Genomic DNA, 55,869 nt, shown 5'->3' on the forward strand with positions numbered 1-55,869 from the left:
TCGCCGACATCGCCTACCAGAACAAGGCCGTCCTCTACGACCTGCTGTTCAAGGTCTCGGCCGAGACCATGCTGACGATCGCCGCCGATCCGAAGCATCTGGGGGCCAGGATCGGCATCACCTCCGTGCTGCACACCTGCGGCTCGGCGCTGACCCATCACCCCCACGTGCACATGATCGTGCCGGGCGGCGGCATCTCGCCCGATGGTCAGCGCTGGGTGTCCTGCCGGCCCGGATTCTTCCTCCCCGTGCGCGTGCTCTCCCGCCTGTTCCGGCGATTGTTCCTTCAGAAGCTCGTCGCCGCCCATCAAGCCGGCCGCCTGAGCTTCTTTGGCGACAACAGCCAGCTCGCTGATACCCCATGCTTCGCAGCCTTCCTGGCGCCGCTGCGCAAAACCAAGTGGCGTCTATGCAAAGCGTCCGTTCGGTGGACCGGAGGCGGTGCTGGCCTATTTGTCGCGCTACACCCACCGGGTTGCCATCGCCAACAGCCGCTTGATCGCTTGCGACCAGCAGCGCGTCACCTTCAAATGGAAGGACTACCGCATCGAGGGCCGCTGATCGATACAGGCAGATGACGCTCGCCACAGACGAGTTCATCCGCCGCTTCCTCATCCACGTGCTGCCCAAGGGCCTTCACCGCATCCGCCATTACGGCCTGTTCGCCAAAGGCGCTTGCGCCGACAACATCGCACGCGTCCGCGAGCTGCTCACCGGTGCAAAGCCTGAAGCCAATCCCACCGCGGCTGCCGTCGATGCCAACAAGCCGGCTTGCCCATGCTGCGGCGGTCGCATGATCATCATCGAGGTCTTCGAGCGCGGTTGTACGCCACGGCATCGGCCGACAGCTCCAACGAACCGCATCAGGATCGACACCTCATGACCACGTCGCTGTCCTGCAAATCTATTCGTAGTGCTCGCTGCCTCTCGGCCAGCCACGGCAGAGCGCGCTCAGATATCCACCGCCCGCCATAACGCGCTCGACAATTTGTAGAGCTCGACACCACCCGCCGCGCATTCGCCAGCCGATTCACGCTCGAACACCTCGTTGCATCGGCTCGATTCAAATCAGCCAATTCGCCCGCGGCAGTCAAATCCCCATAGCGCCTGCGGCACCGCCTACGTTTCCCTTAAGCGCGGTTTCCTTGTATGGGCTTTGTCAAGGGAGGCGTTTAAATAGGCGATAGGTCGGCGCATCTTTTCCTTCGTCAGTTTCTTTGTTCGATCTGAGGCCGTTTCTTCGTCCCGACCCGCACTTCGCTTGCGCTGGCGCGCGCAGAAGCTGTCAAGGTTGGCCGCCGCACGAATCGTACGACAGGCTCCGCCGTTGCCAGGCCACACCTTGACAGCTTCGAGCACGACGGCATCGCTTGGTGCGATCGGGATGACGATCGGAGGGGAGCCCGCTTGCGGGCGCGATCAATCGCGCCACAACCTTGTATCCGGTGGGTCCAAGGACCCCGAACCATGATGCAGTCATGCGCATCGGCAGCGAAGCTCCGAAGCGGCGGACCCATTCTCCCTTTCGGCATCGAAGCCAAGGAAACACGTCGGGACCCCGCCACCTCGAACCGTCATCGGCGACACCGTCACAGGCGGACGGAAGGCCGAAACTGTTGGGGTGTCCTTCCTCCGTTCATGATGCCGGCCGCAGAACGACGCCGTCCGGCACTACGCCCTCCCGCGCGAGTCGCCACAGAGCGATCAGGAGCTTGCGCGCCAAGGCCACGATCATGGTCTTGCGCGTCCCGCGGGCATTCTCGGTACGAGTTCGAAACCACTGCGCCAAGACGCTGTCCTTCTGGAATCTGAGAAATCGCCACGCCAATTCGATCATGCCTCGTCTCACTCGGGCATTGCCGGAACGGGTCAGCCCTCTCTCCCGGCGTTTTCTGCCGCTTTCGTCAGGCGAGCCAGTGAGGCCGGCATAACGCGCTATCGCCCTTCGGTCGCGCATGCTTCGCGATAGTACCTCCTGCACCAGCATGTCGCCGGTCTCGACACCAACCCCGATTACCCGCGCCAACAGGCGCTCCATTGCGTGTGGTCCATCACTGGGCGTTTGCTTGAGACGCTCCAGGCGAGCCTCCTCGATCTGCCGTATCTGATCGCTGACGAGCCGCCGGCGCGCCATGTCGCGACGCAGCTCAGCCAGGGTGTTGGGCGGGATCGGCTCTCCTTCGGGGGTGCGCAAGCCGTCAAGGCGTTCGGCGGCTTTCTTCAGCTTGGGATTGAAGCCGCGGATGCCGAGCCGTATCAACGCTGCTTTCATTCGGTTGACGATCCGACTTTGCTCTCCGACAAGGCTCTCGCGCTCACGGGTGGGGCGCTTGGCATCTTCGTCCTTGATTGTCGGGATCGCGACCATCTTGCAGTGATCACGCTCGCCCCGCAACCAGCCGAGAAAAGAGCGTTTCAGCAGTTCGGTGTCGAGACGATCGGTCTTGGCGCGCCGGTGCTCGCGCGATACCGCTATGCTCGATGCGTGAATGACATGCGCCTCGATGTCGCGCACCCTGAGCCAGCGGGCCAGCCAGAAACCGTCACGGCCGGCCTCGAAAGCGACCGCGATGCGTTCGATGCGGTGTCCTGCCTTCCGCGCCTCTTCTCGCCAGCGATTGAGCAGCTTCAGCAAGGCGTTCTCGTCGACCTCAAGCTTCTTCGACGGCTGGCGCTCGACACCAGGCACAATCCCCGCAACGAGCCAGCTCGACAGGCTCATCTCGATCACAGCGATCAGCGTACCGTCCGGTTTGAGGGGTGTGAGGGATCGGCTCAGGTCGTTCAACTTCTGCATGGGGTGCTCCATCGGTTCACATCAGCGCCGATGAATGCCATATCCTCACCGTCCTCACCGCCGCCGCCCGCACCATAGCATCTCCCTTGGAGGCTTTCGGACGCCGGCCGCCGAATGTGCCGCGCCGTCAGTCATGCGGCCGGCATCCGAAACCCTTCACAAAAGCGCCGTTCGGAAGCTCGGCACCCGCTTCCGGTCTACCCCGACAAGCTGACAATTCAGGGGGCGCCCGGACTTCGCATTCGGGTCACTTCCGGCCTCATGCGCCACAGCAAACTGCCCGACTACTCGATCATCTCGTCGACGTGGGCGGGACCGTATTGGAGCCGACCGAGAAGGTTCAGCGCCCAACCGATCCTAACGCATCGAGGTAACACGGTTGGTACATCGCCTGCAGTTGCTTGCCGCGCAGGAAGATCATCTGCGGCGTTAACCCGCCGCGCGCGGCGATCCACCGCCGCACCGATGTTGGATACATCGAATACAGCATCATAGTTGCTTCGCGATTGGTGAAGGTGCGGCCGTTGATGCCGAAATCATAGGCGGCATGGAAACCAAGCGCCGCACGCGAGGTCACGCAGATTTTGTCGTGAGGGACTGCGCCGAGGACGATGGTGCAGGCCGAGGCACAGAGACCATCAATGATCACGGATTGTCCGGATGAGCGCAGGCGTTGAAATTTGGTGATGTAGCCTCCAATTTGACCACCCCGATCATCAGCAATGCGGACTGCCGCGTGACTTGCCCCGACACCCGCAAGCAGGAGCGCTGCCGCAAGCAGACACCTTACGAACTTCATTATCCCTACCCTGGTTCGAGCAAGCCGATTTGATCGTTTTGCGTGATGCGCGAAACAGCAAAACCGTCCTTCTAGTTCGTGGCTTTATCTAGGCAGAACTGATCCAAGAAGCGCCCCGCCTCGGGATCAGCAATGGCGCGGTCCGGTTCCATTCGCGCTGCTTGTCCGGCGCACTCCGCGTCGTAGACAGCGCCGTGCAAGCTGAATTCCGCTTTACCCCGATAAGCGGGCATCTCGCAGTCCGCCCCCACTTCGCATTAGGACCGATAGGCGACATGCCGGGCACCGATCCAAGTCCCTCTCAGGGACGGCTCACCTTTCGACCGACTGAAACGAAACTGTGGCCCTGAGTGCCCGGGCCTCCGATCATGATCGCTTCCAAATAAGGCTCATCAATTGCTTCCGGCGACGACCAATCGATTACGAAATTTGCGCCCAAGCCACCGCGAATGTCTTGTTGTGGGATCACAATTTGGATTGCGCCGTAGGGCTTTAGCGCGATCGCCCGTGGCAGATATCTGTCGATCACCTGACCATCAACATTGAAATAGTCGATCCGCTCGATGACAAGCGTTCCCGTTTCCGACGTATTTTGAACCGAAAGCGTCACGGACAGGTCGAGCCTGGTGGATCCGTCCCGGACCAATAGGCTTGAATGCGCTGGGACGTAAATTCTTCCTCGAAGTGTTGAAGGCTCGCGCGGCAAATCAACAAGTGAGCCCGCAAATTTCGATAGAGGAGCTGGGAGATCAGGTTGTGCTCGCGCCCCAGACATCGCTAGGAGCAACAGCGCTAGGAAGATTGCTGGCTTTCTCATCTGTTAATCCATCGCCGTGGTACAGATCCCGGTCGGGTCCGAGTGATTGGAACGTGGGTACCTTGGGATGGGCGACATTGACCCAAATCAACGTTGCGGGACATTCACCTGCGCAGCTTGACTTGTGTGGCTTGCGCCCCGGCGCACCTCTACCCGTGACCCGGCATGATGGATCGTCTAACGCGTATTGCGCCCGGATTGATCAAACTCTTGTCCTACAGATTTGCCGAAGACTTTCGGCATGATCTGTTGGCAGGAGTCTCCGTTGCCGCAGTGGCCTTGCCGGTCGCGATCGCCTACGCGCAGCTGGCGGGCTTCAATCCAGTCGTGGGGCTTTATTCGAGCATTCTGCCGCTAGTCGCGTACGCCATCTTCGGCACTTCACGGCAAATGATCGTGAATCCCGATGCAGCGGGGTGCGCTATGGTCGCTGCCGCTGTAGCTCCGCTGGCGGGCGGAAATTCCGAATTATACTGGTCGCTGGCGGTCGCAGTTACGTTTCTGGCCGGCATATTCTGCATTGCAGCGAGTTTTTTTCGGCTCGGAGCGCTGGCGGAATTTCTCTCCAAGCCAATCCTTGTCGGACTCTTGAATGGAGTCGCAATTTCGATTTGCCTCGGGCAAGTCGGCAAGCTTCTCGGCTTTTCCATCGAGTCCAAACGGATCATTCCGCAGCTGTTCGAAATCTTCACCAAGCTGCCTCAGACGCAGGTTCCGACGCTGATCGTGGGAGCGGCAAGCCTGGCAATATTGCTTGGGCTGGCGCGCTGGGCGCCGCGACTTCCGACTGCTCCACTCATATTGATCGCTGCCGGCGCGGCGGTCGCCCTGTTCGGGCTGGACCGATATGGAGTTGCAATTCTAGGGCCGGTCGCCGGCGGTGCGCCGCCGTTGCGATTGCCCAGATTTCCTCAAGACGACATACCATCCCTACTTGGCAGCGCGGCGGGGTTAGCTCTCGTGCTGTTTTCGAGCGGCATGTTGACAGCGCGCAGCTTTGCATCGAAGGGTGGGTACAACGTCGACGCAGATCGTGAATTGGCAGCTTTTGGTGCTGCGAATCTCGCCTCTGCCTTATCTCAAGGGTTCGCCGTAACCGGCGCTGACTCGCGCACGGCGGTAGCCGCTGCGGCCGGCGGCCGCACCCAGGTGACTGGCCTAGTGGCTGCGGTGACGATCACTGCAGTGTTGCTGTTTTTGACCGGCCCCTTACGATATGTGCCGATTGCGGCCTTGGGCGCACTGCTTGTTTTCGCTTCAATTTCGCTATTCGACACACGAACGCTACGCGAAATCTGGAGCATCGATCGTACCGAGGTCGGCTTGGCCGTGATCACTACGCTGGGAGTGGTCGCGCTGGGGGCCATCAACGGAATCCTCATCGCGGTGGGGTTGGCCCTGGTCCGCTTCGTCAAGTTGACCGCACGGCCCAGAGACGAAGTCCTGGGAACAGTCGACGGGCTTCCCGGCCTGCATTCGATCGACCGACATCCGGACGCCAGGACGTTTCCGGGTCTCGTGCTCTACCGCTTCGATGGCCCGCTTACCTTCTTCAATTCCGATTACTTCAAGACGAGAGCGCTTGCGGCAGCCGAGGCTGCAGGCCCGGAACTTCGATGGTTTGTGATTGATGCAATTCCAGTCAGCCAGATCGACATAAACGGTCTGTATGCGCTTCGCGATTTGCGGGAAAGGCTGGAAGCGCGCGGAGCGTCCCTGATACTAGCCGGGCGCAAGGCCGAGTTTCTCGACTGGTTTCGGGAAGCCGGTCTCTACCGGCCGGAACATGAAACATGGATCTTCCCCACGCTACGCCAGGCCCTGAAGGGCTATCGGCAGGCGGAGCAACGCGTCGCGCCGCTTAAGCAGGACGATCTGTGAACTTCCGATCTGGGTCAAAAGCGCCGTTCGGAAGCTCGGCCACCCGCTTCCGGTCTACCCCGACGAGCTGACAATTCAGGGGGCGCCCGGACTTCGCATTCGGGTCACTTCCGGCCTCATGCGCCGCGGCAAACTGCCCGACTACTCGATCATGTCGTCGACGTGGGCGGGACCGTATTGGAGCCGACCGAGAAGGTTCAGCGCCCAACCGATCCTAACGCATCGAGGTAACACGGTTGGTACATCGCCTGCAGTTGCTTGCCGCGCAGGAAGATCATCTGCGGCGTTAACCCGCCGCGCGCGGCGATCCACCGCTGCACCGATGCTGGATATAGTACAGCATCATGGTTGCTTCGCGATTGGTGAAGGTGCGGCCGTTGGTGCCGAAATCATAGGCGGCATGGAAACCAAGCGCCGCACGCGAGGTCACGCAGATTTTGTCGTGAGGGACTGCGCCGAGGACGATGGGGCAGGCCGAGGCACAGAGACCATCAATGATCACGGATTGTCCGGATGAGCGCAGGCGTTGAAATTTGGTGATGTAGCCTCCGATTTGACCGCCCCGATCATCGGCAATGCGGACTGCCGCGTGACTTGCCCCGACACCCGCAAGCAGGAGCGCTGCCGCAAGCAGACACCTTACGAACTTCATTATCCCTACCCTGGTTCGAGCAAGCCGGATGCCATTAAGGACACGACGGTCATTCACCCGCGGTACGCCGCGCGGCTTGTTCGGCAGCATTGGCTTGATGGCGGCCCATTCTTCGTCACTGAGTTTGTAGCGCATAACACCCTCTCGGTCACCGGCTTGAACCACGGCTCGGGGGGAAGGCTCAACTTCGCTCCTCAAAAGGAAGTTCGGACGCTAGCCCAGCTTTCAGAAGGCCCTCAATCATCAGCTTCGAGTTTGGTTGCCCGGCCCGAGCAAGCCATGCGGATATGGTAAAGCCGGGATCGACCTCAAGCAGACGACCTACCGCCTCACGCGCCTCGGCATTACGTCCCAAATGGGCCAAAGCAGACACCAAAGCGCGGTGAGTTGATGAGTCCGATGAGTTGTGACGAAGAGCCTTCTTGGAAACCGCGACTGCCTCCTCGAAACGCCGAAGCTCGATCAATGATTGGCCAACGCCGGTAAGCGCATTGTGAAGCAGAGGAAACAACGGGTCCAAGCGAATGCCGCGTTCGAAGCTCCGAATTGCTTCTTCGAAGCGGCCTGCGAATTTAAAGACCCAACCTCCTTGACGCCAAGCGCGCGCGTCATTTGGATTTGGCGCGACCGCTCGCTCAACAAGATCGATGCCGGTTTCGTGGTCGCCGACAAGAAATGCGGTAACAAACCCCGCGATACCCAGCGCTCCCGTATCATTCGCGTCGACACTCAATGCCAAGCGAGCCAGCCGTATAGCTTCAGTGCGGTCGAATTGAAGATCAGTTGAATAGCCCTGTTGGCTGCCAACAGTCTTCGACTGTCGCTCCAGCAGCAGACGGATTTTCCAGGGGATTCAGATTATATAGCAATTTCAATTAAATAAGGGTTCGCGGTTTTATTCTGAATGGCGCGCCATTTGCGTACCATTTGCGTACAAAACTCCGAACGATAGGGGCGCACCTTGCCTGGTCGCAATCACGTCAGGTTTGGCGGCCTCTGCCGAGCGCGCAAGCGGGCTCCAGGATCCTGAGGCCACGCGATAGCGCGAGCAAAGTTGAGCAAGGGTGGTCCGCTTTGCGCCAAAACTGCCCTCCCCGCCGAGCCGCTCCTTGGCCGCGCGAAGCGGACACCAAGGTGCCACCGCTCCTGCCGGTAAGTGCCATGATCCCCGTGGCAACTCGCTTATGCGGGCGACATCAGGCAGGCGCTCTTCTCCCACTAGTGCAAGTCAGACGGACGGCGACGAGCGGCCATCTCCGCCGCGAGCAGCAACGCGGCACGGCTGGCGCCAACGGAGGCAATCCCCCGGCCTGCGATATCGTAGGCGGTACCGTGGGCGGGCGTGCAAATTGGAAACGGAAAGCCCCCGAGCAGGGTCACGCCACGATCGAAACCCATGAGCTTCATCGCGATCTGGCCCTGATCGTGGTACATGGTCAGCACCGCATCAAAGGCGCCATTTTTCGCGCGCAGAAATACTGTGTCGGCCGGAAACGGCCCCTCGGCGGCGATGCCCTCGCGCTGGCCCGCTGCAATCGCGGGCGCGATCACGTCGATCTCCTCGCGGCCGAAATTGCCGCCGTCGCCGGCGTGCGGATTAAGTCCCGCAATCGCAATACGCGGCCGCGCAAAGCCGGCATTCCGCATGCAGGAATCGGTCAGCTTCAGCGCACGATGGATGCGATCGCTAGATAATCGCGCAGCGACGTCCTTGAGTGGGATATGCGAGGTGACCCGCGCATTCCAGAGCTCGCCGAGCACATTGAATTCGCTCGCTGCGGTCTTGAGCCCGACGACCTCGGCGGAGAACGCGATCTCGTCGTCATAGTCGGCGCGTGCGAGCCGCATCGCCTGCTTGTTGAACGGGGTGAAGCAGACCGCATCCACGCGTTCGTCCCGACCAAGCTCGAGCGCGCAGCGATAGTTCGCCAGCGCGAACCTGCCGCCGGCAAGGCTCGCACTCCCGCGTTCGACCTCCGCGGGATCCAGATGACCGAGATCGACAAACAGCGCGTCGCCCTCCGCTACGCGGAGGTCCGTCCCCTGTTTCACCGTCTTCAGCTGCGGCGTGATGCCGGCGGCGCGCGCGCCCTCGTCGAAGATCCGCCGGTCGCCGATCACGACGAGCCCACTGCGGGCACGGATATCGTCCTGCGCCACGAGCTTCGCGGTCAGCTCCGGGCTGATGCCGGCGGGATCTCCCATTGCCAGCGCGATGAGCGGCTTTGCGGTCATATGATCACCTTCTCCTGGCCTGGCGTCTCGGCGGGGGATGATGCGGGCTTGCGCCAGACATGCGTGAGCTGCAATACGAGCGGAAGCAGCAACAGCGCGATGCCGACCACCACCAGGCTCGTCACCAGCCCGTTTGCAAAGAAGATTCCGAGCGAGCCCCTGGACATCAGCATCGACTGCCGGAACGCGTCCTCCGCCTTGTCTCCGATGACGATCGCGAGCACCAGCGGGGCGAGCGGATAGAACAGCTTCTTGAAGAGATAGCCGACGACCCCGAAGCCAAGCATCAGGACCACGTCGAGATAGGAGTTCGACACCGAATAGGCGCCGACGACGCAAATGATCACGATCAACGGCGCGATAACTACAAAGGGAATCCGCATCAGGGCGGCAAAGACGGGAACGGTGAGCAGCACAAGCGCGACGGCGACGATGTTGCCGACATACATCGAAGCGATCAGTCCCCACACGAACTCCTTCTGGTCGACGAACAGCATCGGCCCGGGATTGAGCCCCCAGATCATCAGCCCCCCCATCATGACGGCCGCGGTGGCGGAGCCGGGAATGCCGAGCGAGAGCATCGGCAGCAGCGCGCTGGTGCCGGCCGCGTGATCAGCCGTCTCTGGCGAGATGATCCCTTCGACCTCGCCGGTGCCGAAATGCCGGCCACGGCGCGAAAAGCGCCTTGCGATGCCGTAGCTCATAAAGGACGCCGCCGTCGGGCCGCCCGGCGTGATTCCCATCCAGCATCCGATAGCCGCGCTCCGAAGCAGGGCAACGCCATGCCGCGGCAGCCGGGCGACCGCGCGAAACACCTCGGCCCAGTCGATCTTCGAGGAAACAGCGCGCGCATGGATCTCCTCCTCTACGGCGACCAGGAGTTCGCCGATGCCGAACAGGCCCATCACCGCGACGACGAAGCTTATGCCTTTCACGAGCTCATCGACGCCCATCGTAAGGCGCACGCTGCCGGAGACGGTGTCAATGCCGATGGCGGCGATCGCAAAGCCGATCGCCAGCGCCACAACGGTCTTGATCGGCGCCGCGCCGCCCATGCCAACGAAGCTCGCGAAGGCGAGAAAATAGACCGCAAAATATTCAGGCGGCCCAAAGGCGAGCGCGACCTGCGCGACCCAGGAGGCGAGGAAGGTGATCAGGATGACGCCGATCAGCGCGCCGAATGCAGCTGAGCCAAAGGCGGTGGCAAGCGCCGTCGTCGGCCGGCCGTCGCGCGCCATCGGGTACCCGTCGAAAGTGGTTGCGACCGACGACGGCTCGCCGGGAATGTTGAACAGGATCGAGGTCACTGAACCACCGAACAGTGCGCCCCAGTACATGCTCGAGAGCAGGATGATCGCCGACACCGGCTGCATGCCGAAGGTCAGCGGCAGGAGCAGTGATACGCCGTTCGGCGCGCCCAGCCCTGGCAGCACGCCGACGAGAATGCCGAGCAGCACGCCGATTACCATCAGCGCCAGGTGCGGCACCGTCACCGCGATGGTGAAGCCGTGCAGGAGTTCCCCGAGATTGTCCATCGGCCTCTCCGTCAGAACCCGAACGCGGCGGCAAGCGCACCGTGCGGCAGCGTCACCTGGAACATGCGCTCGAACACCACGTAGAGCGCGAGCGATAGAGCGACCGCCATGGCGAGCGCACGCGGCACGGATCGATGTCCGGGGAACGCGAGTACCGCGAAGACGTAGAAGGCCGAGGCGAGATACATCCCGACCAGCGGGATGGCCGCCACAAAAATCGCGGCTGGAACGAACAGTCCGGCGAGCCTGCGCAGCTCGGTCGGGGTGATGGCCACGGGAACGCTTGCGAGCGTCGCACCGGGCAGGATACCGCGGATGAGATTGTAGAGGCTGCCGAGGACGATGATGACGCCGGTCAGGAGCGGAAACGTGCCGGCATCCACGCCCGCGCTCGACCAGCCGATGCCGTTGTCGAGGCTGGAGACGACCACTGCGACACCAAAGCTCCCGGTAAGGATGGCGGTCGCGAGCTCAAGATTGCGGCGTGAAATCATCAAGGGCTCCTGGAGGTGGTGTTGCACCGTCTCACTTGATGAGCCAACCCTGCTCGCTCGCAACCCGCTTGAGGTGCTCGAGATCCTCCCTGATGAACTTGTCGAAGTCGGCGCCGGTCAGGAAGGTGTCCACTTGGGAGGTCTGCTCGATATAGGCCTTCCATTCCGGAGCCGCCTGCACCCTCTTCATGAGGTCGACATAGAACGCGGTCTGGTCCTGCGTCACCTTGCCGGGCAACCACACTGTCCGCGGCTGCTCATATTGCGCGATGTCGAGGCCCTGCTCGACGCAGGTCGGAACGTCGCTCCAGCCTTCGGTCGCCGTGACCTTGGGCCCCTGCGGCAGCCGCCTCGAGCTGAAGGCGCAGAGCGGGCGCTGCGTTCCGCCACGCCATTGGCCGAGGCTCTCGCTGGGATTGTTGACGTGGGAATCGATGTGCCCGCCGGCGAGCTGCACGGCGGCCTCCGCGCCGCTCTTGAACGGGATGTAGGTCAGTTTGACGTGACCGACCTTCTCGATCATGCGGGTGAGCACCTCGTCGGTATCCTTGGACTGCGCACCACCCATCTTGAACTCGCCCGATGCGGCCGCCTTCAGGTAGTCGCCTGCCGTCTTGTACGGCGCGTCCTGCTTGACCCAGAGCAGAAACTCGTCCTGCGCCATTGCGGCGATCGGGGTGAGATCGGTGTAGTTGAAGGCGACCCTGGAGACGAGCGGTTGCTGCCAGGCATTCGACGTCCCGAAGATCACCTTGTAGGGATCGCCCGCGGATGCCTTGCCATAGACATAGCCTTCCGCGCCACTGCCACCGCCCTTGTTGACGACCACGATCGGCTGGTCCGTGAGCTTGTACTTGGTGATGATGTTCTGCACAGCACGCGCCAGATTGTCGGTGCCGCCGCCCGGCCCGGCCGTGGCCACGAACTCGATCGGCTTCTGCGGTTGCCAGGCCGCAAACGCCGGCATCGTGCCGGCGAGCACGGCCGCCGCGGCGGAGAGCAGAATCGGTGACGTCCTACGCATTGGTTTCCTCCGTGACTTTTGATTGTTTTCTTTTTGTAATGTCTGTCGTTTCGATACCCGCTCAGACGACTCGTTCCTCGCGCCGCGTGAACGCCGAAACGATTGCGCCCTGTTGTTCGAGCGCTTCGATCTGCTCTTCATCGAAGCCATATTCCGCCAGCACCTCGCGCGTATGCTCGCCATAGACGGGTGCACCGGAACGGACTTTCCCGGGCGTCTCCGAGAACTTGACGGGTAGTCCAATCGTCTTCACGGGGCCGAGCGTGGAATGCTCAACCTCGACGACCATCTCGCGTGCCAGCGTCTGCGGGTCGCTCAGCGCCTCCAGCATGTCGTGTACAGGACCGCACGGCACGCCCTTCTCATCCAGCACCGCAAGCCAATGCGCCCGTGAACTGACGCGGAAACGTTGGCTCAAGACCGCTTCGAGCTCCTTCAGATTCGCCATGCGGTCGGCGCCGGTAACGAAGCGCGGATCGGTGGCGAGCTCGGTTGCGCCAAGCGCCTCCAGCATCAACAGCCAATGCTTCTTGTTGGCGCCGCCGACCACGAGCCAGCCGTCTGAGGCTTCAAAGGCCTGATAGGGCGCGTTGAGTGGATGCGCCGACCCCATCGCGCGCGGTGCTGAACCTGCGGCAAGCGCGATGGTCGATTGCCAATAGGTCTGTACCAGGGCTGCTTCATAGAGCGAAGTCTCGACCCACTGCCCCTCGCCGGTCTTCAAGCGATGCGCATACGCAGCCAGAATCCCCATGCTCGCGAGCAGGCCCGCGGTAATGTCGGACAGCGGCGGGCCGCATTTTACGGGCGGGCCATCGGGACGCTCGCCGGTGAAGCTCATGATGCCGCTCATCGCCTGCGCGACGAGATCGAATCCCCTGCGATGCTTGTAGGGACCGGTGCGGCCAAAGCCCGACAGCGAGCAGTAGATCAGTGCCGGATGCTCCTTGTGCAGGTCCTCGTAGCCGAAGCCCAGGCGCTCCATGGCGCCCGGTGCAAAATTCTCGACCAGGACGTCGGCGCTCGCGATCAGCCGCCGCAGCACCTGTTTGCCGCCAGCGGTCTTCAGATCCAGCACGATGCCGCGCTTGTTGCGGTTCATCATCAGGAAGGAGGCCGCCTCCTCACCGATCTTCGGCGGGACCGAGTGGCGGGTGTCATCGCCGTTGGGCCATTTCTCGATCTTGATGACGTCGGCGCCCATGTCGGCGAGCATCAGCGTACAGGTCGGCCCCGCCATGACGTGGGTGAGATCGATGACCTTGAGACCGGCAAGCGGACCTGTGGGGCGAACAGTGGATTGCGATCGATTTCCTTGCATCGGCCTGTCCTATTGACCGCGCCACTGCGGGGCGCGCTTGTTGAGAAATGCGTCGAGCCCTTCGCGAAAATCCTGGCTCGTGTAGCACATCAGGATCAGGTCCTCGCCTTGCTCCCGCGTGAGTCGTTCTTGCAGGCGTGCCACCGCCTGCTTGGTCGCGTTCAGCGTCAGCGGCGCATGGTTGGCGACGAGCCGGGCGACTTCGTCGGCGCGCCTGTCGAGTGCCGCGCCATCGGCGACGACCTCGCTGAGCAGCCCGACGCTAGCGGCTTCGGTGGCGTCGACAAGGCGCGCCGTGAAGATCAGATCCTTGACGCGTGCAGCCCCAATGAGCGCGGTCAGACGGCTGACATTGGACATCGACAGGCAATTGCCGAGCGTCCGGGCGATCGGAAATCCGATACGCGCGCTCGTCGTGCCGATGCGCAGATCGCAGGCCGCGGCGATCCCCGCCCCTCCGCCGGTACAGAAGCCGTTGATTGCCGCGATCGTGGGCACCCGGCATTGCTCGAGTGTGGTGAGCACACGATCGATCCGGTTCTCGTAATCGAGCGCGTCCTGCGGCGTCTTGAATTCGCGAAACTGATTGATGTCCGTACCCGAGGCGAAGGCCTTGTCGCCCGCACCGCGCAGCACCAGCACCTTGAGGGAATGATCGCTATTGGCCTGCTCGCAAATTGCGGCGAGCCGCTCGTACATGGCGAAGGTGAAGGCATTGCGCGCCTGCGGGCGGTTAAAAACGACCCGCCCGATGCCGTCCTCGCGTTCAAAAACGAGGTCTTCCGTCTCCGCGATCTGCAGGTTCATTTCCTCATGCCTCGTCTTGTTTTCCCAATTTTGAATGCAAAATCTGGTATTTTCAAGCTGGAACTTCCAATCTCTCGAGCATAAACTCACTTTTGCATACAAAATGGAGCTTTGTCCTATGCTTCATGAGGACGTCGTCAGCCGTATCCGCGCCATCCTGCTCGACGGAGAAATCCCGCCAGGCGGGCGGATTCCCGAGCGCGACCTGTGCGAACGGCTACAGATCTCGCGCACACCGCTGCGCGAGGCTCTCAAGGTGCTCGCCGCCGAGGGTCTCGTGCAACTGCTGCCCAATCGCGGCTCGCGTGCGGCAAAGCTGACCGACAAGGACATGCGTGACCTCTTTGAGGTCTGCCAGGGCCTCGAGGCGCTCGCCGGTGAACTCGCCTGCGAGCGCATCACGGACGGCGAGATCGAACAGATTGCCGCCGCGCAAGCGGCGATGGCGCAGCATTATCGCGGCGGCGATTTGATCGAGTATTACCGCTGCAATCGCGCCATCCACGAAGCGATCGTCACCGCCGCCGGCAATCCTGTGCTGGCCGGACTCTATGCTTCTGTCACGGCCCGCATTCGCCGCGCCCGCTACGTCACGCCGATGACGCCGCAGCGCTGGGCGCTCGCCGTCATGGAGCACGAAGCGATCCTCAATGCCTTGCAGCGGCGCGACGGCACAGGCCTCTCCCACATCCTGCGCGCCCATCTCCGCCACAAGCGCGAAGAGGTTTTGCAGGCCGGATTTGCCGAAACGGACAGTGGCGACCTCACACGGCGCAGCGCGTGAGAATTTGCGTCGGCCGTCGAAAGGACAATCGAATGATTAGAGCGCGCGTCAGCGGCAGGCTCTGGTCTAGCCGTCACCTTAACACATTACCAACGGGCGCTTTGCTCGAGGTCGAAACGGAGACGGGCACCAGGTTGATCGCATTCGATCCGCTCGGCTGCGCGGACGGGAAAGCGTGCTGGTCACGCAAGGTTCGGTAGCAGCGGGATGATATAGTCGTTGGCGCATCGTGCGGCGCGATCGACGATCTCGGCATAGAGACTTGCTCCATAGCCTTGATCTCTTGTTCCTGGCGCCTTTTGTCGTGAAACGTAACCGCGCCGAAGCTAACGGCACTGCCAACGATCGTGCCGACTAAGCCAATCAATGCCGCGCTGAGATTTCCGCCGATGGACAGGCTCATCATCAGTGAGCCAGCCGCTACTACTCCCGCAAGGCCGGACAACGCGATCAATAGCACTAGGTGTTGCCGGTACGGGTTCGGTACTGTCGGCATCGCCTCCTCCGACGTTAGTCGTTGATCGCGGTGCCCGACGCCAACCGCGCATCAGTCGGCTGTGCGTGGCTCGGAGCAACGTAACCGATCACACCTGACCATCTGACATTAATCAAACCGTCAGCGGTCTGGACGCGTAAAAAGTCGTCGCCGGAATGAATGAAGTTGGTCGTAACTTCTGTATCGGTATGAATTTATCGACCCCAGCTGCCGTTTTCTGTAATGCGCTTAATAGCAACGGTGCTCGCTGCCCATACGCTCGGGTCCGGATGCTCGATATGCTTGATGTTCTCGATGCCGAAGACCTGCCCCGTAGCGCGAAGAGACATTACCAACTCTTCCGCGTATTTGATCGTCGGGAGGGCTTGCTTCCTGCTGCTCTCGGACAGGGCGGCCTCAAGAACTCCGAGCACGGCACCGGCTCCAACGGCCCATGCTGGCGATCCAATGAAACCCAAGCCGGTGGATACGCCGCCCATTTTTTGCGCGGCTTGCGCGCGCAAGCCCGCGATCTTTGCGAGTTGTTCGGCTGGATAGAGTTCGATGGCACGCACCTTCAGCGTTTGCCCTGACGAAAGCAGGAGCAGAGCGTGTTCTAAGGACGGCGACGGCGGAGAGGAAATGGATGACATGGAAATCGCGAAATCGGAGGAGAATAGAACAACTGTCGAAAATGCTAAAAACCTAGCCGCAACCGATGGTAGTGTACAAGCGGCGTGAGGCTGATTTCCCATTCACCCGGAAGGTTACGGGGTTGGATTGCAGGGGTCCGCCCTTTGCCGGTGCAGCGGAAATGAAGTCCTCTTCCCGGTTAGCCACCCCCAGCAAAACGCTAGGCGGCCAATGGCGCCAATTGCAGGAATATGGGACGAGCAGCACAATGCCGTTCAAGGAAGTACTGCCTGTTTTGAAAGAGGCTTTGGGAGCATCAATCCGACAGTAGTCTAGACAGCGGTATCGCAAGAACGTCTGCGATGCGCGCCATCACCAATAAACTCGGGTTACGCTTGCCGCGTTCAATTCCGCCCACGTAAGTCAGATCGATCTCGGATTCAAAGGCCAGTTCTTCCTGAGTCATTCCTCGCTGTTTGCGAAATTTGCGAACGTTCCTGCCAACAATTGCGCGCCAATCCTGCATTGTAGGATCGGGCATTGCCGGGTATATAGTCTCTAGGGAATATAGTCCATATTTTGCGTTTTTCGTATGAGCTCCGTTGCCTGCGTCGAGTGCCGTTTTAAGCGACTCGCCAAACTTCTGTGCTCGTGACGAACATCTCTGAATGGATGCGCATTCAACGAGGATCCCAATGCGAAAACCGCCGATCGATCCCACTATCGCTGACGTCGCTCCGGTCGACGCAACGCTCACGGTCTACGATGAGCAGCATCTGCGCACCTATCTTCGTTTACTCGATGCTGATGCGGGCGGCACTGATTGGCGCGAAATCACACAGACCTTGCTGCGCATCGACCCCGGCCAAGAGCCAGACCGTGCACGCAAAGCATTTGAGAGCCATTTGGCCCGTGCCAAATGGATGTCCGAGTGTGGATACCGGCAGCTGCTGCGCGGCGGAAACTCCAATTAGGGAATCAGGTGACCTAAACGCTCCGAGGAGCGAAGGCTCCGTCGCGAGGGGTGCTCAGCTCGCACCGAGCCTTACCTGCCTGGCCGGCCCATGCCGGGCCGGCGATATCCGGTCAAGGCCGCCAAAGCGGGGACGCGAAGCGCCAGCCTTGAGGGGATGGCGCCGGTCCGACCCACTCGCACCCGGCAGGCCAACGCCATCGCGATGTCACAAACCAAGTCCGCGTTTCCGTCCAAATGTCGCTCGATACCGCACCCCGCACGAGCGTCGGGTCACTTTGCCGAGCTCCCAAGACGCATCCCGATCGTCTGGCGGGGCCACGTCGCGATGACGTGGCTGTATTCTGGGTCTATGGTGCGCTCGGAGGGCGTTCGCATTTGCCGCGATTTCAGTGCTTTGCCGGAAGCGGCGACGTCGCAGGGAGCATTTCCGGCGTTTGGGTGCCTTTTAGGCCGAAATCGCAGGGCTGGCTGCTGGAGAATACAACCTGGCCCAATTGCCCGGAGCCCGTAGTTCTACGGGTGGGTTGGACGCGGCCTTGAATTAACCAAGGGAGATCTTTCGGGGTGGGTTTTCAAACCGACCCACCACCGCACCCGCCCGCTCAACGCGCCGTAGGCCAAATGGCCGAGCAGCGGATTTCTACTGCGGGTTGCAGGTTCGAACCTTGCCGGATCGTCAGTTCACTCGCCCGAGCGCAGCGGGTCTGTCAACCGCGTTGAGCATCGCTGACTCGTTTCCGGCCAAAAGCTCAGGAGCCGGCGACGTCACGGGGGTTCGTTCGGGCTACCACAACAACGAGTTCCCCTAGTCGCGGGTGCGTTTGAGCCGATCCAGGCGCAGCCTCTGCGCTCTCATGCGCCTTATTTCTTCGTCGAGCGCGCTCATTTTCTCGTCATGACGTTCGTTCTTCGACTTCGGCTCATCGCTATTTCGCAATTTCTTTAGCGCCTTTTCGACCGAGAGTTTTGGGGTGTCAGCCATTGATCCTCCGAAGCGATCCCTTCGATTCAAATTGGAGCTAGCAACAGTCAGTTGAGGTTCGAAGCGAGCAGGCCTTCTTCTGCGGCATGCCGCTTCTAATCGCCCGTCGACCGAACCAAGGATTTCGGATCTTCACGAGTTTCACCATCGCTGGTCGTTCAGGCCACCAAACCAGGCGCCAAAATAGCCGGCATAGAGTGGCGGCATTTCCAGGTTCATTGAGTGGCCGACGCCCGGGACGACGACCAACCGGCAGTTCGGCATCGCCGCCGCCATGGTCCGGAGGTCGGCGGGCGCGATCCAGCCGTCACCTTCGCCCCAGACGACGAGATGTGGATGCCGGATTTCGGGCATCCGCCGCTCGAGCTCGCGGCTTTCCCGCTCGCGTGTCAGATTGACGGGCGTGCCGATCCATATTCCCTCGGAGACGCCAAACGTCTGCTCCAGGATACGCTCGAACAGGGCTGGGATCGCGCCCAACCCCTCGCGGAACACCGGCACCGCATTCGGCGCCATGCTGTCCGGAAGGAACAAGGAAGAAGCAGCCGTCGCCATCATAGCGCGCGTCACCTCGCGGCTCGCCATCATCGCGCGGAACAGCCCGATCTGCTCCGCGTTGAACGCGAGCCCGAGTGGCGTCACGGGATCGAGCGCGAATACCCGGCCAAACCGCTCCGGCCGCATCAGCAACATGCGCGCCGCGATGATGCCGCCGGTGGAATGCGTCGCGAGATGACAGAATGGGATCTGCAGAGCATCCAGCGCCGCCAGCATGTCGAGCGCATGTTGCTGCATCGAGTAGTTGGTATAGCCCGGCGTGGCGGCCGGGCGATCGCTGTCGCCACAACCGCGCCAGTCGATTCCGATGACCCGAAGGCCGCTCGGGAACAAGGGGGCGGCGAGCTCGATCCAGTCCTTGCTGGCGAGATTGCCGTGGACGAAGACGACCGTGGTTTCGCCTTCGCCCCACTCCCGCCAGCCAAGGTCGACCTCTCCGGCACGCACTTTGGGCATTGCTACAGTTTGATCCTCTCGTTGCAACTCAGCCTGCTGGTCACTTATTCAAACCGGCTGTCGGATTCGGTCCGTCCGGCGTCGGCGCAACAGCCATCGCCGACACCACGCCGTTGATCATTCGGTCCGTCTCGAGCGGCGAACTGGTGTCGAGATTGCCGGTCATCACGAAATCGGTCACGTCAGCCGGAAATTCCACCGGATTGTCGGTGTGGATGAAATGACCGGTGTCCGGATAGATTTTCAGGATCGGCCGGTTGTTCGCGCGCGTCATCCGCGTCATGAACGGGGTGATGATGTCGCGACCGAGGTCCTTCAACCCATTAAAGGGCGTTCCGGGAATGAACGGCTCCTTGTCGCCGAAGGCCAGGAAAATGGGCACCTTGATGTCGGTCAGCCGCCGATACAGGTTCTTCGGATCATCTTGCTGCAACTCCGATACCATGCCGTAGATGTCGAGAATGTACACGTTGGCCCATTGCTCGAGCTCCTTCGGATTGCCTTTGATGAGGCCGACACGCTGCTCGGTATGCAACCGCGCATACTCGCTGTCGTTCATGAAGTAGCCACTCTTGCTGCGCCCGACCACGCCGGTCCCGGGATCGCGCTTCTTAAAATAGAAGAAGTCGCGAATGTTCTGCTCCGGCCGCGCGATTTCGTTGGCTAATACCTGGGTCGGCCCCCAGACATCCTTCCACTTGTCGAAATTGCCCGCGAGCGAGGCGTCGAACAGCTTCGCCGTCTTGCCGGGCCCTATCGTCACCTCGCGCGGGTACTCTTCGAGGCCGGCGGGCGCTTCGAGGATCAGGCTCTTCACGGCGTCGGGATATGTCAGCGCGTAGCCCAGGATCAATTGGCCACCCAGCGAATGGCCAAGGTAGGCCGCTTGCTTGACCTTGAGCTGGTTGACGACGAGGTCGTAGACCACTTCACGCATGTCCTGCATGGTCCGCGCTGGGCTCTTGTCGAGATTGCCCGGGCCCGACATGCCGTAGTGCGGCAGGTCCGGCGCGATCACGCGCAACCCACTGCGCAGCGCGTACTGCATGATATTGCCGTAGTGGCCGGCGAAGGCTCCCTTGCCGTGGATGACGACGAGGACTTTCGGATCCTTCTCGGTGCCGTAGTATTCATCCATGTAGCCGATCTGCCAGGTCGTGCCCTTGGCGTCCTTGGCGTTGGCGTATTTCACCGGATAGGGATAGGTGACGTACTCCTTCCAGAACGATTTCTTCGGATCGATGTCGGACGCCACGCCCGGCGTGCGGAAATTCTTGTCGACGAACTGCTGTGCCTTGTCGAGGCTGGCGACGTCGTCCATGAACGTCACGAATTTCGGGTCATTCTTGTGGCCGTTGATGATCGAGAATACGCCGTAATGCGCGACCGGGCTGTCTTCGGCGATCAGGTCGGCACCCGGGATGTTTTCGACTGCTTTCTCGGCAAGCTTGAAGTTGAGCCACAGGTCGTTCTTGATATGCATGACCAGGGTGCGTGACTGGATGCGGCCGAGGTCATTGTTGATGTTGTGAAGCTCGCCAACGCGGTTGCGCCATACGAGGTCGACGGCGTCGTACAGCTTTGAGCGATTGATGACGTTGAGGCCGGCCTTCTCGTTCGGCGGATCCCAATAGAAGATTTCCGGCTGCACCGCGGTGAACGCCTGCGTGGTCCGGTATGAAAGATCGTAACCGGTCAGACCCAATACCGACCAGCCGAACGCCATGCCCATCAGCGGGTGCTTCTCCTTGGGCAGGTTGTAGTAGTCGCCCTTGGTCTGCTGCCAGACCGGATCCGACTCGATCGCCGCCGTCATCAATTGGAATGTCCAGTTGCCGACGGGATCTCCGGCGTCCGATTGTGTCGTGCCGCCGATCGGCATCAGCGCACTGACATATTCCGGATGCATGACGCCCCAGACATAGGTCTGCGTGCCACCCATCGAGACGCCGGCCGCGAGCGCGACCCTGGCGATCTTCAAATGATCGCGAAGCATCCGGTAATTCGCCTGCACCATGTCGTAGTAGGTGTACTGCGGAAACTTGATCCCGAGGCCATCCGATGGCTTGCTTGCGCCCCAGGTCCCGAGCGGATCGACCATCACGACGTAATAGCGGTCGGTGTCGATCGGCCGGCCCGGTCCGATGATCGGAACGCCACCCGACAGCGCGGCGCCCTTGACCCACTGCTCGTACATGTCGGTGGAGTCGCCGGAGTAATATGAATTGATGACAACGGCATTGGTGATCTCGCCTGCGGCGTTGCGCCGCGGCGTACCGACCGCGATGTAGGCCGTGCGCAGCTTACCGCCACCGAGCGATTCAAGGGTCACGCCACCCTCGCCGCCATTTTCCCACTTGGACGGATTGGCCAGGTCATACTTGCCGCCGAGCTTGAAGTCGGCGATCTCGTAATACTGCTTCAGGCCGTCATGCTGGACTTGCGACGAGCGGCGCGTGAACGGCTGGGCGGTCGCGGCGGATGCGCTGACGGCAAGCAGCAGCAACCCAATGAAAAGACGCCTCATGGAATGCCTCCCTGACCGATTTTGGGAAGGTTCCGTCGGGACCGCGCGGCCGACGTTGACCTAGGTCAAGGGTGCGGCTGGGCGCGCACCACAATTTGACACCCGAAAGCATTGAGCAAGTGAAGCGAATGCCGTTTCTCTCGCATGGCTCGCACCGCATCCGTTATGAACTAGACGGTGCCACGGACGCGCCGGCCTATGTGCTCGTCAACGGGCTTACTCAATATTCGGAGCTCTGGGCGGCCTATCGGCACGCGCTGGTTGGCAAAGGATTTCGTGTCGCCACTTTCGATCTGCTCGGTCAGGGCGCTTCGGCCAAACCGGAACTGTTCATCAGCCAGGATGATCAGGTTGAGGCGCTTCGGCTCCTGATTGATGAGCTCGGTGATGGCCCGGTATTCCTCAGCGGCATCAGTTTCGGCGCACTGATCGCGCTGCGCTATGCGATCTTGCACAGCAACAGGCTGTCGGGCCTGGTGCCTATGAGTGCCTTCGCAGAAATGTCGCCGCAACTTCTGCTGCTTGGCAATGCGCTGCGCACCGGGCTGATCTTGGGCGGAACCAGCTATTTGCAGGATTTGTTGCTGCCGATGAATCTCTCGGACTCCTGGCTCAAGCCGCTACTCGGCAATCTCGACGCGGTGAAGCGACAGGGCTGGCTAATCAATGACGTTTATGCGGTGCAAAACTTGATGGAATCCTTCCTCGACTTCCAGCCGCTGACACCACAACTGGCGTCGATCAGGACGCCAACGATGATCCTCAACGGAGAATTTGACTTCCTCACGCCGCGTTCGCTTCACGAAACCCTGCGCACTCACATTGCCGACAGCTCACTAGTCATCATCCCCAACGCTTACCACGCCTTCACCCTCGAGAAGGCCGCACTGACGGCCGACCTGCTCGCACGCTTCGCCGAAGACGTCCTAGCGGGGCGCTGGCAGGGTAAGCAGACGGTATGGATCGCACCCGACGACGCCGGTGGCGAGATGACGCCTTTCCCGGCCGGCTTCGACCACCTGCGCGCTATTCCCGTGCCAAGGGCGACCTCATGAACCAGTTCCTGGGTCCGCTCGATGCCTCCGGGCGCGTGCCGCCGCTGCAACAAACTCGGGTGGCATCATTCCTGGTCTCGATGCATGGCGCGCTTGCGCGGCAGCTGGCTCTGACCTTGCCAGGCCAGTTCAAGGCCGGTTGGCAAGCAGAGTTGAACACACAGCTGCATCGCGAGACGGAGATCGTTTCCCTTCTCCTGCGCGCGACCTCGTGGGCGCCTGATTTCATGGCTTTCTACAACACGCTGATCTGGGAAATGGCTTGGCTGCCCAACCCTGCATCCGGCGTCGCCGATCGCCGGCTTGCCACAACGATCGACATTGCGGCCCTCGGGCATGCCGCGCACGGCGCTATCCGGCCTGCCGCCCTCCTGCCGGTCGAGGCGTCCGCGGATGATCCCTTTGTTATGGCTTTGCGCCGGATCGAATTTGAAAGCAGCCGGCTGATCCAGGCCCAGATCCATTTTCTGAAAGGTGACGATCTCAAGCCCGTCCGCGACGCCGTCAGCGCGGCCGTGAACGATCGGCATCGACAGGTGCGCAAATTGTGGGCGGAGATGCTGGATAGCATTGGGATTAGCCACCGCGCCGACGGCGAATGACGCGGGCCTTGACCCAGATCAACGTAGCCGCTTCGCCAAACGACAGTGTTCACCGGGATATCCCGCCTCGGATCAATTGCCGGAGCCCAATTATGAAGGCCGTATCCGCCGAAGAAGCTGTTGCGATGATTCCGAACAACGCGCGCATCATGGTCGGCGGCTTCATGGGCGTGGGCACGCCGGAGCGCCTGCTGGATGAACTGGTCCGACAGAAGAAATCGGGCCTGTCACTCATCAGCAATGATGCGGCCACTCCCGGCAAGGGTGTCGGCAAGCTGTTCGACGGCACCCAGGTGTCGAGCATGATAGGAACTCATATCGGGCTGAATCCGAAAGCCCAGCAACAGATGCTGGGCAAGCAGATCACGGTCGACCTTATTCCGCAGGGCACCTTTGTCGAGCGGATCCGCGCCGGCGGATGCGGTCTTGGCGGCGTCCTGACGCCCACCGGCGTCGGCACGCTTGTCGAGGAAGGCAAGCAGAAGATCGAAGTCGACGGCAAACCATATCTGCTGGAGACCGCGCTGCGCGCCGATTTCGCGCTCGTCCACGCCTTCCTGGCCGACTACGCCGGCAACCTGTCCTATGCCCTCACCGCGCGAAATTTCAATCCAGTGATGGCGATGGCGGCCGACACGGTGATCGTGACCGCCGAACATATTGTTCCGGTCGGCGTGATTGCTCCGGATCACGTAATCACGCCGGGACCGCTGGTCGACTATCTCGTTGCGAACGGGTGAGCCATGGATGCACAGACCATCATTGCGCGTCGCGTAGCGAAAGAACTGCGGCCGGGTAACCTCGTCAATCTCGGCATCGGAATTCCGACCCTGGTTGCGAACTACGTTCCTGCAGGGCTCAACGTGTACTTCCAGTCCGAGAACGGCCTGATCGGCACGGGCCCAATTCCCGAGCAGGGCATGGCTCATCCGCTGCTGACCGATGCCGGCGGCAAGCCGATCAGCGCCTTGCCGGGCGCGGCGACCTTCGATAGCGCGATGTCGTTCGGCCTGATCCGTGGCGGTCATGTCGACATCACGGTGCTCGGCGGCCTGCAGGTCGACGCCACGGGGCATCTGGCTAACTGGATGATCCCGGGCAAAATGGTGCCGGGCATGGGCGGAGCCATGGACCTCGTCAGCGGTGCCAAGCGGGTCATCGTCGCCATGCAACATGCGGCAAAAGGAAAGTCGAAGATCGTGGCCAGATGTAACCTGCCGCTGACGTCAGCGCGACCTGTCGACCTTGTCGTGACAGATATGGCGGTCATCGCCTTCCCCGGCGGCAAGGCGACCCTGCTGGAAACGGCGCCGGGCCTGACGGTCGCCGAGGTACTGGCGGTGACGGAGGCGGAACTCGCAATTCCCGATGCCGTTCCCGAAATGGCATTCTGACGAAAGCGAGCCAGAACAGAGCGAGAAGGACTATGCGGATATTCAACGGATTTGGCGAACTCAAGTCGGCGGTCGGCACCGAGGTCGGCATCAGCGAATGGATTGAGATCACCCAGGAACGCATCAACAAATTCGCCGACGCGACCTGCGACGAGCAGTGGATTCACGTCGATCAGGAACGCGCGAAGGCCGAAATGCCCGGAGGTAAGACCATCGCCCACGGCCTCTTGTCGCTGAGCCTGACGCCGATGTTCATCCGCTCGGTGATGGGCCTGAAGGGGTTGAAGAACACGCTCAACTATGGCGCGGACCGGATCCGCTACCTGGCACCGGTGCCCGCCGGATCAAAGTTGCGCGGTCGCGTCGGCATCGCGGAAGCCGAAGACGTGCCGCCGAATGGGCTGAGAGTGCACTACCGCGTTGTGATCGAGATGGAGGGCGGTGCCCGCCCTGCCTGCGTAGCGGAGGTCATCGGCCTGCACTACAGCTGACCCCGAGCTTACGTGCGTCAATCGATGATATGGTAGCCTCCATCGACGTAGAGCACGTCTCCCGTGATCAGCTTTGCGCCGTCGAGGGCGAGGAACGCCGTGGCCTTGCCGACGTCGTCGATGCTGACGAGGCTGCGCGTCGGTGCCTGCGACTGCGCCTTGTCCATCAGCTCATCGAATTCGGGAATGCCGGATGCTGCGCGCGTGGCAAGTGGTCCTGGCGAGATGGCGTGGACCCGAATGCCTTTCGGCCCAAGCTCGGCCGCGATGTAGCGCACGGCTGCCTCAAGCGCCGCCTTCGCGACGCCCATCACATTGTAGTTCTTCACCACCATCTGGCTGCCGTAATAGGTCATGGTGAACATCGTACCGCCGTTCTTCATCAGCGGTTCGGCGAGATGGGCCATGCGCATGAACGACCAACAGGACACGTCCATGGTCTTCTGGAAGCCGGCGCGATCCACATCGACCACACGGCCATGCAAGGCGTCCTTCGGTGAGAACGCGATCGAGTGAAGCAGGAAGTCGAGCTGACCCCACTCCTTCTGGATCCGCTCGAACACTTTCTCGGTCTCGCCCTCGACCATCACGTCAAGCGGCATGAAGATCGGCGATTCCAGCGCCTTGGCCAGCGGTTCGACGTGCTTCTTGGCCTTTTCGTTCAGGTAGGTGACGGCGAGTTCGGCGCCGAGCGCCCGAAACGCCTTGGCACAGCCCCAGGCGATCGATTGGTCATTGGCGATGCCGACGATCAATCCCTTCTTGCCCTTCAGCGCGACACTGGTCTCAGGATAAACCGGGATGGTCATGACACTCTCTCGCGTTTAGGATTGGGCGATGGCTGGTTCATGAGCAGCGTCAGCGTATGCTGCGCGATCATCAGTTCCTCATCGGTCGGCACGACGAATACGGGGATTCGGCTTTCGGGTCCGGAGATCCTGGTCGCGTGCCGCGCATTCTCGGCGGGATCCAGCGCGATCCCAAGCCAGGACAGCCTCTCGGCAATGCGAGCACGGATCGAAACGGAGTTCTCACCGATCCCCGCGGTGAAGACGAAGCCGTCGAGTCCCTCCAGCGCGGCTGCCAGCATGCCGGCGTTAAGGCCAACACGGTAGACGAAATAATCGATCGCAAATGCAGCTTGCGGGTCTCCGCTTGTCTCGAGCTCGCGCATGTCGTTGCTGACGCCGGACAGTCCCTTTAAGCCGCAGTCGCGGTAGAGAAAATCCTGCACCTTGGAGGCCGACATTCCCTTCTCGGTGAGCAGGTGCAGGACGACACCGGGATCGATCTGGCCGGGCCGCGTTCCCATCGCGAGGCCGTCGAGCGCCGTAAATCCCATCGTGCTCTCGACGCTCCGGCCTGCCCGCATCGCACACATCGAGGCGCCACTGCCGAGATGGGCCACGATCACACGTCCAACCGCGACCTCCGGCGCCACCTGCGGCAGCCGCTTGGCCACATATTCGTATGACAGGCCATGGAAGCCGTAGCGCCTGACGCCCTCGGCGTACAGCTGGTGCGGAATGGCATAATGATCCGCCAGCGGGTCATGATCACGGTGGAACGCCGTATCGAAGCAGGCCACCTGCGGCAGGGCCGGAAAATTGGTCAGCAGGGATTTGATGGGCGCCAGATTGTGCGGCTGATGCAGCGGCGCCAGCTGCGCGTAGCGTTCCAGCCGCGACACGACCACAGGATCGATCAGCACCGGGTGCGCGTAATCCGGGCCGCCGTGAACAACCCGATGGCCTACGGCCACAGGGTTGATGTTGAGTTCCTCCCTCAGCCAGGCTGCCGCGACGGACATGGCGGCAGGAACGTCGGCAACCGCTTCGATCGGATAGGCGCGGTCGGCCAGCGGTTCGCCACTTGAGCCGCTGGCGCGCATTCGCGGCCGGCTGCCGATGCCGTCCATCTGGCCCTTCAGCTGCCGCCGCAGCCGGCCCTCGCCTTCCACCGCGAAGACCTGGAATTTCACGCTTGAGGAGCCGGCATTGACGACGAGGATCGTATCCATGGCAGTCACGCGGCGGCGATCGGAGCACGGCGACGCCGGGCATCCGCGTAAAGGCATGCAACCGCGGCTGACGCCATCCGTGACCGCGCCGAATCGGCACGCGACGTCAGCACCACCGGCACCCGCGCGCCGAGCACGATGCCGGCGCCATCGGCCTTGGCAAAATAGGCCAGATTCTTCGCCAGCATGTTGCCGGACTCGAGGTCGGGCACGACCAGGATTTGCGCCCGGCCGGCGACCTCCGACCTGATCCCCTTGATCCGCGCCGCTTCCAGGTCGATCGCATTGTCAAAGGCCAGCGGACCATCGAGCAGCGCGCCGGTGATCTGTTTGCGGTCCGCCATTTTGCAGAGCGCGGCCGCTTCGATGGTCGATGGAATCTTTGACGTGACGGTCTCGACCGCCGACAGGATCGCCACCCGCGGTGTCGTGCCGAAACCGGCCTCATTGTAGAGATCGACGGCATTCTGGATGATATCGCGCTTGGCGTCGAGGTCCGGGAAGATGTTGATGGCGGCATCGGTGACGAACACCGTTTCGGCGTAGGCCGGCACGTCCATCACGAACACGTGGCTGATGCGCCGGTCGGTGCGCAGCCCACCGACCTTTGCCGTCACGCTGCGCATCAGTTCATCGGTGTGGAGGCTGCCCTTCATCAGGACTTCGCCTCGCCCCTCATGAATCAACTCGACGCCCCTGGCCGCGGCAGCAGCCTCAGTTGGCGGCGTATCAACGATCTCATAGCCCGCAATATCAATATTGTGCTTTGTCGCGGTATCCCGGATTCGCGCGGCCGGACCGACCAGAACCGCCTTGATGATTCCAGCCTCGGCGGAGTCGATCGCCCCTCGCAGCGAGCTTTCATCGCAGGGATGCACCACGATGGTGGAGACCGAGGGAACGCCCTTCGCGGCGACGATGAGGCGATCATATTTCGATCCCGGCTGGGCTTCGTTCGGTCCGGCTGCCATGACACCCATCGCTCCGCTCTGAATTGCTATGATGCCCGGGCTTTCGGATCGAAAGGGACGGTGTTGTCGTAACCGTCGAGCCCGAACAGCCCGGCGACCTGCTTCAATCGCCTGGCCACTTCACCGGATATCTCTGCGCTTGCCGACAACACGTCCTGAATGGCGGCAAACGCCCTGCGGCGCTCGTCCAAGCTGTCCGGCAATAGCCTTGGAATGGCCGCAAGTGCGGCCTCCCGATCAAGCAGCAGCATGAAGAACTGCTCGCGGACCAACATCTTGAACTCCGCGAGCGTCACGCGCGCGGCCTCATCGGCCTGGCGAAGCCGCCGCAGCGCTTCGAGGCTGCGCTCGTCCACCATGCCCCGGGCCGATCCGACGTAAAGCAAGGCCCGAATGCCGGCCTCTCGCATACCACCGGAGCCGATCCTGGAAGTCAGCTCCGCTACGCGAGCTTGCAAGAGCTCGCGGTGCTTTGGATCCATGTCGCGGCGTTGGGAGGGTGTCGACTGCGGATCGACCCCGACCGCGGCCTGCAGCGCCGGCGAGCCGTAAACGGCAAGGAACATCGCCTCGCTTAGTGCCTCCTGCGAGTCACGCCACTGATCGAGCGAACTGACGATCTGCTGCGATACCCGCTCCTGGAACGCCAGGAACGGATTGTCCTTGGCGACGGGTTTGCGGTCGTCGCGCGCTTTCTCCGCGGCGCTCTCCACCATCTTCATCCAGGGGTTCTCGCTGCTGAACGCCTCGTATTGCAGGCGGAGCGGATGCCAGTTGCGCATCATCTCCGCCATCTGTGGCGTCACCATCGATTTGACCCAGGGCTGCACGTATTTCTGATAGGCGGCGAGATTCATTTCCGAGACACGCTTGGCAGTCTCGAAACGCCGCTCATCCTCCGGCGAGTTCCCGCCCATCGCCCGGATGTCGTCGAGTGTGCGGGCCTCGCAGCGCATCACCCACTGCCCGACCGCAAGCTCATCATTCAGCGTGTCGGATGCCCTCGCCTCGAACGTCGCTTCGTAAAGGCCGGGCGGCAGCACGTCGATCAGGTCGATGTTGCTTGAGAACTCCGCGTGCTCCTTCTTGGCCACGCCACCGGAAACGAAGATGCCGAGATGGCCGACCGTCTCATGCACGGTATAGACGATGGTCTGCCCATGTGCCCTGATCTCGTCGACATCAGCATAAAGGTCCAGAATCCAGTGCAGCGCCTGTTGCGGAGGCGTGATGTTGTCCCCTTTCGAGCAGAACACCACGATCGGCGAACGAATCTTGCGCAGATCGACCGTGGTCCCGTCGGACATCTTGACCCGGCCGGCACCCAGGTTGTTGCCGATGAAGAGTTCATCGACGATGAACTGGATCTCCTCGGCATTGAGGTTGACGTGCCCGCCCCACCAGCGCTCGAATTCGAGATAGCGGTCGGCCTCGGTGTCGACCTTGGAGTAGACGTTGTACTGCTTGGTCCAGAGCGTGTTCGACGGATTCTGATTCTCGAAGTTCTGCACCAGCCAGGCACCGTCAAACTTGCCGGCGCCGAGGTCGCTGGAAAGCGCGGTCAGCCAGCTTCCGCCGAGCAGTCCGCCGGAGTAGCGCATCGGGTATTTGCCGTGTACGCCAGCCCAATAAGCGAGCGGCGCGCCCGCCACGATCACCGGACCGAACAGTTCCGGCCGTAACGAGGCGAGGATCATGATCGCCCAGCCGGCCTGGCAGTTCCCGATCACACATGGTTTCCCATCAGCCTCGGGATGCCGCTCGATGACCTTTTCGATGAAGATTGCTTCAGCGTGGGCAATGCGCTCGATGGTCTGGCCCGGCATTGGCTCGGGCAGGAAGCCGATGAAATAGCAGGGATGCCCCGCCTTCATCGCGACGCCGATCTCACTATCGGCTTTGAAGCCGCCGATCCCCGGTCCATGGCCCGCACGCGGGTCGACGACAACGAATGGCCGCCGCTTGAGGTCGATTTCCACACCCTTGGGCGGGATGATGCGCACCAACGCATAGTTGACCGGCTGCTCGAGCGTGCGACCGTCCAGGATGAGCTCGGCTGCATAGCTCAGGACGTGGGGCGCCGTCTGGGCAACATGCTCGCGATACTGATCGCCGCGCTGCCGCAGTATGTCCAGCAGCAGTACGCTACGCTGCCCGGCATCCACCATATATTCCACGGCCTTGGCGACGACCCCTGACATCGGGCCGCCCGGGAGTTGCAGATTGTCCAGCGACATCGTTTCGGTCCTTCCGCCGACAGTCCGATTGAAAGCGTCACGCGCACCGGATCGTTGATTTAGGTCAAGCCACGAGCCCCAGCCGTACGTCTTTCTTGCGCCGGGAGGATAGGCTGATGCCCGTGCCTGAGAATTATGCAGCGAGCGAACGCCTGCGCGATGGCCGGAGCGTCGAGATCCGCATGTTACGAGCGGACGACCAGGACGACATGTTGGCCGCCGTTGGCCGCACGAGTAGCCAGTCGCTGCAACGTCGCTTCTTCGGCCCCAAGCGAAGCTTCTCAAAGAAGGAGGTCGATTTCTTCATGAACATCGATTTCGCCAATCACGTCGCCTTGATCGCGCTTGCCGACGAGGACGAACACGAGGTGATCATCGGCGGCGGTCGCTACGTCGTCATGGATCCCGGAATGGCCGAGATCGCCTTCGTGACCATCGACGACTATCAGGGACAGGGCGTCGGCACCTTGCTCATGCACCACCTCCTCATCCTGGCGCGCACGGCTGGGCTCGAGCAGCTCGTCGCCGAAGTCCTGCCAGAGAACACGGCGATGCGAAGGGTTTTCGCCAAATTTGGCTTTCAAGTCCGACGCGGAAGGGATCCCCAGGTCATTTGTTTGGCGCTACCGCTGTAAGCGCGAGGCTCTTCGCCGAGGGTTGTAAGCCGACGATGCCGCCCGCAAACTGCTCAGTGACCCCGAAGGAACTTGCCATGAGGAAAGCGCCTACAGACGATCGAGCCAAGAGCAGCCCCCCGATCGTCCGCCGCACCGAAACACGCGACACATTGGAAACAAATGCCATTCAACCGAGCATCGAGATCTGGGACTGTGCGACCTTCAACTTGACTGACTGGCTCCGCGAGAACGGCACTTGGCAACCCCTTCTCAAGAAGCCGCGAGTCTAGCCCTTGCGTGCCATCAGTTCTTGTCATTCCGTGCCGGACATTTGGACGCGAATGCATCCGGGTTTCCTGCACGAATAAGGCCGCCAACTGAGGCGGCCGTGCTGTTTAACTCAAAAAGTTGGGCGCGCGTGCTGGGGCGTCTACCGGCCCGGGCGGCGGCGCATGTGCGCCAAGTGCCTTACGGCAAGAACATCGCGATGCCGATGATGACGAGCGGGCTTAGTCCAAAGAGTACAATACAAAAGCTTCTAAGGAGATCACTGCTCATGACCGCAACTCCTGCGTTGCGGTTGGGACTCTACACATCCGATCGAACGCGGTTGCATAGTGCAATCACCGCCACCTCAATTGGAGAAACAAACTTGTCTGGATCAAACGCGCATGCGCGAAATGAGCGCGAATTGCAACGCAGGAATTTATACACCCACAACACTGAATAGGCTTCTCGATATCTCTAATGAGAGCATCGGCCTAGGCTTGGTTGCCACAGGGCTAAAACCCAAACTAGGTCGCTCCAAAAAATCAAAGCGGACCACTGTGGATGGAAACAGGCCAGCACGTTCAAAGCTGGGGTTGCCGGTTGGTTCGGCGATCCAGCCCCGATCCGCTGGCTAGTTTAGGGCCAGCGAATCCGCGCTTGGAGCAGCCGACCGTGGGCGCGGTCTTCAGCGCGGCAGCGCGCCAGTGTTCGGCAGCACGCCTCCGGACGCGGCCCAACCACCATACGACCGAAACTTGAGGCCGAGCCGGGAATAGTAGACACGCAGATATCCGTCGCGGCCGCGTGTGACCGCGTCGGGTCTCACCGCCTCCACTTCCTGAGCGATCACTCCGACATAGGTTTTGTCGCTGCCGTTGTATGCGAAGCGGTAGTAACCGAGACCGTTGTCGAGCCGACCGAGCAGCACCACGTCGTGCTTGAGATTGATGTCCGATCGCCGCCCGCCGCCACGGCCGCCACCACCCCTGAACCCGCCGCCACCGCGAAACCCAGCCCCACGAAATCCCCCGCCTCCGCGACCACCGCCGCCTCGGAATGCTGCAGCTCGATGTCCAGCGCCAGCGAACCGCGCACCGCCGCCGCGGCCCGCCGCTGGCCTGAAATGGGCAGCTCTGGAAACTCCACGGTGCGCCACACGACCACCAGATCTTGCGTTCCTGGCAGCCGTCGAGCGGTTACGCGCTTGGCGGTTGCCGGCCGTCCTGCCCGCGCCTGCCTGCCTGTTTGTTGCTCGGCCGCGGTCGGAGCGTTGAGCGCGGTCGGCGCGCTGGGCCCGGTCTCCGACGTTCGGACGATCGGCGCCTGCCCGCACTCTCTGCCGATCGCCACCGGGCCTCTGATTGGCGCTGCCGAACCTCTGTTGCAGGCTCGAATTGTTGTAGCGTGCACCCTGTCGATGCCTTACGTCGTGTTGCCAGTGCTCGACGCGAGCGCCGCGATTGATGTCGATTAGCTCCACCAACCCAGTTGACCCGGCTGCCGCCCCACCATCCGCCGCCGCCCCAGTAGCCACCGGTGGCCCACCGCCCCAGTGCGTAGGCTGTGCCGAAGGCAACGCCGGCTGCGATGATGCCGGCACCGATGTAGTCGGGATAGCCCCAATAATAGGGATAAGCGGGATAGTCGGAGTAAGGCCAATCGCCGAAAACCACCTGCGGTTCGTAATAAGGAACGTAGATGCTGTCAGCCACGGCGGGCTCAATGTAGATGAACTGCCGGTTCTGCTCTGCTTTTACCGTCACTGTCTGCTCTTTCGTGGTGACCAGCTTCTTCCGGTCGTAGGCTTTTGAACGCAACCGCTGCACGGCATCCATCACGTCCTGTTGCTGAGCCAAAAACGCTTCGCCGAGCTTTTGCGTCCATTCGAGCCGCTCGTTCATCATCTGGAGTACGGACGGTGTCGCAATCAGCGCCTTGACGCTCGCGTCCCAATCCTGCTTCTCCGCCGCGGCCTTGAGGGCATCTCCCTTGAGGTTCTTGTTCTGCTTCATCCAGCGATCCGCGTGCACCACTTCCAGCGGATAGGTCGATGCCATCAGCACATTCGACATTAGCGTATCGGGATACAATGCAATGGGCGCTACCAGCGCCTCGAGCTCAGCCGGCTTTAGCGCCGGCTGCTCGGGAACCGGCGCGGGTGCATTGCTCGGCGTTGCGGCCCCTGGTCGTTTGTCTGTGCTCGCGCAGGAAGGCCGACATGCAATAATCCGAGGAAGGCGCATATCCAGCATATTGTTCTGATGATCCGCATGTCGCGCGTCCCTCCTCATAACAACGGCGAACCAGCAACAGCATCCAGTGTCCCTGTCACGCGTTCTTGACTTAGATTAACGTGGCTGCCTGCCGCGCGTATTCCCGAAGGGAACGGAGCGACGATCCGTTCCTCCACCCGCCTAGCGGCTCAATTCATCCGCTCATAAGCGTCGGCAAGAAAATGGTCGAAGCTCTCGATCCGAATGAGACCGAGGCGCGGATACTCCATGTCCGTGACGATGTAGAGCGCGACCGTCAGGGTTCCTGCAAATATCACCATATGTATCCAACTGCGCCCCGCGTTCGCCGCCATGCCGAAACCAGCGAGCAGTGAGCAACCGAGACCAAGCCCGAACTAAGGCGGCGCACGCTCGGTCCCGGGCCTCGCTGACGTCCGGTTCTCGCCTTTTCGCGCGCCCTGGTACGCTGCACTAACCCGTCGGGGAACCGTCTGTTGGATACCCGCCTCCATTGAGTTTATCGAGCCGGACCGCCGTCAGTTCGCGGAGCCCGTCTGCACCGCGATCCTGTTCTGCGCGATGATGGCTTCGGCCCGCGCGAGATTTTCCAGTAGGCGCTGGCTGGTCAAGACAAGGAAGTAATAGCCGAACTGCGGGTTCTGGAAGTAGATCTCGAGCAGCTTTTCATAGGTGATGGTTAGAACGTGGCCGTCCTCGATACATTCGATCGTCGCGGTCCGGCGGTTGTCAGGCGTGAGGAAGCCGAGTTCGCCCATCAGGCGGCCCGGCGGAACATCGACGTTGATTTCGACGACCCGGAATCTGCCGGTAACTGTCAGCAGCATTTCGTTGGCTGCGTCACCTTTCTCCATCAAGATATCACCCTTGCGATACTTGCGCTGGGTCATGAACGGCTTGAGCCACTCCATCGACATGTCGCCCTGTGTTGCGGCGCGCGCCTTCTTCACGAGAGCGAGCATTTGACGAAGGCGGTAGGCGTTGATGGGAACCATCAGGAGATAAAGAAGAAATGTCGTGACGGCTCCAGTGAGCGCACCGAAGATGGCGAAGAATACGCAACCGATCATGTTAGCGACCCGGAGCGGCACCATGGTCTGCGTCAGCAGGGTGGCGACAAAGAAGATCGCGCCGACCAGGGCGAACATGTTTGCCAGGGTGATGTTGTGCAGAAAGATTTCCAGCAGCCGGCTGAAGATGGCGTCCCAGGTCACGTTGTTGGGATCGAGCCCCATCTGAACCAGAATCTTTGCGAACCTGAGGTTATCGGTTGCTGCATCTAGAATGCGGTCCAGCATGCTGGACACGTCTGCGCTAAGCATCATTTGGTTTCGCCAATGTGTGAGCCAATACCGGCAGCGGCTATTCCGGATGAAACCATTGCGCTCGTCAACTCAAACGAAAGACTCGGCGCGAGCGAGATAGAGTACAAATAGGAATCCGGCGACCGTCGGCAGCACCACCAGCAAGCCTCCTGCCAGCGCCACCCGAATTATCGCATGCGTCACCAGCGCGAGGACGGTGCGACCCACCAGCGCTTGGGCAAAGACCGCTTCCAGCGCATCGGTGCCGCCAATGAAGCCTTTGCCGATCGCCGCGGCTACAATGCTGGCGAGGACGGAAAAGCGCTTTGCGCGCCTCACGAACGGCTTCTCAAAGAATCTGGATCACCTCGCAGCAGTCGTGAGCCTGTACGTGGCTCACTACAATCTGTGGCCGGTGCATGAGGCGGTGCGCACCACGCCAGCAGTGGCGCTTGGCGTTCGCCAAGCTCCCGAGGTGTATCGCGATCGTCCGGCGTGGAGTTCATCACCGACGTTGTATCGTGGGTTTATGGTGCGCTCGCAGGGCGTTCGCATCTGCTGCGATTTCAACGGCTTGTGCCGATGACGAGGATCGAAAGGGTTCTTCCAGCGAGTGGCATTCCGGTGCACTACGAGGCGACAGACCAAACCGGCCTATTACCCCGCACGAGGCAAAGTCATGATGCCGGCCTATTCCGCATTCGATTCGGACGACGACTTTGTCTCGACGTTGGCCACGAACCGATCCACGCCACTGGGCACCAGTTACGATTGAACCACAAGTTCAACGCGAAGGTGTTCAGCAATGCCAAGGCGGCCGAGGAATGCGTCGCCGAACTCGGCAGTGCGTTCATAGCGGCTCACTTCGGTTACAGCTATATCGAAGCCCAGTCCCCAGCTTGCAGCAAGGCTGGCTCGAAGTCCTCAAGGGCGACAACCGGGCTATCTTCAGCCTTGCGTCCTACGCCTCCCAGGCGGCCGACTGGCTGCTGCAGAAGGCCATGGGGTGGATGAGACCACGCCAGCGGTCGAGCAGCCAAAGTTGAAGATGCAATAAGTGAGCACTCCGATTTTAAACGCCGCTGCTGCGGCACACATTAGAATGGGGGAAACGACGCGCCACTCGTTTTGATACCAATGTCCTATTTCCATCTCCCTCTAGTTGTGCTCCAAATTGAGCTTTCGAAGAAGAGCTAATTGGGAGGGGAAATTGCCAGACGTACAGGTGACCTGCACCAATAAGCAGCCACGAAACGATCCGCACGAGGGCATCACGCATGTCGGAGGCATCAACTGGAAGTGGCCGCGATCACAAGTCATCCAATCAATTGAAAGCGGGGCCAACACATTCTTCACGATGGTCGGCGGCAAGCGAGCCGACGTGGGAGTCGTAAATGGACCGAACGGCAAATATGTTCGGACCCATGCTGACGGCTACTACAACGACAATCTCTTAGCCCTGCCGGAGTGTCGATGAACTTGTCCTGACCGGGTTGCCTACATCGCGCAATGTGCTACACGGCGCTCCTCTCAATAAGGAGCGCCACGTGGCCAAAAATAGAAAAGCAATTCGCCGCAAGTGGACAACGGACGAGGTTCGCGACCTTAAGGCGTTAGCGAAGCAAAAGTTGGGCGCAGCGAAAATCGCAAAAAGGCTAAAGCGCACGAAGAGCGCTACGATCGCTAAGGCGTTTATCCTAGGCGTGTCGCTGGAGACGCGAGGTTAATTCCCACCACGGCAAACCAAACGGTGCTAGAATTTGCCTGCCCACGTGAGTCGGGGACATCTAAGATGACTTCAATTATCGAATGGGGACCGCTCCAGAGAGCGACGAATGCCCTCCACCAGCCCGTGATCTGCCGGAACTTCGATGTCAGGTCGCGAGATGGCTATGTCAGCGGACAAATCGTTGTCGACGACACATCCGATCCTGCCGCAATGTCGGAATGCGAGAGCCGGCTAGCCTTGCTGCTGAGAGACGCCCTCACCGATCTTGGCCGGTAAGTCAGTCCAGCAAGTCGTCATCATCCTCGGCTGACAGCGAGCGCCGCCACACTGGTAGCTTTCGTCGTGAGTGGCGCTGATGCCAGCCGAGGAAAAGTAAACCCGATTGGCAACCACCAAGCTGCACCACCCATAACGTCACGCCGTCCGGCGCATGTGACACAATTCGCCGAGTGCGGCAGTTGTGTTCTTCGTCACGCGCTTCGTCTACACGCGCAGCAGCCGCCACCTTACATTCATGGCCGCCTATCCAGCATTTGTCGCGATTGACAAGTAAAACCCGATTGTCGTGACAGACAATATGGCGAACGTAGACCACCCGTCTCACCGTCTTCGCTGCACAGGCTGCGTGTTTCGGCAATTTCCGGACACCGATTTCGGTAATTCGCGGACGGCGATTTCAGTAATTCCGGGACAGGGATTCCGCTAAATCGCGGACAGTTGCGCGAGGTTGGTTTTCGGAGCGCCGTTCAGGCACGCGAAGATTCGGAACCACATCCAGGTGGTTTCAGATTCAGACAGGAAGCCGGTTACCAACTCCTCGGCGAAGCGCTGCACCGCCAGCGCGTCCTCGCGATACTCTGGCAGCTGGCAGGTAATCTGACTTGCCTGTCGGCGACGCCAATCCTGCGGTTGCTCGCTCATCCCATTGCTCTCTGCTGCCAGTCTTGGCTGCTAGCTTGTTCGTACAGGTATTCATGGTCGGCTATTCCGGGCTCGGCGGGACACACTGATGAGCGTGGCCAGGGAGCTCTCCCGACGTCGGCGGTTGGACCAGGTAGTTCAGCAACCAAAACGAACGTGAGGTGTTTTAGAATCGGGCGACTTTCTAAAAGCTGGGAGAGTCCGATGTTTAGGAAAATCCTAATCTCACTGATCGCAGTTATCGCCGTGGCGTTTGCACCGACTGCTGCCTCTGCGCGTGGAGGCTTCGGCGGCGGCGGTTTTCATGGTGGTTTTCATGGCGGATTTGGTGGCGGCGGCTGGCGCGGCGGTGGTTGGCGCGGAGGCGGGTTTGGAGCGGCCGCTGTTGGACTTGGGATAGGTCTGGGCTTGGCGGGTGCCTACGCTGCCTACGGTTACCCCTACGGATACGGCTACCCGTATGGGTATGGCTACGACTACGGGTATGGCTACGGTTATCCGTATGGCTACGGCTACCCGTACAGCGCCAGTTATGGCTATTGCCTCGCAACAGCCAGCCAGCAGGAGTATACTTGCTATTAATAGCGAGCCAGCGGCTCATCCTGCTTGAATGTTGAGACAATCGCGACCTGCCGATTGGGGAGCCGCGGGTGCTTTGCCCGGCAAATGTGGAGGGTAAAATGGCCCTGCACTTCAGCCAGGTCTGGACTGGCGATTTGGAGATGTGGATCGCAAGCAGCGACGACTACTCATTCGTTATCAGCAACGAGAGCCGGAGTGGACCCGGGTTGCATGGAGAGCCGGGCTTTGTTGCGTCATATCGCCCCGACTTTCTGAATATGCCCGCAGCTCAAGTGTCCGGGTCGCCCTTCGGCACGTTCGCTGAAGCCGAGCGGGCCTGCAATGCGTTCTTGGGTCGCCTCATTATCGAAGGATGATAGCCGCGCCGTTACCGGCTCCAGAGAATTCGGCTACCAACTAATCGTCAGTCAGAGAAGGTCTGCCGTGCTGAGAGCAATCTTCATTACGACTTGTCTAGTTGCAGCGTCGCCATCGGTTGCCCAGCAGGTGCGGGTGATCACCGGGGACTTTGAGCATGTATACGGACCTGGTGGTGAGGTCCTCGACGATGCCGAGATGCGTGCACGAAACCAGCGGGCTTCTGAAAAGATTCAGATTGAAAAACAGCTCGCGATCGAGAGGCAACAAATCGAGGCCGAGCGACTCAGGCGTCGGTCAGACCAAGAGGCTGCTCTCGCCTACGATGCAACTGCTCCGACGTGGGACTCAACATACGGCGGCTGGTTTTTCGTTAATCGCCATCGGGGCCACCTGAGGATAGGCGTCTCGCCGAGGATGGGCCCGAGGATGGGCGGCTCGCGAACGGCGCCGTAACCAAGCTGACCTCCCCGGCGCTCCGAGGCCAATCGCCGGCTGGTCGAGATCGGGCTGAAGGCGAAATCCAGTGAACGCACGCCGCCGAACGGCAAGTTCGAAAGGGCTGCTTTCGCGCGTCTATGCTGTAACGATCGTCAGATCGTTTGGCACTCGGCGGCTGGGGGTTCGCTCATAGAACGCCAAACATCGCCGAGCATAGAGGACTTCCACCTCCAAGCTGTCGTTCATACTCGGCACACATGAGAATGGCCCCGACGCCGTCGCGTCGGGGCCGCATTTCAATCTCCCGCAGTCGGGGTTGGGCAACTGAAACCACGGAAGCATTGAATTGAACCCGGGCGCTGCCACTTGTTCCCGGTGTCAGCCCACCCGCAGATTTTCGGCTGACGTCTTGCCGCGGTTTTCCCGCTCTTCGTAACTGACCTTTGCACCCTCGTTGAGGCTGCTCAGTCCCGCTTTCTCAACGGCCGAAATATGCACAAAGACATCCTTGCCACCGTTGTCAGGCTGGATGAAACCGTAGCCCTTCGTCGGGTTGAACCACTTCACAGTACCAATCGCCACTAGACAAATCTCCTTTGAGGAATGGCGGCAGCCTAGTTCGACAGCGCGGCATCCCGCAAGGCCCAATACGGGACCGTTGGCAACAGTATAAGTACGGTAACGTTTCGGAGGAGCGGGTGCGCCGCCCCGCTTGTCAGCTCCTCGATTTTCTTGGGACCGCTAGGCTTCGGAGCGACCTACCGCGCAACCACTGCGCAGCATTGACCTGCGTCATACGGGCGTGACGAGAGTGCTGTTACCGTTGCTGGCATTGCTGACCAGCTGAAATTCCGCGGCCGGGACAAAACATTTCGAGCCCAGCGGCGTAGTTTCTCGGGAGATTAGTTGGGCGCTGCAGGCCACTCATTCGAGTGGTAGGGAAAGTGTCGGCAGCGGCTTATTGCCCTGCTCGCAACCTGTTCGCCCCTTGGGCGGTAGACTCGGCGTTGAGGCATCCGCGGCAGTCTCGCCCATGAAGTGGGTCAAATTAACGTCCGATGACCACTCCACATAACCAACGACCGCAAAAGCAACCGCCGCCACGATGACAATACTGACCACCGAAGCGGCGGCTGTTGCCGACCAGCTTTGGCTTTTGAAAAACGGCATCACGATTCTCCGACACCGAGCTGCCACCCGGCGCTTGCGTTAGATCAGCTCGCGATTATCGAGTGTGAACGGCCTCACATTTCACGCGCACTTGATCCTGAGGCAGCGCTTTACTGAGGCGGCGGCTTCGTCGAGCCTGTCATTCCCCTGTGGCATTGGTCGTGCAGCACACTTGAGGCTGGCGATTTCAGTGTCCCAGTTCAGGAAGAAAACGCCGCCGGGCGTGTATTCGTGAGACCGGCGGCGTCTTTTCCTGGGACCTTTATACTGGTCCTAAGTTGACTGCCGCACGGGCGATCGTCTGCCTCAGTTGGTAGTGCCAGCCATCCGGGCCAATGGTGTCGGTGTCGGGCCACTCGTCGCCCTCATCTTCCATCTCGTTCGCGTACCGGAGCACGGCGGCGATGCCGGCAACGGTCGTGGGAATCGTTGACGCCAGTTCCCACGCGGCGGCTCGGGCCGCGTGACCACAAGCCTAATTGTTGTCTTGGGCGTCATTGCCAGCGACAAGCACAACTTGGCAGAGGCTGATCGGCGCCGCGCGTGCCTCTGACCGAACCGCCTATCTTTTGGTGCGTCTTTGCGGAGAAGGAGCCGCTGGGGTTGCCTGCGCTGGGCTTTCAGCCCTTGCAGATTCCAGCGAGTTAACTCGCGCGCTTAGCGCACCGAGCTGGTCGGATATTAGCTTCTGCTCGCCCTGCTGAGCGGAAGTCTTCTGCTGAGCGTCACCGATCTGAGCAGCCTGCCTTTTTTGGCCGGCTTCAATCCCCTGCACCGCCTGTTGGAGAGACGCTAAAGTCTGCTTCATCTCCGCAAGGGCCGGATCCGGTGGAGGTGCGACGGCCGCGCGCTCTTGCGAGGCTGCAAACTTTGTCGCGTTGCTGTAGCTCATCCAAAGCGCACCGCAAGCGACGATAACGGCGAGAACAGCTATGAGCAGCGGAAACGACGATCGCGCCTTTGCATCGCCGGGCGTTGACGAATCGGCGGTCATGAGAAGTTCCCCGATTTGGACAGATGGAAGAACTATCCAATCTCCGGTTTGTTCCGGAGTCACTTGGTTCTGGCAATGACGGCAACCCCGTAGCCTCGCCGCATCACTGCCGACATCATGACGCGTCCACTTCTCCACAGCCACGACACGCTATAGCCGTGCCCTGTTCCGCGCCTCAACTCATTGATAATTTGCGTGGCCACCCTCGGCCTGCTCTCTAGTCAGGATGGGCTCGAAATCTCGGGAGTACATGTTCGGAGCAACGGTCAGGCACCTAGCCGAGCGCGCCAAGGAAGCCCGGCTCGAGGCCGACACCGTCGCCTGCCGCGTGGAATGCCCGCATGCTCGCCTTCCAGGGGCCGGCCCAGCCATCCCCTGCCCTCGGTGATGCGCTCAACGCCGGCTACCGCTACCTTGAGGTCAAATGCCATGGCTGCGGGACGAATACGTCATCGAAAATGACGACACCGACTGACTGACCGTACTTGGCCGAAAACTTGGCCGATGCCTCACCGGGGCGCCCGACCGGCCGGGCGATAATTGTCACGCCTGGCGCGTCGCACGGGACGGCACAGCATTTACTGCTGGACTGTCCAAACGGATCCAGCGAGGCGCGATGCCGCCGCGGCTAACGCTCCGGCGCGCCCCGGCCCGGCTCGGGCTGTTCCGTTTCCTTTTCCTTGGCCCGCCGCTTTTCGTGGCCGAGATAGACCCTGTCGCGCAACGTCAGCGGCCGGTCATTCGGCATCGCCTCAAGAAACCGCGTGACGTTTTCCGACAGCGCCCGGTCGCGCGCATCAGGACTGTTGGCCAGCGCCCGCGCCACCGTCGCATAGGCGGTCCGCACCCCCTGATGCTTCGCGCGCATCTTCTGCTCCCAGGGGTGCTCGTCCCGCCCTGGATTCTGTTTCCGTTAGTCATAATCCTGTCTGAGCTCGCGGATCATGTCGTGCCGCACCCGCGCCTCCCCGCGCTGCTCCATGCGTGGCATTGCCGTCGCATAGTCGCGCATCCCGACCCCGCGCGCGTAGCGCGGTGTGGCCTCGGCATCGATCCCGCGGTGCCGCAGGCATGCCGCAAACTTCTCCCGGTACTCGTGCAGCTGTGACTTTCGCGGGTTGAATGTCTTCCCTTCCCGGTCTCGGCCGCGCACCGTGACATGGGTATGCGGATGCGCCGTGTCGTCGTGGAAGCACACCACGATATCGACCCGCGGCCGCAATTCCTTGTCGACAAAATCGGTCACCGCATCCCTGAACTTTTCCCGGTCACTTCCCTTCGGTAGCGACAGCACCATGTTGACCGACATCGGCGCCTTTCGCAGGCTCTTGCTCTGCGCCGTCACCTCCGCGCTATCGGCCCAGTCCGCGTGCAGCTCTCCGACCGCTTCCTTCCCTTTCATCGGCCCGTAATCGGATTGCATCTCCACCTTGCCATTGCGGGTGATGTAATCCAAATGTGCCCTCAGATGTCCGGCATCCTTGGTCCGCCCCGACACCTTCACAACCACCTCGGGCGCCTAGCGAACCAGCCGCTCCAGCCGCGTCTTCGAGGCCGGCGATACCCCGAGGCGTGGCCCGCCGCTGCCGCCCGACCCGGCGCGATGAGGACTTGGTCGATGCATCGGTAGCAAAGCGGCTCCTCCAGGCCATCATCGACAATCTGCCGGAGCCAGTTCCCGGGGGAGGCCGGTTCACACGATCGGCATTCCGGCGGCACGATCCGGTTGCGGGGATTGCCGCAATTTGTCTGGGCGCGGGGCGGCGCCTATACGTTCCTGCCGAGCCTCTCGGCGATCCGCTTTTTGGGATCGCAGATGATGTGAGTCGACCACAGGCCGGGGGTCATTCGGCACTAGTTCAACACTCTCACCAGGTCATCAGCCTCGCGCAGATCGCGGGACGTTTCCGCGGATGCAAATTTCGCCCGGATCGATATCAGCAGGTCTCGTGCTTCGGCGCGTCCGGATGCGCTCTCGCCGGCGCTGACCAAGCGCGCGATGCTGATCGCCGTGCGCAATTCCCAACCGACCGCCCCGAGCTTCCTGGCAGAGGCAAGCGAGCGTTTGAACACGCGCATGGCAGCCCGGTCGTCTCGCGATGGTTCCCGACACAGCAGCGAGCCGTGAATCCGATAAATCTCGGGAGCCGCCCAGCGCTCGCCGGTTTTCTTCATCAGGGACTCAGCCGAAGCAGCGAAACTTCGAGCCCTTTCCATCTGCCCGATCCGTCCGAATTCTGTGGCGAGCAGAATTCGATAGAGTGGCATCTGAATGCACCGGTTCTCGGCGGGTAGTCTGCCGAGCAAGCCGCATAATTGTTCGAGCACTTCCGGCGCGGGGCCTCGTGCCGCCAACGCAGCGGTGGCCCACAATGGGCCGATGACCCGGTACATCGGATAGCCATACTCGTCAGCGACCTTCAGACCGCGCTTGACGCTGGCGAGGTTGGCCGCGAGATCGCCCTCATACCAGTGGTCGGCGACGCCAAGAATGGAGGCAAAAGCTTGCATGAACGGATGTCCGATCTCGTTCGCGAGCTGGCGCGCCGTCACACAGCACTCTCTGGCCTGCCCCGGGCGGCCCAACAACCATTCGATGTGTCCGGAATAGACGAGCGATACGATCAATGGATCATGCTGATAGATCTGGACCAGCTTGCCGTGCTCACGCGGATCGTAGCGAGCGCTGACCAGAGCCGCGAGCTCACTTGCCTGCTCCAAACGACCAAGAAAGAAATTGGCGATTACGGCAGCGGTGTAGGCCATGAGGGCAGCCTCGTCGTCGCGCCACTCTTCTGCCCGCCGGACGAAATCGTGCGCGTTTTCGAGGCCTTTGGTGAGCTCGCAGTTGACCAGCTTGGCTATGGTACTTCCCCACAGCACCGTCGCCTTCTCGCGAATGGTGCCATGGCTCGCGCAAAGCTTGAGTGCACGACTGTAGGGGCCATAGACGTTGGGATCGGACCACCCGGCATTGGCTGTGTACGCCATCGCCAAATTGGATTGCAGCGCGATTTCAGCCTCGAAGCGCCGCGGTGACGCCGGCATCTTGGGTATCAGCGAGAGACCTTCGCGAAGATGAGCCACTGCTTCCTTGGTGGCAGAGCTGCGGAGCGCGGATTTGCCCGCCTGAAGCCAGGCCTCGATCGCTTCCGGAATGTTGCCTGCGCGTGCATAATGATAGCCTAACACCGCCGGCTGGCTGCTTTCTCCAATGGCGGCTTCCTGCAGCAGCCACGATGCGACGCGCGCATGGAGCTCACGCCTTTCCTCCTTGAGCAATGAGGAGTAGGCGACTTCCTGTATCATCGCGTGCTTGAACGTGAAGACCTTACCTTGAGACTCTTCGCTACGATACACAATCCCGGCTGTCTCGAGCGCCCGCAACGCGAGTTTCAGCGTTTGGCCCTTGCCTGGAAGCACGCTGAAAATGCCATCATAGTTGAAGCGCCTTCCGAAAACAGAGGCGATCTGGGCGACGCGCTTGGCAGGACCGAGACGATCAAGGCGCTCCATCAGTGAATCGTGAATGCTTGCCGGCACCAGGGTCTCCGGCAACTTCCCGCTCGGCGCAGGGCTCTCGGCCGGCCGCGGGATCGCGCCGGCATCGACGATGGCGCGTGTGAACTCCTCGACAAAGAGTGGCACGCCGTCGGTTCTTTCCACGATCTGGCTGGCAATCCTGCGCGGCACCAGATCGCTGCCCGCCACGGCCACGACCATCTGCTCGCATTCATGCACTGCCAGCTTTTGCAGAGCAATCCGCCGAATTGCCGGCCCTGTCAGCCAGTCGGCCCTGTAATCATCGCGATGCGTGATCAGGACCATGATCCGCTCGCCGGGACAGCGTGCGATCACGCGCACCAGCAGTTCGATGGTGGTTGGGTCCATCCACTGGACGTCCTCGACGATTCCGAGGATCGGCTGCTTGCGCGAGGCTGCGAGAAGAGCATCGACGAACATCTGCAAGGCACGCTCGCGCTCCGCGGGAGATCCGAGATCCGCGGGTTGGTATCCCGGGCATGCGGGTATTGATAGGACTGCTCCGTAGTAACGAAGCGCCTGCTCGACATCAGTGACGGCTCTTGCCAAAAGCGAGCGCAATTTTGCCAATGCGAGTTGAGCGTCGTCGGTGTCCTGGATGCCGGTCGCACGTGTGAGCCGCTCGATTTCCGGGGCAAGCGGTGTGTTGACGTGGAATGGTGAGCATTGCAGCGATAGAACATCACGCGGAGACGCATCAAGGGAACTGCGAAACTGGCGGATCAAACGTGACTTGCCGATGCCGGGTTCACCGGAAATCACACCGACCTGTCCCGAGCCGGCGAGGCTCTTCTGCCACATCTCGGCAAGCAACGTACTTTCGCCGGTTCGGGCTATCATCGGGGCGAGAGGCGACCTCCGCGCTCGGTCGAACCTGCTCTCGCTGGACGCAAGCGCCTCTGCGCGCCAGGCTTCGACAGGCTCCTCGACGCCCTTGAGTGGTCGTCTGCCAAGCGGCACGTAGCTGAACGTTCCGCGAGTCAGCTCGTAAGTGCTTGAGCCAACCACGACGCCGTTCTCGCTGGCGAGCCCCTGCAGACGGGCAGCGACATGTGCCGAACTACCGAACACTTCCCGCCGATCGGGCGGCTCGCCGGGCACGCTGCCGACGACGACGACCCCGGTATTGACCCCGACGCGCACGCCGAGGCGGACAAAACTGCCATCCGACAGCAGAAAGTTGTGATCCTTGATCGCCGCGGCGACCGCCAGCGAAGCGCGGACCGCGCGCTCAGGGTCATTTTCGTGGGCTTGCGGGACGCCAAAATACGCCAGCAATCCGTCGCCAATCATTCTGGCGATATGACCGCCGTAGCGGCGAATCTGCTCGTCGCAGATATCGCGGTAAGTTCTGATAACCGCGAAGAACTCCTCGGGATCGATCCGCTCGCTCAGGGGTGTCGAGCCGACAATGTCGATAAATACCACGGTGAGCTGCCGGCGTTCGGCATGCAGAGCTTCATTCTCGACATTCGGCGGCGCCTGCGTCCGCTGAAGTCCGCCCGAACGATCGGGCTTCGGCTGGCTGCTCATGACCCACCGTGTTCAGTTTCCGCCGTGCCGGGAGGCAAGGTCGCCGGCAAGCCGCGTCAGGTTGACGCTGCCGAGCGGCCTGTGCTCGGGCAAACAGTTCCATGGATTGAACACCATGTTCCCGCGGCCGTACAGCGCATTCTGCGTCAAACCCTGCCCTGGAGCGGCAGGTGTCTCAGGCGCACTAGCCACTCTAGAGGACGGGGCCACCACCGCGAAGCGCCCTCGACGTCATCCGACGTGGCGGCGTGCTGTACCCGTATGGAGAAATCGAACACGACGTCATCGCCCCCTTGATGCGTACGCGAGTCCAGAACCCTCACAAGCGCTTTCTGGAGAAAGCTTTTCGATGGGCCAAAACGCAAACGTCCACCATCTGGTGTCCTCAATTTGACCACCGGAAGGACCGACCAAATAGCGCGCGACCTTGCGTTCGCCGATCTTCGGCTTCGAATCACGAACGTCGCCCTCTGCAATAGACGGTGGCTTGTCGATTTCCGCTATACCCCGTTGGCGACCGAAGTCGTGTGGCGGCGCAATATGTCGCGAAGGCACAAAGGACTAAACCGCTCGCGCGGTAGGACGCCGCGGCTGGCGGCACGGCCAAGACGATAGCGCAACGGGGCGTCCTGTCTTGAGATCGAGGGGTTCGACAACCTCACTCAAGACAGGAGCATCGCCATGACCGACGAGGCAATGAGCCCGTTGCGCCGGCGCATGATCGAAGACATGACGATCCGCAAGTTGGCCCCGAAGACCCAACATGACTACGTGCAAAGGGTCAAGAACTTCGCCGCATTTCTCGGGCGATCACCGGATACGGCGACCTTCGAGGACGTGCGCCGCTATCAGCTACATCTGACGGCAAGCGGCGTTGGCGCGCCGACCATCAACCAGACCGTCTCGACGCTGCGGTTCTTCTTTCGGGTCACACTCAAGCGCCACGAGATCGTCGAGCATACCCATGTCATTCACGAGCCGCGCAAGCTGCCGGTGGTACTGAGCGTGGAGGAAGTGGCACGGCTGCTCGATGCCGCACCGGGGCTCAAATACAAGGCGGCGCTGAGCGCGGCCTACGGTGCCGGGCTGCGTGCCAACGAGGTCGTCTCGCTCAAGGTCTCCGATATCGACAGCAAGCGGATGATCATCCGCGTCGAGCAGGGCAAGGGCGGCAAGGACCGCAATGTCATGCTGTCGCCCAGCCTGCTCGCGCTGCTACGGGCCTGGTGGAAGATGGCTCGGCCGCAAGGCTGGCTGTTCCCTGGCCGTGACCCGGCCCAGCCAATGACCACACGCCAGCTCAACCGTGCCTGCCACGCCGCCGCCCAGATGGCGGAGATCAACAAGCGCGTCTCGCTGCACACCTTTCGGCACAGCTTCGCCACCCACCTGCTTGAGCAGAACATCGACGTCCGCGTCATCCAGGTGCTGCTCGGCCACGCCAAGCTCGACACCACCGCGCTCTATACCCGCGTCGCCACCAAGACGATCAGCGAGGTCATGAGCCCGCTGGAGCATGTCGGCGAAACTCGTTCCGCCTACTATGCCCTCTGCTGACTTCTGCACTGCGGTCAGATCGCCTTACGACGACCTCAGTCTCGTTGCCGAGACGCAGCGCAGATCTCCCGAGGTAAGATCGACCGCCTTCGCCGCACGCCCGCCGGATTTACCACCCCGGCCCTTGATGACCGTGGACTTCGCGATCACGTGCTCGCTCGTCCGGCCGGGTAGGCCTCGTTATCCGGTTTTTGTCCATCGGGCCGCGGCTTTGCTCCACGCTTCCTTCAGACCCCACCTCGCGATGACGCCCTTGCGCTTCGCTAATCCTTCACCGTCATCAGGCTGGATAGAGGACTTCCACCTCCAAGCTGCCGGTCATGCTCGGCACACACAGAATAGCGCCCCGTAGGGCGCCTCGTACCTCACGTATTGAGGGCCACTCAGTACACCGATGCAGTCAGCATTGGCATGACGCCGAATGATGCCTGCCACACCCAATAGACGGGCCTGCATTTCACTTTCAAACTTCTGATGATGTGCGTCTAAACAAGCCCCCGCTCCACCGCCATGCGCCGCGCACCAACTTCAAGGTAGAACCGCGCCGCACTGATCGCCGTACCGCGGTCTGGCCCGTCCAATAACCGACAGAAGTGCGCTCTGCGCCATTCTTTAATGCGACGCAGCCGGCGCCGCATATGCGCCGGTCGTTCGGCGGCGATGTCTTAAGGTAGGCCGTCATTCCCTGCTCCCAGAGCGGCACACCATATCTCGGGATCAACGATTCAGCTTGCCGTATTTTTCTGCAACGGCATACATCGCTTCGTAGTTTTCGCGTCGCAACTCGCCAGAGTAAGCAAAGCCATTTCTTGTCGCAATGTTCTGCAGCGTCCGATAGTAGCTAGGCAAGTTCGCGTTGACCGCCTCCACGATGCGAGGGACGAGAGTCATATCCCTAGATTGTCGGTCAACCTGATCGGCCAACTGCGGGGTCGGGTGGCAGTCTTGATCGAATCAGTTTCCGCCGGGTCGCTCGCCAAAATGGGAACTTCCGGGGACACGGCGGCAGACTTTCGGCCGTCTGGGCTCGGAAGCAGTAAACGCCGAGATGACGGAGACCGACGCGATCCGTAGAAGTCAGCCATTTTGGGCCTATTCTCACGCATTTTCAGGCACTTGCCTGATAGCGGGAGGGATCGAACCTCCGAATGGCGGAATCAAAAATCCGCTGCGGTCAGCGCCGTTCGTCAAACGATAAGAAGTCGCACGGCGAACGTACCGTCGTCTTCAAGACGGCACCGGTCTATTTGCGTCGGTAACACCACCATTAGACTTGCAGGCGCCTCCGATTGGATTCCCGCCCTCGGACCTCAGGGAGGAATTTGATAGCCACCTTAGTCTAGTGATATCTTCTGAAGATAATCAGTTTTTGGTCTGATTCTGACTCTGAAGAATATGCATTTCTGCTCGCGCCAAGTGCCGACGAAGTGCGGCAATTGCCTGAAGGCTCACCTCGAAGGCGACGGGGCCCATCTCCTTAGTCTCCAGTCGAATGGCAGCATGTCCGTCGGAACGCAACATCGTCTCCGAACCAGTCACATTCAGGATCACCAGGTTTCGGTCCATTTTCCCTCCCATCGAACCCGTTTTCTCACGAGGACGTTTCCTTGTTGCTTAGACGAGGCAGTGCTCGCGTCTGGTCGGCTTCGGCGTAAGCAGACCCTATTTCGGCCTCGCTTCTTTCATTTTAGCATCAAATCGCCGTTCCGTTCCGCCAACGGAGCACGCGGCTCCGCCGCACACCGCTGGATCGCGTCGGCTCTTGAGGAAATCCCGCTATCGTTACCAGGAGATTCGTCTTGATTGGCCGGGCATTTTCACAGCGTTGGCAGCTAGCAAATGCGGTGAAAGCGCAAGGTTAGTTAGTGGATGATGAACAAGCGGATGGCGACGGACGGCGATCTGTCGCGGTTTCAGTCCGACGGGGAACAGACGATTTTGGGGGTGGCGCCAGAAAACCTTTGATGTCCCACATCAGCGCGAAATCGCGAGAGGGCTGAGTGGCCTTTGGTCCAGAAGGCGAGATTGCTGGCGGCGCCAATCCGCTCGAAAAGCGCTCGCGAAAGTGGCGATAGTGATCAATGCCGTCACTTGCATGCTGAACGGTGCGGTGCGGTCGTGATATTGGCATTTGTCGTGTTCGCGACCTGATCAAAGTCGATCGAGGGTGACGCATTGCCGATCTGACTGAATGCTATCCATTACACGGCGACTTGCCGCAAACAGCGCGATGGCACGCGCAGGCGTATCGCAGACGAAGTGCCGAAATGGCGCGACATCATCGCAAAGGCGGAGACCAAGCCGGTCTGAGCAGATCAACATTGCGCGACACGCACAGCGTGTGATCTTGCGAGCACTAGCCAGCATCCCTACGCTCCCCCTCCATAACATAACAACCAGGGAGGCGATCGTCATGACTACAAGGCGGGATTTCCTGAAAGCGGGAGCAAATGCGGCGGCAGGCATCGTGTTCTGCGGCTGCGGGCTCGTCCACAACGCAAATGCGCAGCAACCGCGCCAGCAGTTGCCGGTCACGGTCAACGGCAAACGTGTCAAGACGATCGACATTCACGCGCATTGCCATTTCCGCGAGGCGGGCGCGCTGCTCGGCGCGGACGCCGGAAAATATCAATTGCCGCCGGTCAACGGCGCCAGCGAGGCCTTCATCGAGATCGACAAGCGACTGGCTGCAATGGACGCGCAGGCTATCGACATGGAGGTGCTTTCGATCAATCCGTTCTGGTACGACCGCGACCGCGATCTGGCCGGAAAGATCGTGAAAATCCAGAATGAAAAGCTCGCCGAACTCTGTGCCTCGAAGCCCGACCGGTTCGCGGCGTTCGCCTCGCTGACGCTGCAGGCACCGGACCTTGCGGTGCAGGAGCTGGAAACGGCGGTGAAAAAGCAGGGGCTGAAGGGCGCTGCGATCGGCGGTGTCGTCGACGGCGCCGAATTCTCAAATCCGAAGTTTCATCCGGTATGGGCCAAGGCCGAGGAACTCGGCGTTCCCTTGTTCATCCATCCGCAGGGCGTGCCCGAGCTCAACAAGCGGCTCTCCGGCAATGGGTGGCTTGGCAACACGATCGGCAATCCGCTCGAGACCACGATCGCACTCTCCCATTTGATCTTCGAGGGCACGCTCGATCGCTTCCCGGGGCTGAAAATCATCGCCGCACATGGCGGCGGTTATCTCGGCTCGTACGCCGACCGCTCGGACCATGCCTGTCTGGTTGGACCCAAGGGATGCAATCCGGAGATCAAGCTCCAGAAGGCGCCGGCGGAGTATCTGAAGCAGATATATTTCGACTCTCTGATCTTCACGCCGGAGGCGATCCGGCACCTCGCCGCCCAGGTCGGCGCCGGCCAGATCGTGCTGGGAAGCGACTATCCCTATCCATGGCAACTGGCGCCGGTCGACCACATCTTCGCCTCGTCGTCGCTGAGCGACGATGACAAGGCCAATATTCTCGGGCGGACCGCAGCAAAGCTGCTTGGAGTAGCCGCGTGAGGACGGCTTGCTGTTGAACAAGCGCCTGTCGTCGCGCCTTGCGCGACGACGGCATCAACGATCAGTAGGCCTTCACCGTCCGGATCTCGCTGCCCGGCCGCACCGTTGGTGCCACCTGCGCGATATTGGGTATCGGATCAGTGTAGACGGTGTCGGTTCCGACGAACTCCGCTTGCGCCGCGTCCGATATCCATCTGACCGCAGCCGGGTGACTGACCAGCATCCCGATCAGCGCAACGATGACGAGCAGCGGCAGCGCGACAAGCTTGATGCTGAAGCTCTGGTAATTGTGCTGTGGGTTCTGCCGCCGCTTGTCGAAAGAGCTCTGCATGGATTCCTCCATATTGTGCTCCCCTGACGCGTCACTTACCGCAGCGCACGCAAGGCCGATGTGAATGGCTTCACAGGCCTTGTTCAGCTCACCGTTTCGTGAAATGCGCGACCGACCGGGCAGCCGGCGCGACTACTCGCCGTCGTTCGCCCCGGCGTCGACCAGTTCCTGGAGGGTCTCGCGCTTCAACACGACGATCGCGCCATGCTCGAGCCTGACCCAACCGCGTATTGCCCACGCCCGGAGCTGCTTGTTGATGCTCTCGCGCGTCATCCCGACCATCTCGCTGATCTCCTGCTGGGTGATCGAGATGGTGCGTCCCTGCGGCTTGTGCTTGTCGCTCAGTCGCAGCAGCGCGCTGGCCAGACGGCCGGGCAGGTTCTGCAGGATGACCTGCTCGACCTGATCGCTGGTCCGGCGCAGTCTTTCGCAAAGCAGCTCGATGAACTTCATCGCAAGCGTCGGCTGGCTGCGCACGAACGGAATGAACTCGCGCCGGTCAATGACGAACAGCTCGCAATTGGTGTTGGCGGTGGCATCGGCCGTCCGCGACAAGCCGTCGAGCAGCGCGATCTCGCCGAAGATCTCTCCGGCCTCGATCAGGTTCAAAATCGCGTTGCGACCATCCGGCGACGAGATGCTGATCTTGACCGTGCCCGAGATCACCGCAATCAGGCTGGTGCCCGGATCGCCCTTGGAAAAGATCGTCGTGCCCCGCTTCAGCGTGGTGTGCTTGGCGTAGCGGCAGAGCTGATCGAATGCTTCGGGCTCGAGATCGGCGAAATAGGGATGCTTGCGCAACACCGACAGCTTGTTGTTCGAAAACAACGGCGCGCCGGAAGTTCGTTCTATGGGCGGCGCTCCGGTCATCGTGATCCAGACTGATTGTGTTGCGTTCAATCGGCCCGCCCGCACAGCGGACGCCGACAAAGCCATCGATCAATGAAAGCAGACGGAAGTATAGCCCCCCCGGGGGCCTACAGCAACAAAGGGACCGAGCCGGCGCATTGGGAGGCATCCAAGGTACAATTTGGAATAAATCTGCGTCGATGCAACGCTCAATTGCAGGCGACGGGCTGCCCTTGATCCGACATACCCGACCGATCCGCGACAATCTCGCCTGGCAAGATCCCGTCGGTGCGAGGGGTCAACGCGGCCAGCTCACAGCAGCTTGCCGTCCGGCCCAAAGAACGGATGCGGCCCGTCAAACTGACCGATCGGGACCTGGTGCGTGACCAACTGTCCAAAATCCGGACCGGGAAACCACGTGTGCAAATGAAATGCCGGCGGTTCCACCTTGAACGACGGTTCGCGGAGCTGTCCGAGGTCCAGGTCAACCGCATGGTTCGGCGCGGGGCACAATGTCGCGGGAATCCCGGCGAAGGAGGTCAGCATGGCACGATGGACGTGCCCGCAGCCGATCAAACGCACCCGCGGATGGCGCCTGACGATTGCTGCCAGTTCTGCGGCATTGAAAAGGTCCTGGCGGTCCATGTGCCAGATGCCGCCCTTGAACGGCGGGTGATGCAGGAAAAGCAGCGCGGGCCGGTCTGCTGCCGCCAGTGTCGCGTCCAGCCATTGCAGCGTCGACGGTTCGAGCATGCCATGAGGCTTCCCGGCAACGCTTGAGTCAAGCAGCAGCAGATCGAGGCCATTCACCTCGATCTTCTGGTCGAGCGGGCCTGTCGCGTGAACATAGGGTGCGGCAGGAAACGCGGCGCGCATCCACGCACGCGAATCGTGATTGCCGGGAATTCCGGCAAACGGAACGCGCAACGGCGCGAGCAGTCGTTTGAGATGGTCGTATTCCTCGACCGACGGCGTATCGACAAGGTCGCCCGAGATGACGACGAAATCGGGCGCCGGCTCGAATCCATTGATCGCCACCACGCAGCGTTCAAGCGCCTTCGCGGTATCGACCCGGCCATAGGCCAACGCTCCCGGCGGCTTGATGTGGAGGTCGGAAATCTGGGCGATGAGGACCGGTTTCGACGGCATCGATCAATCTCGTGGTTCGGAAGGGAGCAGACGGACAGCGTCGGGCGCGATCGAAAGCCCGACACGATCGCCGATCCTGGCTTGAATCGTGTTGGGAGCGTCGACATTGAGCGGCTTGCTCGATGCATCACTCACGACGAGCCGCTGCCGGTCGCCGATGAAGCTGACGGAATCGACGAGTCCCGAGAGCAAACCCGCGCCCGCCTCCGTCACGCGAATGGTTTCGGGGCGGATCATGACGGTCGCGTTCGCGCTCGTCGCTGCACCCTCGATCGGCAGTCGCCCGCCGGGCAGGATCAATGCCCCGTTCTCGACCGGAGCCTCTACAATGTTCGCCGCTCCGATGAACTCCGCCACAAACCGGTCCTTCGGCGCGAAGTAGACCTCGCGGGGCGTACCGATCTGGGCGATTGCGCCTTTCCGCATCACGACAATCCGGTCGCCCAATTCCATGGCTTCGGACTGATCGTGGGTGACATAGATCGTCGTGATCCCAAGCGCTCGCAACAGCCGGTTGAGCTCGCTGCGCAGCCGGTCCCGCAACGCGGCGTCGAGCGCGGTCAAGGGCTCGTCGAGCAGCAAGATGCCGGGCCGGATCGCGACGGCGCGCGCCAGGGCGACGCGCTGACGCTGGCCGCCCGAAAGCTGGTCGATGCGGCGATTCTCCAATCCCGTGATGTTCGTCAGAGCAACCAGCTCGGCGACGCGTGCGGCACGCTCGCCCCTGGCAACACCGCGGATCTTCAGCCCGTAGGCGATATTGTCCGCCACCGTCATGTTGGGGAACAGGGCGTAGGACTGGAACACCATCCCGACATTGCGCCGCTCGATCGGGACCGAGGTCATGTCCTTGCGGTCGAACAGGACCTTGCCGCCGACATCTGGCAGCTCGAGGCCCGCGATGATCCGCAGCATCGTGGTCTTGCCGCAGCCGGACGGCCCAAGCAGCACCAGCGTCTCGCCACGCGCAATGTCGAGGGTCGCGGGATCGAGCGCGCGCGTGCCGTCGGCAAAGGTCTTGCCGCACGCCTCGATCCGCACCGCTGCGCCATGCCCGGCCGTGCTCATCGCTTGTGATCCCTGTCGGCCAATAGCTGCATTGCGACCAGCAGCGGAATGATCATCACGAAGAAGATCAACGTATAGGCCGACGCCACTTCAAGCCGCATCGAGGCGTAGCTGTCGGCGAGCCCGATCGGCAGTGTCTTCGTCAACGGCGTATGCAGCATCCAGGTCAGGTTGAATTCGCCGAGCGACAGCGTGACCACCATTAGCGCGCCGGCGAGAATTCCGGGTAGCGCGTTCGGCACGATGACGTCGCGGAAGCGTCGCCATGGCGATGCCCCGAGCGAGGCCGCCCCCTCATCCAGCGTCTTGATGTCCACGGTCGCGAACACCGCCATCACCGACCGCACCATGAACGGCATGGTGAAGATCACGTGTCCAACCAGGATGAATAGCCAGGAACGGCGAAAGTCGCCGAAGCTGCCATAGGCGAGCAGCAGTGCGAGCGCTATCGCAAGCCCGGGGATCGCCAAAGGCAACGTGATGATCTCCTCGACGATGCGCGCAAGCCGGCCTCCCCGCGCATGCAGCGCATAGGCTGCGGGAACGCCGGCAAGCAGTGTGACGGCAAGGGTCGCGAATGCGATCACGAAAGAGAGCAGGATGGTGCCGGCATAGAGCTCCCAGACCTGCGCGACCCATTGCAGGGTCACGCCGGACTGGATGCCCCGGAAGTAGTTCACGGTGACGCCGGCGGAGATCGAAAGCCCCGCAGGCACCACCAGGAATGCCGCCACGAGCAGCGTGAAGATGAACTGGCCGGTGAAGATCAAGCGATCGCGCATGCGTTCACCCGGCCGCCGCGACCGCGCTGCCGCTGAACGAGCGGGCGAGCGCGAGGATGAGCCAGGTGATCAGGCCAAGTCCCACCGACAGCGCGGCCGAGGTCGCGAAATTGGCGGCCAGCGTGAACTCGGTATAGATCAGCATCGGCAGCACATCGATATTCGTCGCCAGCGTAAACGCAGTCCCGAAGGCGCCCATCGCGGTTGCAAATGCGATCGCGCCGGACGCAACGAAGGCCGGCGCCAGCGCCGGCAGCACGACGTCACGCTGGACCGCCCAGGGGCTGGCGCCGAGCGAACGCGCGGCTTCTTCCAGACCGACATCGAGCTTCTGCACGGCCGCCATGATGGTCAGGATCACGCGCGGGATCGAGAAGTAGAGATAGCCG

The 55,869-nt window shown here is 61.3% G+C and carries 56 protein-coding genes and 4 pseudogenes (2 of these 60 only partly in view); 17 read left to right on the plus strand and 43 right to left on the minus strand.

The genetic code is table 11. The features are described 5' to 3' along the window. Window positions 1-883, plus strand: a pseudogene (locus tag ACVMDN_RS23965) (IS91 family transposase); it begins 316 nt to the left of the window's first position. A gap of 753 nt (window positions 884-1,636) precedes the next feature. Here the strand turns inward: ACVMDN_RS23965 and ACVMDN_RS23970 are convergent. From ACVMDN_RS23970 to ACVMDN_RS23980, 3 genes are all read right to left on the minus strand, one after another. Then, complete coding sequence (locus ACVMDN_RS23970; RefSeq protein WP_456834869.1) at window positions 1,637-2,797, minus strand: IS110 family RNA-guided transposase; 1,161 nt, start codon at window positions 2,795-2,797, stop codon at window positions 1,637-1,639. 340 nt (window positions 2,798-3,137) lie between these two features. Continuing rightward, window positions 3,138-3,596 carry a hypothetical protein gene (locus ACVMDN_RS23975; protein WP_076825986.1) on the minus strand — a complete coding sequence of 153 codons (459 nt, stop codon included), beginning with the start codon at window positions 3,594-3,596 and terminating at the stop codon, window positions 3,138-3,140. Window positions 3,597-3,897: 301 nt separating this feature from the next. Next, on the minus strand, window positions 3,898-4,413 hold the full coding sequence (locus tag ACVMDN_RS23980; RefSeq protein ID WP_076825988.1) for a DUF3124 domain-containing protein: 516 nt from the start codon (window positions 4,411-4,413) through the stop codon (window positions 3,898-3,900). Window positions 4,414-4,611: 198 nt separating this feature from the next. On the opposite strand from ACVMDN_RS23980, the gene ACVMDN_RS23985 reads away from it, so the two are divergent. Next, entirely contained in the window at window positions 4,612-6,294 is a 1,683-nt protein-coding gene (locus ACVMDN_RS23985) for a SulP family inorganic anion transporter (protein ID WP_456843657.1), read from the plus strand. 197 nt (window positions 6,295-6,491) lie between these two features. Here the strand turns inward: ACVMDN_RS23985 and ACVMDN_RS23990 are convergent. The 9 genes and pseudogenes from ACVMDN_RS23990 to ACVMDN_RS24030 all read right to left on the minus strand — a co-directional run bounded on the left by ACVMDN_RS23990 (window position 6,492) and on the right by ACVMDN_RS24030 (window position 14,362). Continuing rightward, a pseudogene (locus ACVMDN_RS23990) lies at window positions 6,492-6,946 on the minus strand (hypothetical protein). A 3-nt stretch (window positions 6,947-6,949) separates the two neighbouring features. Continuing rightward, window positions 6,950-7,081: pseudogene (locus ACVMDN_RS23995) on the minus strand (transposase); the annotation flags it as partial. A gap of 46 nt (window positions 7,082-7,127) precedes the next feature. Further along, window positions 7,128-7,685 (minus strand): tetratricopeptide repeat protein, encoded by a 558-nt coding sequence (locus ACVMDN_RS24000; protein WP_456834867.1) that lies wholly within the window; start codon window positions 7,683-7,685, stop codon window positions 7,128-7,130. Window positions 7,686-8,164: 479 nt separating this feature from the next. Next, window positions 8,165-9,181 (minus strand): 4-hydroxythreonine-4-phosphate dehydrogenase PdxA, encoded by a 1,017-nt coding sequence (locus ACVMDN_RS24005; RefSeq protein WP_316399002.1) that lies wholly within the window; start codon window positions 9,179-9,181, stop codon window positions 8,165-8,167. Then, window positions 9,178-10,716, minus strand: a complete 1,539-nt coding sequence (locus tag ACVMDN_RS24010; protein ID WP_316399003.1) for a tripartite tricarboxylate transporter permease — start codon at window positions 10,714-10,716, stop codon at window positions 9,178-9,180. The genes ACVMDN_RS24005 and ACVMDN_RS24010 overlap by 4 nt, the downstream gene beginning before the upstream one ends. A gap of 11 nt (window positions 10,717-10,727) precedes the next feature. Next, complete coding sequence (locus ACVMDN_RS24015) at window positions 10,728-11,210, minus strand: tripartite tricarboxylate transporter TctB family protein (RefSeq protein WP_316399004.1); 483 nt, start codon at window positions 11,208-11,210, stop codon at window positions 10,728-10,730. Window positions 11,211-11,241: 31 nt separating this feature from the next. Beyond that, window positions 11,242-12,234 (minus strand): Bug family tripartite tricarboxylate transporter substrate binding protein, encoded by a 993-nt coding sequence (locus ACVMDN_RS24020; protein ID WP_316399005.1) that lies wholly within the window; start codon window positions 12,232-12,234, stop codon window positions 11,242-11,244. A gap of 61 nt (window positions 12,235-12,295) precedes the next feature. Further along, on the minus strand, window positions 12,296-13,555 hold the full coding sequence (locus ACVMDN_RS24025) for a CaiB/BaiF CoA transferase family protein (RefSeq protein ID WP_316399006.1): 1,260 nt from the start codon (window positions 13,553-13,555) through the stop codon (window positions 12,296-12,298). A 9-nt stretch (window positions 13,556-13,564) separates the two neighbouring features. Next, window positions 13,565-14,362, minus strand: a complete 798-nt coding sequence (locus ACVMDN_RS24030) for an enoyl-CoA hydratase/isomerase family protein (protein ID WP_456834866.1) — start codon at window positions 14,360-14,362, stop codon at window positions 13,565-13,567. 34 nt (window positions 14,363-14,396) lie between these two features. On the opposite strand from ACVMDN_RS24030, the gene ACVMDN_RS24035 reads away from it, so the two are divergent. After that, window positions 14,397-15,146 (plus strand): GntR family transcriptional regulator, encoded by a 750-nt coding sequence (locus ACVMDN_RS24035; RefSeq protein WP_316399008.1) that lies wholly within the window; start codon window positions 14,397-14,399, stop codon window positions 15,144-15,146. Between the two features lie 73 nt (window positions 15,147-15,219). On the opposite strand, the gene ACVMDN_RS24040 is transcribed toward ACVMDN_RS24035, so the two are convergent. From ACVMDN_RS24040 to ACVMDN_RS24050, 3 genes are all read right to left on the minus strand, one after another. Beyond that, complete coding sequence (locus tag ACVMDN_RS24040; RefSeq protein WP_456834865.1) at window positions 15,220-15,642, minus strand: hypothetical protein; 423 nt, start codon at window positions 15,640-15,642, stop codon at window positions 15,220-15,222. 194 nt (window positions 15,643-15,836) lie between these two features. Continuing rightward, complete coding sequence (locus tag ACVMDN_RS24045) at window positions 15,837-16,274, minus strand: hypothetical protein (protein WP_253639337.1); 438 nt, start codon at window positions 16,272-16,274, stop codon at window positions 15,837-15,839. A 296-nt stretch (window positions 16,275-16,570) separates the two neighbouring features. Then, on the minus strand, window positions 16,571-16,780 hold the full coding sequence (locus ACVMDN_RS24050) for a helix-turn-helix domain-containing protein (protein WP_141342269.1): 210 nt from the start codon (window positions 16,778-16,780) through the stop codon (window positions 16,571-16,573). 169 nt (window positions 16,781-16,949) lie between these two features. Here ACVMDN_RS24050 and ACVMDN_RS24055 point away from each other — a divergent pair, with 169 nt between their 5' ends. Further along, window positions 16,950-17,228: a DNA -binding domain-containing protein gene (locus ACVMDN_RS24055; RefSeq protein ID WP_141342268.1), complete on the plus strand. Its 279-nt coding sequence runs from the start codon at window positions 16,950-16,952 to the stop codon at window positions 17,226-17,228. Window positions 17,229-18,035: 807 nt separating this feature from the next. Here ACVMDN_RS24055 and ACVMDN_RS24060 read toward each other — a convergent pair. The 3 genes from ACVMDN_RS24060 to ACVMDN_RS24070 all read right to left on the minus strand — a co-directional run bounded on the left by ACVMDN_RS24060 (window position 18,036) and on the right by ACVMDN_RS24070 (window position 21,753). Continuing rightward, the gene (locus ACVMDN_RS24060) at window positions 18,036-18,212 is read right to left on the minus strand and encodes a hypothetical protein (RefSeq protein ID WP_194295329.1); all 177 of its coding nucleotides are present in this window, start codon (window positions 18,210-18,212) and stop codon (window positions 18,036-18,038) included. A gap of 141 nt (window positions 18,213-18,353) precedes the next feature. After that, the gene (locus ACVMDN_RS24065; RefSeq protein ID WP_253623533.1) at window positions 18,354-19,226 is read right to left on the minus strand and encodes an alpha/beta fold hydrolase; all 873 of its coding nucleotides are present in this window, start codon (window positions 19,224-19,226) and stop codon (window positions 18,354-18,356) included. Between the two features lie 40 nt (window positions 19,227-19,266). Then, the gene (locus ACVMDN_RS24070) at window positions 19,267-21,753 is read right to left on the minus strand and encodes an alpha/beta hydrolase (protein WP_456834864.1); all 2,487 of its coding nucleotides are present in this window, start codon (window positions 21,751-21,753) and stop codon (window positions 19,267-19,269) included. Window positions 21,754-21,881: 128 nt separating this feature from the next. On the opposite strand from ACVMDN_RS24070, the gene ACVMDN_RS24075 reads away from it, so the two are divergent. The 5 genes from ACVMDN_RS24075 to ACVMDN_RS24095 all read left to right on the plus strand — a co-directional run bounded on the left by ACVMDN_RS24075 (window position 21,882) and on the right by ACVMDN_RS24095 (window position 25,295). Then, window positions 21,882-22,808: an alpha/beta fold hydrolase gene (locus ACVMDN_RS24075; RefSeq protein ID WP_456834863.1), complete on the plus strand. Its 927-nt coding sequence runs from the start codon at window positions 21,882-21,884 to the stop codon at window positions 22,806-22,808. After that, the gene (locus ACVMDN_RS24080; RefSeq protein ID WP_456834862.1) at window positions 22,805-23,410 is read left to right on the plus strand and encodes a hypothetical protein; all 606 of its coding nucleotides are present in this window, start codon (window positions 22,805-22,807) and stop codon (window positions 23,408-23,410) included. The genes ACVMDN_RS24075 and ACVMDN_RS24080 overlap by 4 nt, the downstream gene beginning before the upstream one ends. Window positions 23,411-23,502: 92 nt before the next feature. Beyond that, complete coding sequence (locus ACVMDN_RS24085; RefSeq protein WP_076825998.1) at window positions 23,503-24,150, plus strand: CoA transferase subunit A; 648 nt, start codon at window positions 23,503-23,505, stop codon at window positions 24,148-24,150. Between the two features lie 3 nt (window positions 24,151-24,153). Beyond that, a complete protein-coding gene (locus tag ACVMDN_RS24090) occupies window positions 24,154-24,804 on the plus strand; it encodes a 3-oxoacid CoA-transferase subunit B (RefSeq protein WP_076826000.1) in 651 nt (216 codons plus the stop codon). 32 nt (window positions 24,805-24,836) lie between these two features. Continuing rightward, the gene (locus ACVMDN_RS24095; protein ID WP_057016850.1) at window positions 24,837-25,295 is read left to right on the plus strand and encodes a MaoC family dehydratase; all 459 of its coding nucleotides are present in this window, start codon (window positions 24,837-24,839) and stop codon (window positions 25,293-25,295) included. Between the two features lie 17 nt (window positions 25,296-25,312). Here ACVMDN_RS24095 and fabI read toward each other — a convergent pair whose 3' ends face one another. The 4 genes from fabI to ACVMDN_RS24115 are packed head-to-tail and all read right to left on the minus strand — an operon-like array spanning window position 25,313 to window position 30,523. Beyond that, complete coding sequence (gene fabI / locus ACVMDN_RS24100; protein ID WP_076826002.1) at window positions 25,313-26,104, minus strand: enoyl-ACP reductase FabI; 792 nt, start codon at window positions 26,102-26,104, stop codon at window positions 25,313-25,315. Continuing rightward, the gene (locus tag ACVMDN_RS24105; RefSeq protein ID WP_456814745.1) at window positions 26,101-27,315 is read right to left on the minus strand and encodes an acetate/propionate family kinase; all 1,215 of its coding nucleotides are present in this window, start codon (window positions 27,313-27,315) and stop codon (window positions 26,101-26,103) included. Before ACVMDN_RS24105 ends, fabI begins: the two co-directional genes overlap by 4 nt. Before the next feature lie 5 nt (window positions 27,316-27,320). Then, a complete protein-coding gene (locus ACVMDN_RS24110) occupies window positions 27,321-28,286 on the minus strand; it encodes a phosphate acetyltransferase (protein ID WP_141342281.1) in 966 nt (321 codons plus the stop codon). A gap of 26 nt (window positions 28,287-28,312) precedes the next feature. Next, a complete protein-coding gene (locus ACVMDN_RS24115; RefSeq protein WP_456814746.1) occupies window positions 28,313-30,523 on the minus strand; it encodes a DUF3141 domain-containing protein in 2,211 nt (736 codons plus the stop codon). A gap of 209 nt (window positions 30,524-30,732) precedes the next feature. On the opposite strand from ACVMDN_RS24115, the gene ACVMDN_RS24120 reads away from it, so the two are divergent. Next, the gene (locus tag ACVMDN_RS24120) at window positions 30,733-31,158 is read left to right on the plus strand and encodes a GNAT family N-acetyltransferase (protein WP_307720381.1); all 426 of its coding nucleotides are present in this window, start codon (window positions 30,733-30,735) and stop codon (window positions 31,156-31,158) included. 937 nt (window positions 31,159-32,095) lie between these two features. Here ACVMDN_RS24120 and ACVMDN_RS24125 read toward each other — a convergent pair. The 5 genes from ACVMDN_RS24125 to ACVMDN_RS24145 all read right to left on the minus strand — a co-directional run bounded on the left by ACVMDN_RS24125 (window position 32,096) and on the right by ACVMDN_RS24145 (window position 35,305). Next, window positions 32,096-32,341, minus strand: coding sequence for a tail fiber domain-containing protein (locus ACVMDN_RS24125; protein WP_309143768.1), 246 nt, complete (start codon window positions 32,339-32,341; stop codon window positions 32,096-32,098). 265 nt (window positions 32,342-32,606) lie between these two features. After that, the gene (locus ACVMDN_RS24130; protein WP_456814747.1) at window positions 32,607-33,482 is read right to left on the minus strand and encodes a DUF3300 domain-containing protein; all 876 of its coding nucleotides are present in this window, start codon (window positions 33,480-33,482) and stop codon (window positions 32,607-32,609) included. A gap of 350 nt (window positions 33,483-33,832) precedes the next feature. Next, window positions 33,833-33,964 carry a hypothetical protein gene (locus ACVMDN_RS24135; protein ID WP_283812358.1) on the minus strand — a complete coding sequence of 44 codons (132 nt, stop codon included), beginning with the start codon at window positions 33,962-33,964 and terminating at the stop codon, window positions 33,833-33,835. 216 nt (window positions 33,965-34,180) lie between these two features. Further along, on the minus strand, window positions 34,181-34,987 hold the full coding sequence (locus tag ACVMDN_RS24140; protein ID WP_141342264.1) for a Crp/Fnr family transcriptional regulator: 807 nt from the start codon (window positions 34,985-34,987) through the stop codon (window positions 34,181-34,183). A 69-nt stretch (window positions 34,988-35,056) separates the two neighbouring features. Then, window positions 35,057-35,305: a hypothetical protein gene (locus tag ACVMDN_RS24145; RefSeq protein ID WP_141342263.1), complete on the minus strand. Its 249-nt coding sequence runs from the start codon at window positions 35,303-35,305 to the stop codon at window positions 35,057-35,059. Between the two features lie 243 nt (window positions 35,306-35,548). Between ACVMDN_RS24145 and ACVMDN_RS24150 the strand changes: the two genes are divergently transcribed. Together ACVMDN_RS24150 and ACVMDN_RS24155 are read left to right on the plus strand one after the other, a co-directional pair. Next, a complete protein-coding gene (locus ACVMDN_RS24150; protein WP_375162656.1) occupies window positions 35,549-35,980 on the plus strand; it encodes a zincin-like metallopeptidase domain-containing protein in 432 nt (143 codons plus the stop codon). Between the two features lie 196 nt (window positions 35,981-36,176). Beyond that, a complete protein-coding gene (locus ACVMDN_RS24155; RefSeq protein WP_456814748.1) occupies window positions 36,177-36,443 on the plus strand; it encodes a DUF3892 domain-containing protein in 267 nt (88 codons plus the stop codon). Window positions 36,444-37,397: 954 nt separating this feature from the next. Here the strand turns inward: ACVMDN_RS24155 and ACVMDN_RS24160 are convergent. After that, window positions 37,398-37,616: a hypothetical protein gene (locus ACVMDN_RS24160; RefSeq protein WP_456814749.1), complete on the minus strand. Its 219-nt coding sequence runs from the start codon at window positions 37,614-37,616 to the stop codon at window positions 37,398-37,400. Window positions 37,617-37,820: 204 nt separating this feature from the next. Here ACVMDN_RS24160 and ACVMDN_RS24165 point away from each other — a divergent pair, with 204 nt between their 5' ends. Together ACVMDN_RS24165 and ACVMDN_RS24170 are read left to right on the plus strand one after the other, a co-directional pair. Then, a complete protein-coding gene (locus tag ACVMDN_RS24165) occupies window positions 37,821-38,198 on the plus strand; it encodes a hypothetical protein (protein WP_253589749.1) in 378 nt (125 codons plus the stop codon). 98 nt (window positions 38,199-38,296) lie between these two features. Then, on the plus strand, window positions 38,297-38,554 hold the full coding sequence (locus tag ACVMDN_RS24170) for a hypothetical protein (RefSeq protein ID WP_253625964.1): 258 nt from the start codon (window positions 38,297-38,299) through the stop codon (window positions 38,552-38,554). Window positions 38,555-39,374: 820 nt separating this feature from the next. Here the strand turns inward: ACVMDN_RS24170 and ACVMDN_RS24175 are convergent. The 3 genes from ACVMDN_RS24175 to ACVMDN_RS24185 form a co-directional block, all read right to left on the minus strand. After that, complete coding sequence (locus ACVMDN_RS24175) at window positions 39,375-39,578, minus strand: cold-shock protein (RefSeq protein WP_253589748.1); 204 nt, start codon at window positions 39,576-39,578, stop codon at window positions 39,375-39,377. A 342-nt stretch (window positions 39,579-39,920) separates the two neighbouring features. Continuing rightward, entirely contained in the window at window positions 39,921-40,166 is a 246-nt protein-coding gene (locus ACVMDN_RS24180) for a hypothetical protein (protein ID WP_141342256.1), read from the minus strand. 562 nt (window positions 40,167-40,728) lie between these two features. Then, complete coding sequence (locus ACVMDN_RS24185) at window positions 40,729-41,160, minus strand: hypothetical protein (RefSeq protein WP_456814750.1); 432 nt, start codon at window positions 41,158-41,160, stop codon at window positions 40,729-40,731. A 226-nt stretch (window positions 41,161-41,386) separates the two neighbouring features. Here ACVMDN_RS24185 and ACVMDN_RS24190 point away from each other — a divergent pair. Then, window positions 41,387-41,606 (plus strand): annotated as a pseudogene (locus ACVMDN_RS24190) (hypothetical protein); the annotation flags it as partial. On the opposite strand, the gene ACVMDN_RS24195 reads toward ACVMDN_RS24190, so the two are convergent. From ACVMDN_RS24195 to ACVMDN_RS24210, 4 genes are all read right to left on the minus strand, one after another. Then, complete coding sequence (locus ACVMDN_RS24195; RefSeq protein ID WP_456814751.1) at window positions 41,570-41,707, minus strand: hypothetical protein; 138 nt, start codon at window positions 41,705-41,707, stop codon at window positions 41,570-41,572. The pseudogene ACVMDN_RS24190 and the gene ACVMDN_RS24195 overlap by 37 nt on opposite strands. 81 nt (window positions 41,708-41,788) lie before the next feature. Then, window positions 41,789-42,028 carry a hypothetical protein gene (locus ACVMDN_RS24200; RefSeq protein WP_456834861.1) on the minus strand — a complete coding sequence of 80 codons (240 nt, stop codon included), beginning with the start codon at window positions 42,026-42,028 and terminating at the stop codon, window positions 41,789-41,791. Window positions 42,029-42,073: 45 nt separating this feature from the next. Beyond that, window positions 42,074-42,616, minus strand: a complete 543-nt coding sequence (locus ACVMDN_RS24205; protein WP_456834860.1) for a relaxase/mobilization nuclease domain-containing protein — start codon at window positions 42,614-42,616, stop codon at window positions 42,074-42,076. Between the two features lie 398 nt (window positions 42,617-43,014). Continuing rightward, window positions 43,015-46,236: an adenylate/guanylate cyclase domain-containing protein gene (locus tag ACVMDN_RS24210; RefSeq protein ID WP_456814754.1), complete on the minus strand. Its 3,222-nt coding sequence runs from the start codon at window positions 46,234-46,236 to the stop codon at window positions 43,015-43,017. A 681-nt stretch (window positions 46,237-46,917) separates the two neighbouring features. On the opposite strand from ACVMDN_RS24210, the gene ACVMDN_RS24215 reads away from it, so the two are divergent. After that, the gene (locus tag ACVMDN_RS24215) at window positions 46,918-47,793 is read left to right on the plus strand and encodes a tyrosine-type recombinase/integrase (RefSeq protein WP_456814755.1); all 876 of its coding nucleotides are present in this window, start codon (window positions 46,918-46,920) and stop codon (window positions 47,791-47,793) included. A 717-nt stretch (window positions 47,794-48,510) separates the two neighbouring features. Here ACVMDN_RS24215 and ACVMDN_RS24220 read toward each other — a convergent pair. Together ACVMDN_RS24220 and ACVMDN_RS24225 are read right to left on the minus strand one after the other, a co-directional pair. Next, the gene (locus tag ACVMDN_RS24220) at window positions 48,511-48,717 is read right to left on the minus strand and encodes a hypothetical protein (RefSeq protein ID WP_456814756.1); all 207 of its coding nucleotides are present in this window, start codon (window positions 48,715-48,717) and stop codon (window positions 48,511-48,513) included. A gap of 438 nt (window positions 48,718-49,155) precedes the next feature. Next, window positions 49,156-49,359 (minus strand): hypothetical protein, encoded by a 204-nt coding sequence (locus ACVMDN_RS24225; RefSeq protein WP_076834276.1) that lies wholly within the window; start codon window positions 49,357-49,359, stop codon window positions 49,156-49,158. Between the two features lie 847 nt (window positions 49,360-50,206). Here ACVMDN_RS24225 and ACVMDN_RS24230 point away from each other — a divergent pair. Next, window positions 50,207-51,301: an amidohydrolase family protein gene (locus tag ACVMDN_RS24230; protein ID WP_076834033.1), complete on the plus strand. Its 1,095-nt coding sequence runs from the start codon at window positions 50,207-50,209 to the stop codon at window positions 51,299-51,301. Window positions 51,302-51,362: 61 nt separating this feature from the next. On the opposite strand, the gene ACVMDN_RS24235 is transcribed toward ACVMDN_RS24230, so the two are convergent. The 6 genes from ACVMDN_RS24235 to ACVMDN_RS24260 form a co-directional block, all read right to left on the minus strand. Further along, on the minus strand, window positions 51,363-51,632 hold the full coding sequence (locus ACVMDN_RS24235; RefSeq protein WP_141342844.1) for a hypothetical protein: 270 nt from the start codon (window positions 51,630-51,632) through the stop codon (window positions 51,363-51,365). Window positions 51,633-51,764: 132 nt separating this feature from the next. Next, a complete protein-coding gene (locus ACVMDN_RS24240; RefSeq protein WP_076834037.1) occupies window positions 51,765-52,502 on the minus strand; it encodes a Crp/Fnr family transcriptional regulator in 738 nt (245 codons plus the stop codon). Between the two features lie 291 nt (window positions 52,503-52,793). Continuing rightward, on the minus strand, window positions 52,794-53,630 hold the full coding sequence (locus ACVMDN_RS24245; protein ID WP_456814758.1) for a phosphodiesterase: 837 nt from the start codon (window positions 53,628-53,630) through the stop codon (window positions 52,794-52,796). 3 nt (window positions 53,631-53,633) lie between these two features. Then, complete coding sequence (locus tag ACVMDN_RS24250; protein WP_456814759.1) at window positions 53,634-54,698, minus strand: ABC transporter ATP-binding protein; 1,065 nt, start codon at window positions 54,696-54,698, stop codon at window positions 53,634-53,636. Then, window positions 54,695-55,480 (minus strand): ABC transporter permease, encoded by a 786-nt coding sequence (locus ACVMDN_RS24255; RefSeq protein ID WP_028336858.1) that lies wholly within the window; start codon window positions 55,478-55,480, stop codon window positions 54,695-54,697. The genes ACVMDN_RS24250 and ACVMDN_RS24255 overlap by 4 nt, the downstream gene beginning before the upstream one ends. 4 nt (window positions 55,481-55,484) lie before the next feature. After that, window positions 55,485-55,869, minus strand: partial view of an ABC transporter permease gene (locus tag ACVMDN_RS24260; protein ID WP_018272804.1) — the 3' portion only. 431 nt of this gene lie beyond the right edge of the window; only the last 385 of its 816 coding nucleotides appear in the window; its start codon lies off the right edge, out of view; the stop codon is at window positions 55,485-55,487.

The organism is Bradyrhizobium sp. USDA 4510, from assembly GCF_054059095.1.

Coding starts and splice junctions, on each gene's coding strand:
- ACVMDN_RS23970 (WP_456834869.1), bottom strand. CDS start 2,797: ATGCAGAAGTTGAACGACCTGAGCCGATCCCTCACACCCCTCAAACCG.
- ACVMDN_RS23975 (WP_076825986.1), bottom strand. CDS start 3,596: ATGAAGTTCGTAAGGTGTCTGCTTGCGGCAGCGCTCCTGCTTGCGGGT.
- ACVMDN_RS23980 (WP_076825988.1), bottom strand. CDS start 4,413: ATGAGAAAGCCAGCAATCTTCCTAGCGCTGTTGCTCCTAGCGATGTCT.
- ACVMDN_RS24005 (WP_316399002.1), bottom strand. CDS start 9,181: ATGACCGCAAAGCCGCTCATCGCGCTGGCAATGGGAGATCCCGCCGGC.
- ACVMDN_RS24010 (WP_316399003.1), bottom strand. CDS start 10,716: ATGGACAATCTCGGGGAACTCCTGCACGGCTTCACCATCGCGGTGACG.
- ACVMDN_RS24015 (WP_316399004.1), bottom strand. CDS start 11,210: ATGATTTCACGCCGCAATCTTGAGCTCGCGACCGCCATCCTTACCGGG.
- ACVMDN_RS24020 (WP_316399005.1), bottom strand. CDS start 12,234: ATGCGTAGGACGTCACCGATTCTGCTCTCCGCCGCGGCGGCCGTGCTC.
- ACVMDN_RS24025 (WP_316399006.1), bottom strand. CDS start 13,555: ATGCAAGGAAATCGATCGCAATCCACTGTTCGCCCCACAGGTCCGCTT.
- ACVMDN_RS24030 (WP_456834866.1), bottom strand. CDS start 14,362: ATGAACCTGCAGATCGCGGAGACGGAAGACCTCGTTTTTGAACGCGAG.
- ACVMDN_RS24035 (WP_316399008.1), top strand. CDS start 14,397: ATGCAAAATCTGGTATTTTCAAGCTGGAACTTCCAATCTCTCGAGCAT.
- ACVMDN_RS24040 (WP_456834865.1), bottom strand. CDS start 15,642: ATGCCGACAGTACCGAACCCGTACCGGCAACACCTAGTGCTATTGATC.
- ACVMDN_RS24045 (WP_253639337.1), bottom strand. CDS start 16,274: ATGTCATCCATTTCCTCTCCGCCGTCGCCGTCCTTAGAACACGCTCTG.
- ACVMDN_RS24050 (WP_141342269.1), bottom strand. CDS start 16,780: ATGCAGGATTGGCGCGCAATTGTTGGCAGGAACGTTCGCAAATTTCGC.
- ACVMDN_RS24055 (WP_141342268.1), top strand. CDS start 16,950: ATGCGAAAACCGCCGATCGATCCCACTATCGCTGACGTCGCTCCGGTC.
- ACVMDN_RS24060 (WP_194295329.1), bottom strand. CDS start 18,212: ATGGCTGACACCCCAAAACTCTCGGTCGAAAAGGCGCTAAAGAAATTG.
- ACVMDN_RS24065 (WP_253623533.1), bottom strand. CDS start 19,226: ATGCCCAAAGTGCGTGCCGGAGAGGTCGACCTTGGCTGGCGGGAGTGG.
- ACVMDN_RS24070 (WP_456834864.1), bottom strand. CDS start 21,753: ATGAGGCGTCTTTTCATTGGGTTGCTGCTGCTTGCCGTCAGCGCATCC.
- ACVMDN_RS24075 (WP_456834863.1), top strand. CDS start 21,882: ATGCCGTTTCTCTCGCATGGCTCGCACCGCATCCGTTATGAACTAGAC.
- ACVMDN_RS24080 (WP_456834862.1), top strand. CDS start 22,805: ATGAACCAGTTCCTGGGTCCGCTCGATGCCTCCGGGCGCGTGCCGCCG.
- ACVMDN_RS24085 (WP_076825998.1), top strand. CDS start 23,503: ATGAAGGCCGTATCCGCCGAAGAAGCTGTTGCGATGATTCCGAACAAC.
- ACVMDN_RS24090 (WP_076826000.1), top strand. CDS start 24,154: ATGGATGCACAGACCATCATTGCGCGTCGCGTAGCGAAAGAACTGCGG.
- ACVMDN_RS24095 (WP_057016850.1), top strand. CDS start 24,837: ATGCGGATATTCAACGGATTTGGCGAACTCAAGTCGGCGGTCGGCACC.
- fabI (WP_076826002.1), bottom strand. CDS start 26,104: ATGACCATCCCGGTTTATCCTGAGACCAGTGTCGCGCTGAAGGGCAAG.
- ACVMDN_RS24105 (WP_456814745.1), bottom strand. CDS start 27,315: ATGGATACGATCCTCGTCGTCAATGCCGGCTCCTCAAGCGTGAAATTC.
- ACVMDN_RS24110 (WP_141342281.1), bottom strand. CDS start 28,286: ATGGCAGCCGGACCGAACGAAGCCCAGCCGGGATCGAAATATGATCGC.
- ACVMDN_RS24115 (WP_456814746.1), bottom strand. CDS start 30,523: ATGTCGCTGGACAATCTGCAACTCCCGGGCGGCCCGATGTCAGGGGTC.
- ACVMDN_RS24120 (WP_307720381.1), top strand. CDS start 30,733: ATGTTGGCCGCCGTTGGCCGCACGAGTAGCCAGTCGCTGCAACGTCGC.
- ACVMDN_RS24130 (WP_456814747.1), bottom strand. CDS start 33,482: ATGTCGAATGTGCTGATGGCATCGACCTATCCGCTGGAAGTGGTGCAC.
- ACVMDN_RS24135 (WP_283812358.1), bottom strand. CDS start 33,964: ATGGTGATATTTGCAGGAACCCTGACGGTCGCGCTCTACATCGTCACG.
- ACVMDN_RS24140 (WP_141342264.1), bottom strand. CDS start 34,987: ATGATGCTTAGCGCAGACGTGTCCAGCATGCTGGACCGCATTCTAGAT.
- ACVMDN_RS24150 (WP_375162656.1), top strand. CDS start 35,549: ATGACGAGGATCGAAAGGGTTCTTCCAGCGAGTGGCATTCCGGTGCAC.
- ACVMDN_RS24160 (WP_456814749.1), bottom strand. CDS start 37,616: ATGAGCGAGCAACCGCAGGATTGGCGTCGCCGACAGGCAAGTCAGATT.
- ACVMDN_RS24165 (WP_253589749.1), top strand. CDS start 37,821: ATGTTTAGGAAAATCCTAATCTCACTGATCGCAGTTATCGCCGTGGCG.
- ACVMDN_RS24170 (WP_253625964.1), top strand. CDS start 38,297: ATGGCCCTGCACTTCAGCCAGGTCTGGACTGGCGATTTGGAGATGTGG.
- ACVMDN_RS24180 (WP_141342256.1), bottom strand. CDS start 40,166: ATGCCGTTTTTCAAAAGCCAAAGCTGGTCGGCAACAGCCGCCGCTTCG.
- ACVMDN_RS24185 (WP_456814750.1), bottom strand. CDS start 41,160: ATGACCGCCGATTCGTCAACGCCCGGCGATGCAAAGGCGCGATCGTCG.
- ACVMDN_RS24200 (WP_456834861.1), bottom strand. CDS start 42,028: ATGCGCGCGAAGCATCAGGGGGTGCGGACCGCCTATGCGACGGTGGCG.
- ACVMDN_RS24210 (WP_456814754.1), bottom strand. CDS start 46,236: ATGAGCAGCCAGCCGAAGCCCGATCGTTCGGGCGGACTTCAGCGGACG.
- ACVMDN_RS24215 (WP_456814755.1), top strand. CDS start 46,918: ATGACCGACGAGGCAATGAGCCCGTTGCGCCGGCGCATGATCGAAGAC.
- ACVMDN_RS24225 (WP_076834276.1), bottom strand. CDS start 49,359: ATGGACCGAAACCTGGTGATCCTGAATGTGACTGGTTCGGAGACGATG.
- ACVMDN_RS24230 (WP_076834033.1), top strand. CDS start 50,207: ATGACTACAAGGCGGGATTTCCTGAAAGCGGGAGCAAATGCGGCGGCA.
- ACVMDN_RS24235 (WP_141342844.1), bottom strand. CDS start 51,632: ATGCAGAGCTCTTTCGACAAGCGGCGGCAGAACCCACAGCACAATTAC.
- ACVMDN_RS24240 (WP_076834037.1), bottom strand. CDS start 52,502: ATGACCGGAGCGCCGCCCATAGAACGAACTTCCGGCGCGCCGTTGTTT.
- ACVMDN_RS24245 (WP_456814758.1), bottom strand. CDS start 53,630: ATGCCGTCGAAACCGGTCCTCATCGCCCAGATTTCCGACCTCCACATC.
- ACVMDN_RS24250 (WP_456814759.1), bottom strand. CDS start 54,698: ATGAGCACGGCCGGGCATGGCGCAGCGGTGCGGATCGAGGCGTGCGGC.
- ACVMDN_RS24255 (WP_028336858.1), bottom strand. CDS start 55,480: ATGCGCGATCGCTTGATCTTCACCGGCCAGTTCATCTTCACGCTGCTC.